Genomic DNA, 43,463 nt, shown 5'->3' on the forward strand with positions numbered 1-43,463 from the left:
AACGCGAGGTTTTGGAGCAAGCAGGAGTTGGTGGTGACGATTATTTCTCTAGGCTTTTTAAATTTTATTCAAAACTGTTTGTCGCATTTCTACCGGCTGCTTTTGTTGGGTTTATATTTAGCGATGATATCGATCGCCTGTTAGAGAATGTAACTGTAGTTGCAGTATCTCTTATTTTAGGAGGTATACTGCTACTGTTTATAGATCGTATGTTTGGGAAAGCATCCGAAGATCAGGAGGTAACCTACAAAAAAGCTTTTAAAATTGGGGTTTTCCAATGTATTGCAATGGTTCCTGGAGTCTCTCGTTCTGCAGCAACAATTATTGGAGGGATGGCCTCTAAGCTAACACGTCAGAATGCTGCCGAATTTTCTTTTTTCTTAGCGGTTCCTACCATGTTTGCTGCATCGGCATACAAGTTGTTGAAAGATTATCAGATACTTCTGGAATGGAATAACCTAGTTATTCTTCTGGTCGGAAACGTTGTTTCTTTTTTAGTCGCAATGGTTGCGATAAAGTACCTAATGAAGTACCTCACCCATCATGGATTTAAAATGTTTGGATGGTATAGAATTATTGTTGGTGCTGTTATTTTAATACTACTGGCATTAGGTGTCGATCTACAGGTAATGTAGGGCCTTTCATGTTAAATAGAAATTTGATGATTGTTAATCAGATAGATGTAAATACAAAATTTGAGGATGGCGTTGTTTTGGTAATCGACAAGCCCTATAAGTGGACTTCTTTCGATGTTATACGCAAAATCCAAGCCATGCTGAAGCATAACCTGGGTTATAAGAAAATTAAGATTGGTCATGCAGGAACGCTTGATCCTTTGGCAACAGGCTTACTGGTGGTTTGTATTGGAAAAGCAACCAAGCAGATAGAGAAATTGCAGGCTCAAGAAAAAGAGTATATCGCAAATGTTAGATTTGGTGCTACAACCCCTTGTTTTGATCTAGAAAAGCCTGTTGATGTAGAATATCCCTATGAGCATATAACAAGAGAGTCTGTCGAGGCTATTTTGCCCCAATTTTTAGGAGTGCAGGATCAGATCCCTCCACTGTTTTCCGCTAAGCTGGTTGATGGAGTAAGAGCTTACGAACTTGCTCGGGGGGGCGTAGACATGGAGTTGAAGCCTAATAAAGTAGAAATAAGAGAGATTTCTATTTTAAACTACGCAGGCAGGGATGTAGATTTTCTGGTTAAATGTAGCAAAGGAACCTACATTAGGGCACTTGCTCGAGATTTGGGCTTGGCGCTGGATAGTGGAGCGCATCTTACAGGGTTAAGGCGCACTGCGAATGGGGTGTTTCGGGTAGAAGATGCCCTTAGCATGGAAAAAGTTGAAAATATTTTCAACGAATTGAAACAACTACGAAAATAACCCGTATAAAGGACACCGACTGTATCATATAACGTATCACAAATGAAGCTTTCTCAGTACAAATTTGATTTACCGGCTGAATTGATAGCCAAATTTCCAACCCCAAATCGCGACGAATCGAGGTTGATGGTGCTAAATAGAAAAGAAAAAACTATTGAGCATAAGGTTTTTAAGGATATTATCAACTATTTTGATGATGGTGATGTGATGGTATTCAATAACACCAAGGTTTTTCCTGCTCGTTTATACGGCAATAAAGAAAAAACGGGTGCTCAAATTGAGGTGTTTTTGCTTCGCGAGTTAAATCGAGAGCAGCGTCTTTGGGATGTTTTAGTTGATCCAGCACGTAAAATTCGTATTGGAAACAAGCTTTATTTTGGAGATGATGACTTGTTGGTTGCCGAGGTGATTGATAATACAACGTCCAGAGGTCGAACTCTTCGTTTCCTTTTTGATGGAAACTATGAGGAGTTTAAGGACGCCCTTTATAAGATGGGTGAAACTCCGCTACCAAAGTGGGTTCGTAAAGAGGTGGTTCCAGAAGATGCAGAACGCTACCAAACGATCTTTGCAAAGCACGAAGGAGCTGTTGCTGCTCCAACTGCAGGGTTGCATTTCAGCCGCGAGCTGTTGAAGAGAATGGAGATTAAAGGTTTAGATTTTGCTGAAATTACCCTCCATGTGGGATTGGGGAATTTTAGAACTGTTGATGTAGAGGATCTGACTAAGCATAAGATGGATTCAGAGCAGATTATAATACCAGAGGATGCTGCTCAAATTGTAAATGCTGCAAAGGATAATAAAAAGAATGTTTGTGCTGTAGGAACTACAGTGTTACGAACATTGGAGAGTTCTGTGGCTACAACAGGGCATTTGAAGCCCTACAGCGGGTGGACTAATAAGTTTATTTTCCCTCCTTATGATTTCTCGGTGCCAACAAGCATGATTACGAACTTTCATCTTCCCTTGTCTACATTGTTGATGATGGTTTCTGCTTTTGCTGGATATGATTTTCTTTTTGATGCCTATGAGGAAGCATTGAAGGAAAAATATCGTTTTGGAACTTACGGCGATGCAATGCTTATATTGTAAACACAGTTAGAACTATACAAACGAAGGGCTGCAATTTGCAGCCCTTCGTTTGTATAAAAAATCTGGTGTTTGAAGAAAAAGTTGCTCTAGGGGCTTGCAGGATTAAAATAGAGGGGTTATATTTGCACCGCGTTTGAGGGAAACCTTAGGCGAAAAACCTTCCTCAATAGCTCAGTCGGTTAGAGCACCTGACTGTTAATCAGGGGGTCCTAGGTTCAAGTCCTAGTTGAGGAGCAAAAGCCCGAACGAAAGTTCGGGCTTTTTTGTTTTCCTTCTTTAGAAGAATGAATTCGTGCGATTTTTTCTTACTATTGCTTGAAATAATAAATTTTGAGTCGTGAGAAAAATATTGTTACTACTATTCGGCTTTTTGTCTATAGCCAAACTTGCAGATGCCTGTACCACATTTATAGTGTCTGGAAAGTATACTTCCGATGGACGCCCTCTCTTGTTTAAGCAGCGTGATACCGATAACTTGGAGAATGCGTTGGCTTACTTCAGGGACGGAAAGTACAGTTATTGCGGGATTGTTAACTCGAATAAGGATGCATCTCGGATGGTTTGGGGCGGTTATAATACAGTTGGGTTTGCTATAATAAATTCTGCTGCCTATAATAACAATGTTGGTGACTTCTCGAAAGAGAAGGATCAGGAGGGCGTTGTTATGAAAAAGGCATTGATGCAATGTCGGACTGTAGATGATTTTGAACTTTTGCTGAAAACGTTGCCAAAACCCTTGGGTGTCGACGCCAATTTTGGGGTGATCGATGCCGCTGGGAATGGGGCTTATTTTGAGACCGGCAACTATACCTATAGGAAGGTTGATGTGAATGACCCTATGGTAGCTCCTCATGGCTTTTTAATCCGAACAAATTATTCTTACGGAGGACCTCTAGAGGAAGGGTATGGCTTTATTCGGTATAATACGGCAAATGACGCCTTGATGGGAATGTCTGCTGAAGGCGATTTTAGCGTAGAGAGAGTATTAAAGGATGTTTCTAGGAGTTTATCCCATTCGCTTACAAAAACGAATCTGTGGAATGCCGTTCCAAAGAGCGCGAATGGCGCTGATTTTCGCTTTTTTATTGACTATATAGCACGTTATTCAACTTCCTCTGCTATGTTGGTGGTTGGGCTAAAGAACGGCGAAAATCCAGATCGTATGATGATGTGGACTGTTCTTGGTTTTCCTTTTACAACAGTCGCTATTCCGACGTGGAATGCAGGGGGAGACTCTTACCCGAATTTCATGAAGCCTCAACTGGATAGTGTTGCTCCTATTTGTAGCGTAGGCTTGCAGATGAAGTCTAAGTGCTATCCTTATAAAAGGAGAGAGGGTGGCAGCTATGTAAACCTTGCTGCGATTATAAATCAAGATAATTCGGGCTTTTTGCAACGAATTTTGCCGATTGAAAGCGAGGTTGTTCGGCGTGCTGGTTTGGTTAGTGCTTCTTCTGATGCGGAATTTAAGCGTCAAGTTGTAATTTTTAACCAGTGGGTGGAGGGTTTTGTTGCAGATAAATATACGGAGCAGTTTCACCTAGATTTAAAAAGTAGGCCATAAAAAAAGCCCGAACGAAAGTTCGGGCTTTTTGCTCCTCAACTAGGACTTGAACCTAGGACCCCCTGATTAACAGTCAGGTGCTCTAACCGACTGAGCTATTGAGGAAGGTTTTTTGCCTGAGGTTTCCCTCAAATGCGGTGCAAATATAACCCCTCTATTTTAATCCTGCAAGCCTTTTTTTAATAAAACGTCATTGTACAAATTATAAAAACTTATAATCTGAATAGATGGGGCTGTCGGTCAGGTTGTTATTTCTGTGGTAAAATAAGGTGATGTTCGTTATTATTTGGGTAAAGTAGATATCTTTGCGGCTGATATCAATAAAAGACAAAGACAATAAATAGATGGCATCAGTTTTAGGACTAGGAAATGCGCTAGTAGACATACTGGCAGGGGTACCCAATGATGATTTTCTACACCATTTTGATCTTCCGAAGGGTAGCATGCAGCTAATCGATGAGAATACCGCACATAAGATTACAGGTCATTTAAAATCGTTTGAATTGCGCAAGGCTCCTGGTGGTTCTGCCGCGAATACTATAAGTGGGCTATCTAAGCTTGCGGTGGATACTGGCTTTATCGGAAAGATCGGGGATGACGAAATCGGTAAATTCTTCAAAGAAGACATGATTCGTAGCGGTATCAAACCGATGCTTTCGGTAGGAAGAGCCCCATCTGGAAGAGCGCTAGTTTTTGTTACTCCTGATTCTGAGCGCACATTTGCAACCTACCTTGGTGCTGCTGTCGAGTTGGTTCCAGAGGAATTGGCAGAAACTGATTTTAAGGGCTATTCCTATTTCCATATCGAAGGGTATATGGTTCAAAATCACGATTTGGTTCGACAAGCTGTGAAAATTGCCAAACGACATGGTTTAAAAATATCGTTAGACCTAGCCAGCTACAATGTTGTTGAGCAAAATATGGAGTTTTTGGATGAGATCCTTCGCGACTATGTTGATATTGTTTTTGCGAATCAAGATGAAGCAAAGGCGTTTACGGGGCTTGATCCAGAAGGAGCTCTTTCGGAGTTGGCGGGACTGTGTGAAATTGCAGTCGTTAAAGTTGGCCGTAAAGGTTCTTACATCAAAAAGGGGATGGAAGTTCATAAAATTGGCATAATTGACGCAATACCGTTGGATAAAACTGGAGCTGGAGACTTGTACGCGTCTGGATTTATTTATGGGCTAATCAATAAGTATCCGCTCAATATTTGTGGAGAACTCGGATCCATTCTTTCTGGAAAAGTGATTGAGGTGGTAGGGCCTAAGATGGAGGATCAGGTATGGGATACAATTAAAGAAATGATAGCTGATGTTCTAAATCGATAGTCTAGCTTTTGTTTTCGTTTGTATATCTTTGAAGAGAGACATTCTTTAAAACAACTATTAACAGATTATATTATGTTTCCAAAAGAAATCTACTCAGAGCGTAGGAGTAAGTTGCGCGCAAAGTTGCATTCAGGGATTGCCCTTTTCTTAGGCAACTTTGAAGTGCCAATGAACTATAGGTCTAATACATATCGTTTTCGTCAGGATAGTACATTTCTTTACTTCTTTGGCTTAAATCAGCCTGATTTGGCGGCCATTGTTGATTTTGAGCAGGGGGTAGATGCTATTTACGGGAATGATGTTGATATTGAAGATGTTATCTGGATGGGGCCTCAGCCAAGTCTTAAGGATAGGGCTGCTGAAGTTGGCGTTGTTGCTACGCATCCTTTGAGTGAACTTCAAAATGCGGTGACATCAGCCCTTAAAAAGGGGCGTAAAGTCCACTTCTTGCCGCCTTACCGTCACGAAAACATGGTTGTAATAGGCGATTTGTTAGGTGTTACGACTAGTAAACTATCTAATTATGTATCTGTAGATTTAATTAAGGCTGTTGTATCTCTTCGATCTATAAAAGATATTTACGAAATTGCAGAAATAGATAGAGCATGCGAGGTTGGTTACCAAATGCATGTGGCTGCGATGAGAATGTGTAAACCAGGTGTATATGAGCGAGAAATTGCTGGTGCTATTGAAGGGATATCCCTTTCGGCTGGAGGCGGAGTTTCTTTCCCTGTAATTTTATCTCAGCATGGCGAAATTCTTCATAACCATCATCATGGTAATATGCTAGAAGCAGGTAGGCTAATGATCGTAGATTCTGGAGCAGAAACAGCTCTTGGCTATGCTTCTGATTTTACCCGTGTTACTCCTGTTGGAGGAAAATTCACTTCGAAGCAGAAAGATGTTTACAACATTGTGCTTGCTGCAAATAATTTGGCAACAAGTATGGCTCGCCCTGGAATTAAGTACCAAGAGGTGCATTTAGCCGCTGCGCGAACAATCGCAGAAGGCCTAACCGCTTTGGGCTTAATGAAAGGGAATGTGGATGAGGCTGTTCGCAATGGCGCTCATGCACTCTTCTTCCCTCATGGATTGGGGCATATGATGGGGCTAGATGTCCACGATATGGAGGATTATGGTGAAAACTATGTGGGCTACGACGAGGAAACTTCTCGGATAGATCAGTTTGGGACTGCTTATTTAAGATTAGGCCGTCGTTTAGAGCCTGGTTTTGTTCTTACCAATGAGCCTGGTATTTACTTTATTCCGGCTTTAGTTCAGAAGTGGAAGGATGAAAAGATTAACGAATCATTCATCAACTTTGCAAAAGTAGAGGAATACCTTGATTTTGGCGGCATTCGTTTGGAAGATGATTTGCTTATCACCGACAAAGGGAGCCGTCTGTTGGGAACAAAGCGCGTTCCAATTACAGTAGAGGAGGTTGAAGAAACCGTAAATAGTTAGTTTCAAGAAAAATATAGAGGGTGCTAGCTGTCTGGTGGGCACCCTTGTTCTTTATATGCCAATGAAAGTTTGTGTTTACTGTGCTTCGAGCGCAAAAGTCTCTGAAAAATATTTTGCTGCAGCCGAGACCTTGGGTGTTTTGATGGCAAATAACGAGCATACGCTAATTTATGGTGGAGGCTCGCTAGGATTAATGGGAAAGATAGCCGACACGATGCTTGCTCATGGCGGGCATGTAAAGGGAGTTCTTCCTCGCTTTATGGACGAAGTAGAGTGGGGGCATAAGGATATTTCTGAAATGGTATTGGTGGAGGATATGCATGAACGCAAGAAACTACTAATAGATGGTGTTGATGCTGTCGTTGCATTGCCTGGAGGTTGTGGTACGCTTGAAGAGTTATCGGAGGTGGTAACTTTAAAACGATTGGGAAAGTTTACTAAGCCGATAGTTATTCTTAATCTTGATGGCTTTTATGATCCGCTGAAGGCTCTTTTTGAAAAAATGATAGAGGAAAAATTTATGCGTCAGGAGCATCGGGCTATTTATACCTTTGTCGATACTGTAGAGGAAATTATTCCTGCAATAAAAAATGCACCAGCATGGGATGCTGATGCAATATCTTTTGCGGCGGTATAGATTATTTTCTTCTTAGATAGAATAGTTTGGTTCCGTCAATGGAGTCTTCTGCATAAGGAATTCCAACTATTGCAGGGGCTTTAACCCCTTTAAAAAAGAGTTTGGGGCCGTAAAAAATTCGAGCCTCGTCCCAGCAATCTCTGTCGATGAACCCTTGCAAGGTTCTTGCTCCGCCTTCTATAATTACCGATTGTATTCCTCTTTTGTGGATGTAGTCAAACATTTGAATTTCGGCATCTCGAGCAAAGTCTATAGAAACCAGCTCAAGGTTTTTTATCTTTTCAAAGAGTTCTTTGCGGGTACTCGATCCCGAATTTTTACCGATAAAAACAATGGTTGGCTGACTTCCATCGAAGATATGGCTTTCAACGGGGGAAACTAATGTTCTGTCTATAAGGATTCGAGTAGGGTTTTCTCCATTCCAAACTCTTACATTTAGTTTGGGGTTGTCGTTGGTGATAGTGTTATTTCCTACAAGGATTCCTTTTTCTTCGCTTCTCCACCTATGAACTAGCGTTTTGCAGGCTTCGTTCGAAATCCAGGTGGGTTGAGTTGGGGCTCCTGCTTCCCTTTCGATATCAATAAAACCATCAAGCGTTTGAGCCCATTTAAGGATGACGTAGGGGCGTTTTTCGGTGACAAAGGTGATGAATCGTCGGTTTAGCCATTGTGCCTCTTTTTCTAAGATCCCCACCGTAACATCAACCCCATGGTCTTTGAGCCTTTTTATTCCGCGTCCAGCAACTTCGCTGTATGGATCTTGCATGGCAATTACCACTCGTGGTATTTTGTGCTCGATGATGAGATCTGCGCATGGTGGCGTTTTTCCAAAGTGGCTGCAAGGTTCTAAGGATACGTATAGCGTGGATTTGTTTAGTAATGATTTGTCTTTAACTGATTTGATGGCGTTTACTTCAGCGTGGGCTTCACCATATTTGCGATGAAAACCTTCTCCTACTATTATTCCATCGTGGACAATGATAGAGCCAACCATGGGGTTGGGAGCTACAGAGCCTAATCCCATTTCGGCAAGTCGGAGGCAATGCCTCATGTATTCCTCATCAATATTGCGATCCATTCGATTTTATCTTACTTTTAGTTTCGAAAATAGCAGAAATTGCAACGGAAACAAAATAAATGAATACTTCTATTCGTAGCCTGTTGGGCATTCATATTCATCAACTTTCAGATATTTATGCTCCGGAGGAGGCTAAAGAGATTGCTTATAGGTTGGCAGAGCATGTGTTGGGGTGTAATCGCTCTAAGTTATTGTTGGAGTTAGATGGCTGTGCTTCTAGCGCGTTCAGAAAGGAGGTGGCGTCTTACATTCAGAGGCTGCTTTGCAGTGAACCTCTGCAATATGTGATTGGGGAGGTCGAATTCTATGGTTGCCTTATTAAGGTTACGCCAGATGTTCTTATTCCTCGTCCAGAGACTGAAGAATTGGTGGACATTATTGTGAGAGATTGGAGCGCAAAAGAGATTCGAGTAGCAGATTTTGGGACTGGAAGTGGTTGTATTCCTGTTGCGCTCGCAAAGAATCTGGCTTTATCAATGGTGACTTCTGTTGATGTCTCGGAAAAAGCGTTGCAGGTGGCTCGAGAAAACGCTCAGCAAAATGGCGTTGACGTCAATTTTTTGCTGGATGATATGAGGAGTTTTAAGTCAGAGGAGCTGTTTGATGTAATAGTGAGCAATCCGCCCTATGTAATGGAAGTTGAAAAAGCTTTAATGCGAGATAATGTGCTGAATTACGAGCCTCATCTAGCCTTGTTTGTAAAAGATTCTGATCCGTTGGAATTTTATAAGGCTATTGCAAGAATTGCATCAGCTCAACTTAAGGTTGGAGGTAAAGTTTATCTGGAAATAAACCAGCAGTTAGGCCTAGAGACTGCAAGCTTGTTTGCTGATTTGGGAATGAACACCGAGGTGCGAAAAGATCTGTTTGGTGTTGATCGGTTTGTTCTGGCCGAATGGGGAGGGCAAAAATGAAAAGGGAGATATCAGCAAAAGATGCCTATGAGCGGCTAACAAGGCTATGTTCATCAAGAGAAATTTGTGAATACCAGGCTCTGCAAAAAATGTTTTCATGGGGAGTTGCTGAGGAAGACAGGGCTTCTGTACTTAAACATTTAGTTGAGGAACGATATATAGACAACGAGCGCTACGCTGTCGCATTTGCTCGCGATAAGTTTCGATTTGACAGATGGGGGCCTCAGAAGATAAAATCGCATCTGGCATTAAAACATATTAGTCAAGAGCATGTGCAGTTGGCCTTGAAAGAAGTCGAGATAGATAAGCTTCCTGAGGCTGTTGTACGAGAGTTAAAGCGTAAATCTGAGACAACGAAGCATAAAAATGAGTATGACCTCAAAATGAAGCTGATTGCATTCGGCGTTCGGAAGGGATTTGATTTTGATATAGTTGTAAGGGCTGTTAATCAGATTGTAATGAAATAAAAAAGGCTTACCGAAGTAAGCCTTTTGTGGAGAATATCGGAGTCGAACCGATGACCTCTTGCATGCCATGCAAGCGCTCTAGCCAGCTGAGCTAATCCCCCTTAGAGACGCTGCAAATGTAAATGAATTTTGGAATAAATCAAAAGTGATAAGCGTGTTTTTAAAAAAAAAAGTAATCTTCTGATATTAAACATTGAATTGTTGTGAAATTTAAGAATTTATTGAGGTAAATGTTTGTTTTTAAAATTATCAGAAATATATTTGTATTCATCCGAGCAATCTTTAGCATGGATTGTTTGGTTTATATAGTATATAAATTATAAGCCCTTAATAAAACAGACATGGAAATCAAGAAATCGCCTAAGGCGGATCTTGAGAACAAACGTTCAATGTTCTTACAGATCGGTTTCGTCGTGGCTATTGGATTATCCCTCTTCGCTTTCGAATATGATTTTGGCGAAGCTCAGGAGACCCAAAGTTTTGCCGCAAAAACAGTTGTTGCTGAAGAAGAAATAGTGCAAACAAGTCAGCAAGAACAACAACAACAACAGGCCGAGGTCGCTCCCCAACAAATTATTTCAGATGTGCTTAAGATCGTTCGTAACGATGTAAAAGTAAGTAATGAGCTTGATTTGAATATGGAAGATACCAAGGAAGCTGCACCAATAACCATTCCAACAGTTTCTAAGAAAGAAGAGGTTGTCGAGGAAGAGGAGCCATTTTTGGTGGTGGAGGACATGCCTACGTTTAACGGGAAAGAAGCCGCTATCGGGTTTCGCGAATATGTAGGTAAAAACCTTAAATATCCAGATGTTGCACAGGAGAACGGTATACAAGGTACTGTTTTTATCTCATTTGTTGTTGAGCCAACAGGGGCGGTGACAAATGTAAAGGTGCTTCGTGGGGTTGATCCTGCGTTGGATAAAGAGGCGGTTCGTATCGTGCAAAGCTCGCCTAAGTGGTCGCCTGGTAAGCAAAGAGGAAAGTCGGTACGCGTATCGTTTACGTTCCCTATTAAGTTCCAGTTGAACTAATGTTATTTATACCGAATAGTTACTGAAAGCCCTGATAATCTCAGGGCTTTTTTGTTTACCTTTGTTGCAACTAATAGGCATTTATGGGATTTGATGTAATAAGTACAGCTCCAGTTCAGGAAACAGCCATTCTTGTTGGTGCAATTACCGATAAGCAGAGCGATTTTCAGACGAAGGAGTATCTTGACGAGCTAGAGTTTCTTGCAGAGACGGCCGGTGCTCGTACCGTAAAGAAGTTTATTCAGCGGGTACATGCAACCAACTCTAAGACCTATGTTGGAGCAGGAAAACTTGATGAGATAAGAGCGTATATCGAGGAGAATGAGATTGGTATGGCTATTTTTGATGACGAGCTAACTCCATCACAGCTTCGTAATGTTGAGCGCTATCTTAACTGCAAGGTGCTAGATAGGACTAATTTAATTCTCGATATTTTTGCGGCTCGAGCCAAGACGGCCTACGCCAAAACTCAAGTAGAGTTGGCTCAGTATCAGTATCTGCTTCCTCGTCTTACCCGAATGTGGACTCACCTTGAGCGTCAGCGCGGGGGAATTGGGATGAGAGGGCCAGGAGAAAGCCAGATCGAAACAGACCGCCGTATTATTTTGGATAAGATATCGCGTTTAAAAGAGCAACTTAAAAAAATAGATAAGCAGATGGCTATCCAGCGGGGTAACCGAGGAAGCCTAGTGCGGGTTGCGTTGGTGGGCTATACTAACGTAGGAAAGTCTACCATAATGAATCTTATCAGTAAGTCGGAGGTGTTTGCCGAGAATAAGCTTTTTGCGACGCTAGATACAACCGTTCGAAAAGTTGTTTTCGAAAATCTTCCATTTTTACTTTCGGACACGGTTGGATTTATTAGAAAGCTACCTCACCAGCTGGTTGAATCGTTTAAATCGACTTTAGATGAGGTTCGGGAGGCTGATTTGCTTATTCATGTGGTGGATATTTCTCACCCCAACTTTGAGGAGCAGCTGAATGTTGTAAAGGAGACGTTGGCGGATATTGGAGCCGCTGATAAACCTGTATTCTTGGTGTTTAATAAGGTAGACGCTTACACTTATATAAAGAAGGATGACGATGATCTAACTCCTGCTACTAAAGAAAATATGAGTTTGGAGGATTTGAAGAATAGCTGGATGTATAAAGAAAATAATCCCGCCATATTCATGTCGGCTAAGGAACGAATCAACTTGGATAAGTTTCGGTCAGACATGTATAAAATGGTTGCAGAAATAAGTCAGGGGCGATATCCTTTTGGAAATTTCCTTTGGTAAGAGAAAAAGAGGCGCTTTAAGCGCCTCTTCTTTTATGCTTTTATGAATCCCTTCTTTAGTAGGTATAATGCTATCTGAACGGCATTGGTGGCCGCTCCTTTTCTTAAGTTGTCGGCAACTATCCACATGTTGAGGGTATTTGGTTGCGAGATATCCCGGCGAAGGCGCCCTACGAATACTTCATTTTTGCCTTCAGCATAAAGAGGCATTGGGTATATTTTGTTGGCAGGATCGTCTTGTACAATAATTCCTTCTGTACTCGAAAGGATGTTTCTTACTTCTTCTAAGTTGAAATCATTGGCAAATTCAACGTTTACGGCTTCAGAGTGCCCACCTTTTACTGGAATTCGAACTGTGGTTGGCGATACGTTGATGCTGTTGTCTCCTAAAATCTTACGGGTCTCGTTTACCATTTTTAGCTCTTCCTTTGTGTAGCCGTTTTCGGTAAACACATCGATGTGAGGAAGGCAGTTCATATCAATTGGGTAAGGATATATCATGTCTGCAGCTTCTCCGTTACGTTCTGCAGCCATTTGATTAAGCGCTTTTATACCAGTTCCGGATACCGACTGATAGGTAGAAACAACAATACGTTTAATAGAGAATCTTGCATGTAGCGGAGCAAGTGCCAATACCATTTGAATGGTAGAGCAGTTTGGGTTGGCTATAATTTTGTCTTCAGCAGTTAGCTCATCCGCATTAATTTCGGGAACAACCAACTTTTTAGTTGGATCCATTCGCCAAGCAGAGCTATTGTCTACAACAAAGCATCCTGCTTCAGCAAATTTTGGAGCCCACTCCTTAGACGTGTCCCCGCCTGCAGAAAATAGGGCCAATGTAGGTTTTAGGCTTAGGCCTGTTTGTGGGTTGACTACTTTATACGCATTTCCTTTAAAAAAGACCTCTTTTCCTACCGACCGTTCCGAGGCAATAGGTATTAGCTCGGTTACTGGAAAGTTCATCTCTTCTAGGACTTTTAGCATAACGCCTCCAACTAGCCCTGTGGCTCCAAATACTGCTACTTTCATCTGTGTATTTCTGATATTAAGATAAATAACAACGCGATTATTTATGGAGTGAAAAACAAATTTTGTAAATTTATTAAACTAAAAATCGACAGAAATAGTGTTAACAATATTTATTAGAATAAATGAGTCGACTTTGGCTTCTGAGTTTTTTGTGCCTCCTTTTTGCGGTTAGCACTCGGGCGCATGTTGATAGGGATTCATTTCAAGGAAATGACAGGATTTTATTTTCAGAATTCGTAGGATTTGCATCCTTTCTTGATTCCTCTTCTTTGGTAGACTCTTTCCTTTCTTCAGTATCGCTGGATTCTCTTTCAGCATCTACGTATAATGATATCCCAGAGCGAACTGCAACTATTACAGCATTTACTATATCAGATTTAGGTGCTGATCGTAAGCCAACGGTGGTTAGCCGTATCTTGTTGGATATGAATGCCCAGAAGGTGTCTGTTAGTAAGGTTATTGCAGGAACTGTAGTTTGTTGTAATGGACGAAAGGTTGATTCTAGAATTGCATTTATTACTGATAAATGTCTTGTTGTAGAGTTACTTAACGGTAATCTCTTGATTGCAGATAGCACTTCTTCTAATGTCTCTGTTGGTATTTATGTAAATCCAGCAGAGGTGTTGGACTTGTCTTCTATTTCATTTAAAATTAAAGGGGTTGATGTTGATACTGCATTTTCTTGTCTTGAACCTTTTTCTCCAGTTCAAACAAACGTGCTTCTATTTAAAGTTAAGGCAGATCGATTTATTTTCTCTAAAATACCGTCACCTATAAAGGTTAATTCCCCTTTTGATTTGTCCGTGAAAGCCTGCGATAGCTATGAAAATACGGATGTTGACTTTAATGGCGAGTGCTCTCTGACTGTTTTAGGGCCAGTCTCAATGATGTTAAAGACATCTTTTATAACAGGAGTGGCTAAATATTCTTCGCTATCATTTTCTAAAAGTGGGCGCTATGAAATTGTTGCAGCAGGAGCCCGCTTGTCTTCTACAAAAGAGTTGATTGTTGCCGATAATGATTCTTATTTAAAGGCGGTTACTCCAGATTGTTCGATACCCTCAATAGCCGCACCGCTTCGTTTTTTCGACCTGTTGAAATTTAAAATTGTTGATTCAGGTGTTACAGATACGCTTAAAACAGAGATTAGTCAGCTTGTTCTTAATGCGCTTGATACGGCAGGAAATCTACTGGGAAGGCGCGTAGTCGATAGCCTTTGCGTATATTTTAACGGGGTTAGGATTGATGCCAAATATACTTTCTATTCAACAGGAAAGATTTTGATTGGCATTCCCGATGGTGAGATGTCTGTTTTAAACGGGACAGAAGCGGAGGTCGTAATTCGGGTAAAACTACTCAAGAACTATTTTACCTCGTTATTTTATTTTTCTATCCCACCAAATGGAGTAGAGGTTGGTTCGGCTTCTTCTTTTTTATCAACACTCTACAGCTACCATATTCGTACCCCGAATCTGGGTGTGGCATCTTCCGATTTTCGTATTTTGGAGGGGCGTTTATCTTCGAAAGGAAAGGTTCAACTTCGTTTGAATCAGCGATTGGAGCCTCTTTCTAACATTTCAATTAAAGTTTTAGATGATTTAGGTAACGATGTTAAGGTTAACGACGTTACCTTGCTAGATCCATTTATCTTGTCCTTTAAGGTTGCAGAAGGCAAAACTCTTCTTCGGGTTCTTCTTCATAGAGTGGTTAAGGAAAAGGTTGAGGTTGATTCCGTTTTGATCCGCTTGAAGGTAGGTCTGGAATTTGGTGATGCCACTATATCTGAAATTATGCCAGATCCACTTCCCTCTTTGGGTCTGCCCGAAGGAGAGTATTTGGAGGTTTATAACAGGCTGTCTGATACGCTTGATTTGGAAGGATGGACAGTATCTGTAAATGGAAGATTGTCGAGATGTGGTAAGGGAATTGTATTGCCCTACTCCTATGCTGTATTGTCATCAACGAGTGTTAGTCCGTTTTTTAAGGGTTATGGGAATGTCGTTTCCTTGTCAAATTTTGACGGGTTGCCAAACGAAGGTGCTGGAATTCACCTTATAAATCAAGAGGGGACGTTAATTGCTACTGCTTTTTATACTGATGATCTTTACCAGCAGGAAGATATAGATGGAGGCGTTTCTTTAGAGCGGATTGATGTAAATAGCTTTGCAGAGAGCATTGAAGCTTGGGGCCTTTCAAGGAGTAGTAACGGGGGAACACCCTGTAACGAAAATTCTATTGCGGGAACGGTTGTTGATAAAGTGCCCCCTAGAGTGGAAGTTTTGAAAGTTGAGGGAGTTAATAGGATTACCATCGTATTTAATGAGCCAATCGAACTTTCTCAACGTATGGTAATTACGTTGAATGGTTTATTGGATAAAGCAACCTACTCTTTTGATCTGTTTAATCCGAAGGTGCTGTTTGTTAAAACTTCGGCAGAGCTGCTGAGAGGAGAAATTAATCGTTTGAAACTTCTAGGTGTTTCAGATTATTCAGGCAATTCGTTTGCTGATGAAATTTTTGTTGTGCTAGGAGGTTCGCTACATCGAGGTAGCCTGCTTATTAATGAGGTGCTATTTAATCCCGACGTAAATTGTTCGGATTATGTAGAGGTTGTAAATACTTCTTCAACGCCCTTAGATTTGGGCAGTGTGAGTTTGGCAAGACGGAATCCAGAAGGGAAGCTGGACGGCGTAATCCGTTTCTCCAAATCGTATAAAATTTTGCAGCCAAATGAGTATGCTGTGGTTTGCGAAACCCCAGATGCTCTAGCCTCACGCTATTTAGTATCAAATCCATCTAAATTTTTAAAGGTTGGCGCTCTTCCTTCATTTCCAAATGGAGAGGGAACCGTGGTGCTTGCCGACTCTGTCGGAAATATAGTTGATGAGTTTTATTACTCAGAGGATATGCACTTTAAGATGCTGCCAACATTTAAAGGTGTTGCCCTTGAACGTTTATCGATAAAAGGTAGCCAGTGGATGTCTGCTTCAAAGGAGGTGGGGTATGGAACTCCAGGCATGCCGAATTCCCAGCAAACTCACGACGATGTGGCGGAAAAAGGATTCAGCTTGCTTTCTAACTCAATTTCTCCTGATGGTGATGGAACCAATGACTTTTTGTCTATAGCCTATCAACAGGTGGAATCCGGCTCTATGGTAGATGTTACCATTTTTTCTGTAGCTGGAATTCCCGTTAGGAGGTTGTGCCGGAACGAGCTGCTGGGTACAAGTGGAACAATTGTTTGGGATGGGGTTACAGATGCAGGATTACGAGTCTCAAGAGGTATTTATATTGCCCATGTACAAACAACATTTAGCGGTGGACGTTGCACCAGTGAACGGTTGGTTTTCTCTGTAGCGTACCGATAGCCTGCTTTTTATTAAGCATATTTAGGTATATTTGTTCTGGATGCAGCTGTTGCTCCTCATTTAATTGCATTTTATTTTCTATGGGCAAAATTTGGTATGTTAAACGAGATCGTAAAAAGATAAAAGAACAGATATCTACTATTCGTCAATTCATTTTTACAGATATATGGCGAATTTCGTTAGATCATCATCCTCGTAAAAAACAGAATTTTTGGATAAAATCTCTTCGTATAGTAATGCTTGCGATTAGAGGTTTTAAGGAAGACAATGTAGCTATCCGAGCTTCTGCGCTAACCTTCTTTACTACCATTGCGATAGTTCCTGTTTTTGCTATGATTTTTGGAATAGCAAAGGGCTTTAACCTTGATAAAAATCTGGATGCCTTTCTTAGATCCCAATTTCAGGGGCAGGAAGACGTACTTAACTGGGTTATGAACTTTGCCAACTCCCTTATCGAAAAAACGGTTGGAGGGCTTATGGCTGGAGTCGGTTTTGCGATCCTGCTTTGGTCTATTTTGCGAGTCTTTACCAACATCGAAATGTCATTTAATGCTATTTGGCATTTGGATAAGGGGCGTAATCTTACCCGAAAGTTTAGCGACTACTTTTCCCTAATTCTGGTGGCTCCAGTGCTACTTATTGCTTCTAGTAGCGCCAATGTGTATGTGGCAGCAACGCTGCACAGCTATTCCTCTCAGTCGTCTATATTGGGATATGTTGCGCCATTTTTCATGTTTCTTTTAAAGTTTGTACCCTATCTGCTCATCGGTGCGCTGTTCACCATACTTTACCTAGTAATGCCCAATACCAAGGTTCAGTTTAAATCGGCGCTTATTGCTGGGGTGTTGGCTGGTTCTGCTTTTGAGATTGTGCAGTGGGGATATATCTACTTTCAGGTGGGAGTTTCGAGATACAACGCCATTTATGGTAGCTTTGCTGCACTTCCATTATTTATGGTTTGGCAGCAGATAAGCTGGCTGATCGTACTTATCGGCGCGGAAATATCTTTTGCTATTCAGAATTCGCACTTGTATGAGTACGAGTACGAAATTGATAATGTAAGCAATAACGATAAGCGTACCATCTCCGTTTTGCTTATGAGTAGCATCGTTAAAAGGCATGTTAAGGGAGAAACGCCCTATACCAGCGAAGATCTTTCGGATGAGCTGCGGCTGCCAATAAGGTTAGTTCGTACACTTCTCAGCAGTTTGGTTAAAGGAAACCTGCTGGTTGAGACCTATACCGATGATCCTAAAAGTCGTGGCTATGTGCCCGCCATATCTGACGATTCGATAACTATTTGTAAGATTTATGATGTTTTAGATCATCTAGGAGTGGACGATGTAATCCAACCTAATATTGCCGCTTACACCTCTATTTGTAGGTTGACGGATGAAATGCAGCAAACCTTAGACGCTAGTCCGCTAAATGTAAAGGTAAAGAATTTGGAGTAGGGATGCCGTAATCTAGGCATCCTCTTAAAACAAAAAAATATCTTAAGTCGGAGTGACTATCTATTTTCGATGTTAGGGCAAACTTAGTTTGCCCTAATTTTATGGTATATAATTTTTGTCAGTCGGCTTTTGTTAGTCTATTAGCCATTTATTTTCTATTTTCTCCCGTAAACTCGACATCCAGAACTAAAATTTCGGGCCTATTACCAGTTCTAACAGGAGGGCCCCATGTTCCGTAGCCGTTGGATACAAAAATGTGGGAGTTTCCTTTCTTTTTATATCCGCTGCTTACCTCAAAAATGGCTTGAGTAATATAGTTTAGCGGCCATAGCTGTCCGTGATGGGTGTGGCCTGATAGCTGAATGTCGATTCCTGCCTCCTGCACCTTGTCGAGATGAAAGGGTTGGTGGTCTAGCAGTATGGATGGCTTTGAGCGATCGATGCCATTTAGCAGCTCGCTAAGCTCCTTTCGTTGCTGATGGGCGTATCGTCGGCTATCTTTATCATCCCTCCCGATAATGTAAAAAGAGTTGGCTATTAGAGCTGCCGAGTCGCGCAGAATATTTACGCCATGCTCCTGTAAGTACTTAATGGCAGGTTCTGCACCTCCAATATATTCATGATTGCCAGTTATGGCGTAAATCCCATATTTTGAATTTATCTGAACTAACTTTTGTCCAAGGTTGCGGCTGATTACTGGCGAGAGGTCCTCGTCAACAATATCGCCTGCAAATAGGACGATATCTGGTTGCTGCTCGTTGATAAGCTTTACAAGTTTAGATACGCGATGCTTGGCGATAATAGTTCCCATATGGATGTCTGACGCAGCAACAATGCGTACCTTTTTTAAGGATCCTCCATCCTTTGCTATTTGAATGCTATGGTGGTTTACTCGTGTCCATACGGCATTGATGTGTCCTATCGTTACGGTAAGTAGTGCTATGCCCGATACGGCTGCCATAGTCCACAACTTGGCGTTACCCATGTTGTTCCCAAAGAGGTTACTCATCCAAGGGTAGATAAGATTGGATAGGCGAAGTATATCTACAAAAAGCACCGAAAGGAAGAGGTATAGCATTGTCGCAAGCCAAAAAGCTCCAACCCAAACGATAAAATCGGTTACGGCACAGCTCCATATTCGCTCTACCATACGCCCAAGGGGGAAGCAAATGACGGCAGCCCAAAACAGCCAAACAAAAGCATGGCGAAGGTTACTCCCTTTGGGTAATGCCATTAGCCCATGGCGATAGATGTAGTAGTTTACTAAAAAGTAGACAATAAAAACGATGGAGAAGAAAATGATAATTGCGTACCCTTTCATGCTTGTTGCTTTGTTAATTTTAATTGGCTCTAACAGTATTTTTCCTGTTTTGTTGAAGCCTTTGGTTCTCTCTAGATTCTAAAGGAGGGCAATTTAGTATTTAAACTCTTAGAGAATAGCGCTATCCAAATCTGTTTTTTACACTTTTACACCCTATTGAGCGATAGTTTAATTATTGTCGCAAATAGGGTAGGGTAATAGCCGGATATTTCCTTATCGGTTGAGCTTTCGGCAATATGTGTTGTCGGTTTAAGCCTGTTTTTTTGAGAACATTCCCTAAAGGATAGCCATTTGCTTCCCTTTACTTAAATGTGGAGACATTGTCCAAATTTGTACATGGGACTTATCGGCAATCATGATGCTTAAACATCTACACGGGGTACAGCCTATGCATCAGCAGGGGCTTATGCTTTTTGCTCAATCATCCTGCTGGAGCTTTTTATAAACCTATTTACAAAAAGAATTGCAGCGGTTGTAAGTCCACAAAGAAACCCAACCCAAATTCCTTGGGTACCCATTTTTAGGATGAAGCCAAAGAGGTAGGCTGCCGGTATGTTGATGGCTAGGTACGAAATAAAGGCATAAACCATTGGACGTTTCACGTCGGTTATACCTCGCAGAGCACCAAGTGCAGTTACCTGAACGCCATCGCTAATTTCGAAGAGGGCAACAACCAAAAACATTTGGGCAGCTAGGGCAATAACGGTAGGATCGGTTGTGAAAATGGAGGCGATGCTGCTACCGAAGAAAACAAACGCAAGGGCTGCAAATATCATAAAGGCTGCAGCCATATGTATTCCCGCAAACGCATATCGCCGCATCTCCTTAAAGTTCTGTTGGCCATACTGATGGCTAACTAGTATGGTGGATGCACCCGAAATACCCGTAGCGACCATAAAGGTAAAGTGAACCATCGACAGGACGACCTGGTTTGCCGCTAAGGCTTCTGTACTAAGCCATCCCATCATTATGGTGGTGACGCTGAGGGCAAAAATTTCGATAACCATTTGTCCTGAGATCGGAAGTCCAACCTCGAGTAGCTGCCTATGCTTTTTAATTGTAAAATGCTGTGTTTTGAAGAATGCCAAAAAGCGCTTATAGGGATTCTTGGCTACTATATATCCAAAAAACATGATGGGCATCAGGATTCTAGAGGTAAGCGTGGCAACGCCAGCACCTACAATTCCAAGGGCAGGAGCCCCAAACTTTCCGTATATGAAGATGTAGTTCAGAACAATGTTGATGATGTTGGCCGCTATGGTGATTATCATTGCGACTTTGGTGTTTCCGATTCCCTCCATAAACTGCTTAAAGGCTAAGAATAGGAAGAATGGCAGCGTGGATAGCGCCAGCAACTTGTAGAATGGGATCGCCATATCTACAACTTCGGTTGGCTGCCCAAGCTTATAAAGCAATGGTATAATGGCAAATAATATTAGCGTTAGAAGTATCCCTATGATGGTATTTAGAGAGATGGAATTTTGAAATAGGGCTGCAACCCTTCTGTGTTTTCCGGATGCGTAGGCATGACCAGCAAGAGGGGTGAGGCTTAGGGCAATTCCCATCCCAAAAACAAAGAGGTTCATGATGATAATTCCAGCAAACGAAGCCGCCGCAAGAGGGGTAGCTCCAAGACGACCCACCATTACATTGTCAACAATCTGTACCACCGCCTGACCAATATTTGCGGTAATAACTGGGATTGCTAATGTAAAGTTGTCTTTATAGTGCTTTAGGGTTATGCTCATTTAGGGCTTAAGTTATTATCAAAAAGCAAAGGTATGATTTTGATGTAAAACGGCTTTATAGTAATGCCGTTACGTTAATAAATGGATGGTTGAACTTTACCTTTTTAGGCAGGAGTAAGAGCCCCTTTCTCTATTTTTTGTTGGATTTGACGATCTGAATTGAGTGTTATCGTCTGATGCCGTTTGCTTTGTGGAATAAAATATTTGAATAAAGGAGGGGGTGTATTCGAACTCTTTCTAGGGAAAGGATGTTATAGAATTATCATACGATAACAAAATTTATGGTTATGGGTGAGGACGTTAAAAAATATACGAATGGAGAGGTTACCGTTGTTTGGAAATCTCATCTGTGTATTCATTCGCGCAAATGTTTTACGGGTCTTCCCGAGGTGTTTGATCCGCGAAAGCGCCCTTGGATAGAGATGATGGGGGCAGACTCTGCGAGAATTGTGGAACAGGTTAAACGTTGTCCTAGTGGGGCTTTAAGCTGCTACTATAATGGGGCTAATGAACCCGAAAAGGTTATTGAGGATGGCGTTAAGGTGGAGGTTATTGCAGGTGGCCCACTTTTGGTAACGGGCGATGTGTATATTGTACATAAGAGCGGATTGAAGGAGAGTAGAGCCGATATTACAGCATTTTGTAGATGTGGGGCCTCCTCCAATAAGCCATTTTGTGATGGATCACACGAGCGTATTGGTTTCGAAAAACCTGATAATATAGAGTAGTTTTGGTTTGGGCTTAGCTATGTTTATTTGGTTGTTTAGGAGAGGATGGTTTGGGGACCTCCTCTCCATTTTTTTTGGGAGAAAGGTGGTAAAAGCAGGCGGTATCAATAGCGTTATAACAAAAGTATCACGTATCACCCAATGGTATTACAGCTTGCTGCAACAACCAATCGTGATACGTGATACATCTTTTTATATACCTTGTATAATATATCGTAGCTGTCGGTTACATGGTCATCCCGCTAAAAAGAAGGTAGGCAACCGCTAGGGTTATGATTACATTAATAAGCTGGGCAAGTAAAAATGCATACATAGGCTTCCTATTTTCTTGGTTAAAAACATCGGCAAAGCGAGTTTCTAGTCCAATGCATACAAATGCGAGGCTAAACCAGATGGTTTGGTATCCTTTTAGGGTGCTACCCACCTTTGTTACCGTGTCGGGAGATAGCACAAAGGAGAAGAGCAGCGATGCTGCAATAAATCCGATAACAAACTTGGGGAATCGCTGCCAAATAACGCCAGCAGTAGGCTTTTCTACCCCTACCGATTTGTTAGCATACGACCAGTATATCGAAATGGCAAATGCGGCAACACCTAGCAGCACGTTTTGGGCCGACTTGATGATTACGGCAATATCTTTGGCCGTGTTTCCGATAATAGTTCCAGAGGCTACTACGGCTCCTGTTGTATCAATGGTTCCTCCAATCCATGCTCCGGCAACCTCCTGCGAGAGTCCGAGCCATACCGCCAGATAGGGCATAAAGAGCATCATCGGAATGGCAACTACCAGCACCAACGAAACTACGTACGAGAGCTTTTTGCTATCGCCATTTATAGCACCGTTAGTTGCTATTGCTGCCGATACCCCACAAATGGAAACGCTGCTCGCTAAGAGCATAGATGTTTCATTGTCTATCTTCATTCGGCGTGATATCCAAAAGGCAATGTACCAAACGCTCATAACCACCACCAAGGCTTGGATCATGCCTAGCGCTCCTGCCTTCATTATGTTGTTGAATAGGACGGTAGTTCCTAAAAGCACCAGCCCTATTTTGATAAAATACTCGCTAAGCACCGCGCTCTTCATCCATTCGGGTAGCTTAAACAGGTTCCCAACAAGTAGTCCGATAATTACGGAAAAGAATACCGTTTCGAGGTTAAGAGATTTCATGGCGGTATGTGCCGCTACCATCTGTGCAATAAAGGCGAGCAGAAATACGATTGCAAACGAAAGGACAAACTTCCCTTTAGGCCTTCGGGTTATCCACGGAACCAGAAATGCAAACAGCATGAAGAACAGCAGGAAGTAAAGTATGCTGTAAAAGTTGTTGGTTGTAAAAAATTTGTCAAAGAAGTCGGAGGCAAACCATTGCTCCTTCGAGCTGTAGAATACAGGTAGCTTGGGGATAATGGCGTTTATCTTTCCAACAACCGATTCGCCCAGAAGCGAGGGCATAATTCTTTCGAACAGAAGCGTGATGCCGATAATAAGGAATCCGGCTATTACGGCTATCCAATCTTCCGTTAATGATTTTCGAATTTTACTCATAGCTTGTGTTTTAATGCTGTAGTACAAAAATAGTTTTTATGCTAAGGTGGGCAATAGCGTAAAGATGGTTGTTGTGCCTTATTGCTTATTGGGCTACTACATAAAAAAAATACCCCCGAGGAAATATTTCCTCGGGGGAGCCTTTAATAACAGTACAATAATATATCTGTAGCGCGATTATTTCTTTGCAATACCTTTCATAAGAACTTCAATCTCGTTCTTTTGAGAGAATAGAGAGGTAGCAAACTTCTTGATATCGTCAGGAGTTATGGCTTTAATTTTAGCGTCATAGCCATTTTGTCTGTCGATACCCCAAGTGTTGTAACCTTCAATTGCGTTAAGCCAGTGCGAGTTCATGCGTTGAGCCTCGGTGTAGTTCTTTAGCATATACTCCTTCACCTTGTTAAGGTTTTCTTGGCTTGGTCCGTCTTTCATCATCTCATCTAAACCTTGCTTAACCTTGGCAAGTAGCTTGTCTACGAGCTTAGGATCAGTATCGAATCCGATGTATACGGCAAAGTTACCATAAGGGTAGTTGTCTATTCTGCCCATGCAGTCAACACCGTAGGTTCCACCCTCTTCTTCGCGGATGGTTTTAGTATAAACGATGTCTAGTACTTGGTCTAGCATGCTCATCTTTATACGGTTCTCGATGGTGTAGTCAACCTTACCGGTGAAGATGGTGTATACGGTTGCCTTAGGGGTAGCCATCTCCTTTTCGAAGCTGTTTTTGTAGGCTCCCTTACGGGTATCCATCTTAACATCCCTAAAGTTTTCCTTTTTAGGATTGCCAGGAAGAGATGCGATATACTGCTCAACAAGAGGCTTAAGGGTAGCCATATCTACGTTACCAACAAAGGTAAAGTTGAAGTCTCCCATGTTAGCAAAGCGCTCCTTGTAGATCTCGATGATACGAGGGTAGCTGATCTTGTCAACATCCTTTGAGGTTAGACGTGCAGCACGAGGATTTTTGCCATATAGCGATGTGGTAATTGTGTCGCTGAATGCCATCATTGGATTAGCCTCCATGTTGGCAAGCATAGTTTTCTTACGTGCTACAAATGCTTGGAAGGCATCGTTATCAACACGTGGAGAAGTGGCCGTTAGGTAAACAAGCTGCATCATAGTTTCAAGATCTTTAGGAGTACTCTTTCCGATTAGTCCTTCCGATTTTACATCTACCGATGGGTTTACTTCAGCCTTCTTACCAGCAAGCATCTTAGGAAGATCGGTAGCGCTAAAGTTTCCAATACCACCAATTCCAATAACCTCGTTTAGAGCCTTGATGTTGATAATGTCCTTATCACCAGCTAGCGATGTTCCTCCCTTAGAGGTTGCGCTGAAAAGAATTTCATCATCCTTGAAGTCGGTTTTCTTAACGAATACTTTTGCTCCGTTAGATAGGGTCCAGATGGTTTCGCCAAACTTAGCTCCCTTCTCCTCCTTAACAACCTTTCCTGCTTTTGGAAGCTTAGAGATAAGAGGTTCGTTAGATACCTTCTCTTCGTATGGAGTTACGTTTTCGGTACGTGCCTTGTTAAAGATGGCTACTGTTTCCTCCTTAGTTGGGTAGGTTAATCCATCCTTCTTTGGTCCATTGATGGTAATAACCACATTCTTTTCGGTAATTAATTCGGCAGCATACTTGTTGATTTGGTCAACAGGAAGCATTTTAGTAACCTGCTGGAATAGCTGGTACTCAGTTTCGATACCGGCTATAGGAGTCTCGTCAGTAAAGTTGTTAACATACTGATCTACGTAGTAGCTGTTCTTCTGCTTTTCACGATCCTTGTATTCGGTTTCGAGGTTGCTCAGGAAGTCGGCCTTTGCTCTTTCGTACTCGCTAGCGGTAAAGCCAAACTTACGAACGCGCTCTGCCTCGTTTACGATCTTCGAAAGCCCTTCGTTAACACCTCCATCCTTACAGATGGCAACGGTGGTAAATGCCTTCTTGGTGTTGGCAACAATGAAGTTACCGTCGTAGCATCCTGCCATGGCAAAGGGAGAGTTTGCCTTTTGTGCGATCTCTTCCATGCGGGCGTTGAACATATTTTGGATAACCTGCTCCATGTAGTAGCTAACCAAGCTAGCTGCTGTTGGACGTAGCTCCTTAGGCATCAGGTCGCGCTTGTAGTAAACGGTAGCTCTGATTTGTTGCGCTTCAGGATCGGTAGCAATGCTAACAAAAGGAGCGTCATTATCCTTAACCTCGAAAAGGGTACGGGTTGCAGGGTTAACAGGCTTAGGGATATCGGCAAACATTGCCTTAATCTTAGCCTCTACCTTGTTTACATCAATGTCTCCAACAATAACGATACCTTGAAGGTCTGGACGATACCACTTATGGTAGTAGTCTTTTAGCTCCTGGTACTTAAAGTTGTCAACAACCGACATGATTCCGATAGGAAGACGGTTGGCGTACTGCGAACCTTCAAAAATCTCAGGAAACATCTGGTTGTACATGCGCATGTTAGCGTTGGTGCTGGTTCTCCACTCTTCGTGAATAACACCTCTTTCGCTATCAATCTCCTTATCCTCTAGCGAGATGAATCCCGACCAGTCGTGAAGGATAAGCAGGCAGCTGTCTACAACCCCTTCGCGGGTTACTGGTGCATTGGAGATGTTGTAGATGGTTTGGTCGTAACCAGTAGCGGCATTAAGGTTGGCTCCAAACTTTACCCCGATGGTCTCCAGGTAGTTAATCATCTTCTTTCCGGGGAAGTTTTTGGTCCCGTTGAAGGCCATATGCTCAAGGAAGTGGGCAAGTCCCCTTTGGTTCTCCTCTTCGAGGATAGAACCTACCTTCTGAACAATATAGAATTCCGCCTGTCCCTTAGGCTCTGCATTACTACGGATGTAGTAGGTGAGGCCGTTGTCTAGCTTACCTACCTTTACCTTAGGATCGGTAGGAAGAGGAGGCATCTGCTGTGCAAGTACTGGAAAGCTAACGATTAGCGCTAGGATCAGTACAAAGAAATTTTTCCTCATTTGAATTACAGTTTAGTACTAATAATTTATTAATAGTTGATTAAGTCATTCTGCTTGATACTCCAGGATATCGCCTGGCTGGCACCCCAACTCCTTGCAAAGAGCTTCCAGGGTGCTAAATCGGATGGCCTTTGCCTTCCCTGTTTTTAGGATAGAAAGGTTAGCCTGTGTTATGCCCACCCTTTCGGCCAGCTCGCCAAGCGAAATTTTGCGCTTGGCCATCATTACATCGAGGTTTACTACTATAGACATGCTAGATGGTTAACTCTTGTTCTTCACGAAGACGATTGGCAACTGTAAGTATTTCGGCAAATAGGAACATAACAAGTCCAATTACCAGAGAGGTCGACCATACCTCTACGGTTATCCGGTAACCTTCTATCGTAATGGCGGAGTTGAGGTATTGGGCTTCGACGTACTGTAGTACGACGGCTATTGCCTCCTTTAGTATGAGTAGTATTCCAATTATTCGGGCTCTCCTAATGTTTATGGCGGTCATCATCTGCCCTCTACCAATGGAGCTGGTTGTTTTCCATATTAAGATGGAGAGGATTATGAAAATGGCGAGGGTAGAAATAGAGAAAACAGCCCTTACAACGCTAGCTACCGTGCTTTTGGGTGGATTCGTTAGGGTTACCATTGCTTGGCTTATGCTGAGTCCGCCTTTTATGGTTCCGTTATTTGTTATCGGAGATCCAATTCCATGATTGGTAGCCTCTAGGTTTACAACATGAAACGAGGTTGAGACTTTGGCTTTTTCTTCATATTCGGCCATTTGCCATCCGGCAGTAAACCCTTTGGCAAAGTTTCCAAAGAAGGATACTGCGAGTAGAAAAATGATGCCAATGTTAAGAATCCTAACCCGACGAAGAAGTCGTTTATCTATTTTCATAAAATATTTATCGAAAAACGATATAAAAGTAGATATTGTTTTATTATGTGCAATACCCTATCCGAAGATTTAACACAGGCATGCCGCACTTTTTTTCTCTTCTCTGCTGTAGAATAGGCTAGAGGACGAATAGCGGGCTTGCTCCTTTTGGTGCTAAGCGTAGAAATTTAGTTGCGGAATTCTTTTAGCTTAGAAGGCTAGGGGTATCAGCAGCTGGTTGCTTGCAAACCGGAGTCGACGTTCATTATTCGGCTCTGCTAGGGGATGTTTTATAAAATTGCAGGTAAAATATGCTTCCCGAAAAATACTCCAGCGGTGTATACTAAGCACATTGCTGCTACTGAAAGGCATATAGCCAAGAATAGAACTCGGTCTTGCTCTGAAAGAATGGTAGTTTTCATATTTTAGGTGATCTGATAATTTTATAAAAATGGTTCTGCCAATTTATAAATTATTCCTGCATGTATGTATGGGGGCTACTCAAATCTTAAATTTTTAGCGGATACAGGTTGTCTGGTTCTTTCTATTTTACATTCGATTCGTTTGCCCTCGCACATTCTGTTGGATGTGCCCTCTATAAATAACAGCAGCACCCGATATACAGGTGCTGCCTACAATTCAAAAGTTGTTGCAAACCTCTCTCCACACTACCGTGCAAGCACGGTAATAATATCGCTATATACAGGCTTGCTGTCTGGACCAATGTAGGCGCAGCGGCAGCTGTACTCGTTACCATGTTTAAATCCGCTAATAGATATTTTACTCGAAGTCGAACTTACGGATGTCCAAGTATTCATATCCGAGGAATCGGAAGGAATGGAGGTGTAGTAGAACACATAAAAACGGGCATTTTTGTTCGCTTTAACAGAGAAGTTTAGATCGCCGTTATTAACGCCATCTTCCACCTTAAAGTTGGTTGGCTTCTCAGGAGTCTTACCCCTTTCTGGTTCCTTAACGAGTAAAAAACCGGTAGAAGCAATCTTTTCCTTGTCTCCACCTACCTTCATGTTTACATTTATGGCAGTGGTTGATAGCCAATCGAGAACGCTACTTTTTGATTCATTCTTTTGCATTATATCAAAAGAGGTTCCGTCAATAGATTTGACCAGCTTTGCATCAAAGTCGTCCTTTCTTCTTTTACCTTCGGCCAACTCCTCAGCAGTTAGTGTTACAAATGGATTGTTGGTTAAACGTTGAAGCACGTTTTCTGTAAATGGGCCAACTTCTCCATCCTTCAAATGTAAATAGGACCGAATCACTGAAATTTTAGTCATCCTTCAAACTTTTTTGTGATTTATACTTTATTCATATTTAAAAACAGCGGCAGTTTTTATTTGGTTCATTTTTAGGTCTATTTTTTTTGATGGTAAAAATTGTATTTAAATAGGCGAAGGTGCTGGTTGTCCTGTTTCTCCTTTTTGCAGCAGCTGCTGGTGCTTTTTCTTTTGTGCTTGGTTTTATTTTTACGGCGGAATGGAGTAAATGAGGGATGTTACGAACTTTATTTATTTAGATGTACCGTATTCTGTATCGATAGGTTCCGTGATATTTGCTGTCTAGTATTTCTTAGTATCCTATTTGCTTACTGCTTAGGTTGCGTCATCTTTGATCTTAGTTGTCGCATATATGGTCTTATTTGCGCCATCTTTGATCTTAGTTGCCGCATATATGGTCTTATTTGCGTCATCTTTGATCTTAGTTGTCGCATATATGGTCTTATTTGCGTCATCTTTGATCTTAGTTGTCGCATATATGGTCTTATCTGCGCCATCTTTGATCTTAGTTGTCTCATATATGGTCTTATTTGTGTCATCTTTGATCTTAGTTGTCGCATATATGGTCTTGTTTGCGCCATCTTTGATCTTAGTTGTCGCATATATGGTCTTATTTGCGTCATCCTAGATCAAAGATGACGTATTTGTTGGAGGGTATTTGCGCGACAGATGGACTGCTTATGGAGATAAGCGTCTGGGACAGACGTAGGGGGAAGGTGCTAGGCTACCTCTCTACATGTAGATGCTGCAGGGTTTCTCCTCTTTTTTCGTTTTCCCATTCGCTGTTGCATAGGCTGGTAGGGATGTAGCTTTGCGCCTTTTGGGGCGTATAGGCCTCCTTTCTTGCAATTCGTGTCTCCTTTTTGTCGAAGCTAAAGTTGCTGAGGCTGACGGTATGGTAGGTGTAGCATACGTATTTGAGGCTTTTGGTCATTATCTCCATTCTTGTTGGATACGTTTTGCCGTCCATCTCCTCGTAAAAAATGGTGATGTTTTCGTAGCTGGGACTTTTACTAAAGGGGAATAGGGTTTGCTTGTGCTCCATTTTTAGGATGGCGTTGGTGCCTTTGTCTATAATAAAGGTGGCCTGTATGGGGGTGGGATTCCCATTTTTGAAGCTCCTTCGTAGTCTGCTAAAGAATATGCTGTCGTACTGGCTCTCGGTGCAAACAAAAAGCTTGTTCGATGGGGTGTAGCCCGTTCTCTCCTTGTTCTCTGCTAGGAGCTTGGCGTACTTGTTTCGTAGCTCGGTTTCGGGTAGGAGGTAGTCGTAGTTTACGCCATTTACATTTTGGACCTTGATGACGTAGGCCGGTTTGCTGTTGTATAGGGTGTCCTTATCTACTCTAAAGTGGCCGTTATTGAAGAAGTCGCGCCCAAAGTAGGAGACTCTAAGTGGGGCCGAGTCTACGGGGCATTCGGATGCTCTTATATAGTCGTACCTAAGGTAGTCGTAGTAGCTTTTTATGAGTAAGGTGGTGTAGCATAGGCTATCGGCTACGTTGCTTATCTGTGCGCTGGCTATTCTTATCCTGTCGTCCTCGAATCGGGAGCCTAACCCCTGCGAGTTTAGCGTTCCGCTAACCTTTCGGCAGCCTAGCAGGGCCCTGGTGCTGTCGTTAAAGAGGTAGCTGCATATCTCGATATCGGCCGCAAAGTATTTTTTGTTGTAGTTCTTTCTGAATCGCTTGGTGGCTGTTCGTACAATTTCTTTTGCCATCCTATCTACGGTAACCACCACCTCCTTTATGTTTTCGGCTTTGGGATGTAGGGCGATGGTTGGCTGCGCGGCTACCTCGTGTGGCCTTACTACCAGCGTTTCGTACCCAACGCACGAAATAACCAGCGTCTCGTTGGATGAAATACTCTGCATGCTGATGGAGAATTGCCCATGTCGGCCTGTTTTAGTAATGGTGTTGGTGCGGCTATTTAGCGAAATGCTCGCATTCACAACCGGTTCCTTTGTTTCGGAATCTACAACCTTAGCGGTAAGGTTGGCTTGGCCGTGCGATGTGGTATAGATTAGGCAAAATAGGGCTGCTGTAAACAGTTTGTACATGGTGCGATATGGTTTACTAAATGAGATATAAGAAATGTAACCGATATTTTATGGGGCTAATATATAAAAAAAGGAGCGCAGGTGTGCTGTTTGGAGGTTGTTGCTTGTTGAGGTTTCCTTTTTGGTGGGAGTAAACGGGCTGTGGGGAATAAGCTGAAAACTTTTTTCTCTTGCGTTGTAACATTTCAAATTTGGCTGCATCCAAAGGGAAACTTTTAAAAAACGAACTGCTATGAAAAATATTCTGATGACATCTGTTCTGGTTTTGATATCTTTTTTGGGGTTGGCGCAGCATAAGGCTATCGAGGTGGTAAAGGTTGGCAAGGGGAGTCCCGTTGTGCTGCTTCCGGGATTTGGTTGTCCGGGTGCGGTGTGGAACGAAACGGTTGCCCAGCTCTCTAAAACGCACGAATGCCATGTGGTTAGCTACGCCGGATTTAATGGAATTGCTCCGCTGGATACGCTTTGGCTTTCGTCGGTTGAAAAGGGGGTAGCGGAGTACATCGAGTCGAAGCGGCTAAAGAATGTTACGGTGATAGGCCATAGCATGGGAGGCACGCTGGGGCTGATGCTGTGCCAGAATCAGAAGGAGCGGGTAAAGAAGCTGGTAGTTGTGGATATGCTTCCCTGTATTGGCGTGATGATGATCCCCAACTTTAAGCCCGAATATGCTACCTACGATAATCCCTACAACAAGCAGCTGCTGGCAATGGATTCGACGGCGTTCCGTGGCATGCAAACGCAGATGGTAGCCAACATGTGCACCGATAAAGCTCGTCAGGAGCAAATCATTAGCTGGATGATGAAGGCTGATAGGAAGACTTACGTGTATGGCTATACCGATTTGATGCGGGTAGACCTTCGCGAGGCGGTGGGCAGCATAGAGCAGCCGGTGCTTATACTTGCGGCCGGTAAGTATCCATCAAAGGAGCAAATTCTGAAGGCGTACGACGAGCAGTATGCCAAGCTAAAGGGGAAAACTATTAAGTTTGTGGATGGATCGACCCACTTTGTGATGTACGATAAGCCGGAGGTGATGATGGGTGAGGTAAACCAATTTCTAGCTAAATAGTAACTCTTTAGATTAATGGATAGGGACTTTTTTCAGGAGCTTTATGCGCAGTACTATCCGAACATTTACCGCCTGTGCTTAGGATACGTAAAAGGGAATGGCAGCTTAGCTGCCGACCTTGCACAGGAGGTGTTTATCAATGTTTGGGAAAAGTACGACAGCTTTAAAGGGGAGTGCCAGGTGAGCACTTGGCTATACCGGATTGCGGTAAACTGCAGCTTAACGGAGATTAGGCGCAACAAGAGCTACCAGAATCGGATACAGACCTATGAGGCTCCAGAGGGCGATTCGGCCGAAAAGCAGCATAGCGATAACGACCTGCTAAACCGATGCATTGCTAAGCTCGACGAACCCGATCGTATCTTGGCAACGCTGGTGCTGGAGGGGCTGCCCCAGCAGGAAATCGCCTCGATTCTTGGTCTTAGCGATAGCAATACCAGGGTTAAGGTGCATAGGTTAAAGGAAAAGCTAAGGGCTACGTATCTTACGCTTTCGGAGAGTGGTTACTAGTAAAAAAGTATTGAAATGGAGCATAATAACGAATTTGATGATATGATGGCTGGCTGGAAAAGGCAGCCTATTCCTAAGCCAACGGTTGATGCAGGTAGTGTTGCAGCCCTTGCCAAGCGTAGGGTGGGCAGCTCGAGGAGAAAGCACGTTGCCACCATAGCCGTGCTGGGGGCCACCCTTCTTGTGGTGCTTGGTTTTTCGCTTTATGTCGGATACGCAAACCTTCAGTTTGTGCTGGGGGTAGGGCTAATGATGCTGATGCTGGCCATCCGGATTGGGGTTGAGGTACGTAGCCGCCAGCTGCTGCAACGTTTGGATAGCTCGGAAGTAACGAGCAGCTATCTTAGGGAGCTTACCCTGTTTTACCAGCAACGTAGGCGCATACATGGGGCGTTTACCTACCTCGTTTTTGGATTGTACGTTGCCGGATTCTGTGTGCTGCTGCCGCTGTTTAAGCAAACGCTTCCCTACGGATTCTTTATCTATATCGCCATATCGGGTGTGGTTATCTTTGCGGTGCTGCTGGTTTACATCCGCAAAAAAACGGTAGCCGAGTTAAAGGAGCTGCAGGCTACCATCTACGACCTGAAAGGGGTAAGCCAGGAGCTTAATGGCTAACGCCAAGGTGGCGCTTGTCCGAGGTGTGCTCAATACGCCTTTATCTCTAAAATCTTCATCTAACGGTCGTAGAGGCCAGGGATTTCGCTTTTAAGACTACGCGCTTACCGTTAAGAGACGCATGCAATGCGTCTCTACCCTGCTACGCCCATAAAACGATGGTAGAGACGCGATGCTCGCGTCTCCATGCTGCTTCATGAAATGCCTTTTCACCCAATAGCAGCCGTCAAATCTTCCATCAAAAAGCGATAGGATGGTAAACGCGAAATCCCATCAGCATAGAGGCACTATACAGGTGCCTCTATGCTGCATGTTAGAGCTCTCTTTCCTTCCATGTTGGCATATAGTTCTTTGCGATGGTAATGCCGGCCTTCTAAAAGCAGGTCATCTTAAAGAATAACCCCCAACCTGCGCTAACTGAGTTGCTTTATATGGAGCTTACTTAAATCGATCACCGTGTCGAAGTAGGGGGTAAGGCTTTGGCGGTGGGTTACGAAAAGGATTGTAAGCTCATCCTTCAGGAGTAGGAGGTTTTCCATAATCTGCTGCTCCGTTTTGGCGTCTAATGCCGATGTGGCCTCGTCCAGAAGCAGCACCTTGGGCGATTTTAGCAGCACTCTGGCTAAGGCTAGGCGTTGTCTTTCGCCTCCCGAGAAGTGGAAGTGGTAGTTGGCAATGGAGGTGTCTAACCCTTTGGGTTCTCTCTCCACAACACTCCGTGCATTAACCCTACCGAGCACCGAGTAGATTTGCTCATCGCTAATGCTGGCGGCCGAATCCCAAATTAGATTTTCGCGAATGGTACCATCCACAAAGAAGGAGTCTTGGGGCAGATAGCCAATGGTCGATTGCCATTCGCCAACGTTTTGTGCCGTTAAGCGGGTGTCACCTACGGCAATAAAGCCATCAGTGGGTGTTAGTAGTCCGGATATTAGGTCGATAAGCGTGGTCTTACCCTGTCCCGATGCGCCAACAATGCCCGTTATGCTGTTAGGTGCAATGGTAAGGTTTAGGTGGCTAAGGATGTTACGCTCTCCGTTGTACGAAAAGGATACGTCGCTTAGGCTGATGCTCCCGTTGATGGAGGAGGCTCCTGTATGCTGCTGCTGGCGTAGGCTATTTTCGGTAAGGCTCTCATCCACTTCGATAACCAGCGCCACCGATTTTTGGGTGGATAGCATCATGTTGAGCTCGCTGTTGGCGCTTACAAAGAGCGGGAACAGGCGGGCAAAGAGTATGGTTAGCACAAAGATGGAGGAGAGAGGTAGGTTGTCGATTTTATAGCCCATGTACACGATAACCACCAGCGCTACAACGCCCGCTAGGGTAAAAAGGAGCTGCGACTTGGCTCGGTTTACCGATTGGCGGTTTTGGATGGCGCGCATGCTCTGGTTGGTGGCGTTAAACCTGTCGGAGTAGAACTTTTCGGAGTTGTGAATCTTGGCCTGCTTTACCATTGTCCAGAAGTCGTCTATCTCCTTAAGCATCTTGCGGGCTACTCCAATGTTTCGTTCGCCTAGCGAGAGCGCTTCGCCAAGAAATCTGCGTAGAAGAAAGAAGGTGACGATGCCAACCCCCATTACCAAGAGCGTAAAGCTTACCGAAATGGCGAGCGATACCATAACGTGGGCTCCAATAATGATAAGGGCCGAGGTAAAGCGCATCAGCGAGTAGTAGTAGGAGGTAACTTTGGGTATTTCGTTGGATATTACCTGTATGTGGTTGTGCTTGCTGCGGCTGTTAATGGTTAGCCAGTCGCAGCTAATAATCTTTCTGAACAGGCGCGTACGCGTTTCGTATATAAACCCCTGCTCGTACTCCGACTGCATAAGCGCTTTAAGGTAGGTAAGGTAGGTGGTAAGCAGTATGATGAAGATGAAAATGGCTAGTACATACTCGATGCTTAGCTCTATCCCCATTTTGTGGGCTATGTTGCCTAGCCACTGGCTCACTCCTGATTCGTTGGTATGCCCGTTGTCGGTGTTAAGTAGGCTAAGTAGCGGAATAAGCATTACAATACCCGCCCCTTGGTTAACACCCAGTAAAAGCGTGATGATGAATAGCAAAACGAGCCTTCGAGGATGATACCTGTAGAAGAATTTGAGATTTTGGGCTATAGATGTATGGCTAGGCATGGTAAATACGACGTTTAATAAAGCTGTATGGGCGGTAGAGTATGTAGGCTAGCCTGGTTTTGAAGCTAACGTTGTTGATATCTGTAATTCCAATAAGTTGTTTTGAGATTATCCTGATTTTATAGCTTAGCCCTCCAAATATCCATATCTTATATTTAAGATCCTCTATGGCTTCTCCTACAGGTAGCTTCTCCTTTATGGGGTTCTCAACCATTTTTATGCTATGGTTAACCAAAAAGGATGATGCCTTTCTAGTAGGGAAGAGGTGGCTTTCAAAGTTGAAGTATGTTTTTAGGAGCGCACCTGTTTGTGCCACCGCTTTTTGGATATTTAGCATCCTGCAAAGCTCCTTGAAGTTCTCTTCTGATATTTTATCCAACGGAAAATCCTTTATGTCTACCAGCCATTTCAACCTTTGCCAGCCATGCTTTGTCCCATGGATTATTAGGTAGGCTAGCAGCATCTCTTCATTAAGCGAACGGATGGTTCTTCCGTACATCTCGTAGGTTTTGGTGTTCGACCAAACCATTCTGTTAAGCTTTTTGGGGCTGATGGGGGACTCGTTGACAAGGGTCCAGTGAATTTCCACCATATAACCCAATTCCTTGTGTCTAAAACCTAAATGATGGATGGCTTCGAACAGCATTTTTTGTCGAAGTGCCTCCTGTGGCCATTTAATTTCGTAAATAACTTCGAAATTATTGTTGTTTAGGAGAGAGTGTGCCCTATTTATATCGGAAGGGTCAATAAGGATGTCAAAATCATGGGATATCCTAACGGAGGCATCGCCGTAGATAAGCTGCGAAAGGAGTGGCCCTTTAAAGCTGAGGAATTCGAGGTGGTGCGCATCCAACAAATCTACAAGCTGGAGGAAATTGCTTACCAGCTTCAACCCTTTTAACTTTTCGGGTAGGTTTTCTTTGCTCTCCTTTTGGCCAAGCAGCATGTCAATCTGCTGGTGGCTTAAGCGATGGCGGCTACTTAGATGGTTTCGGTCTAAAGGAAGCTTTGTCATTTATTGGTAATGTGTTAAAATAGGTATGCTTAAAGGTACTCTATTTTTTTTGTGTTTAGCTTAGTGATGTGAGATGTCTTTTGTAAATAATGTCTGTAGCAGAAACAGTAAAAGATCTCTAGTACTCTAAATTTACCGTTGGCAGTGCAATCTGCCTTTTTGCAAAAAAGGTTAGGAGCGCTGCTGCTGCTGTTAGCAATGCTCTTTATACAGGAGAACGTATTTCTTCTATTTTTTTGCATGGGCATTAGCGTTCTTCTTTTACAAGATATGCTTCTTCTGCTTTCCTCTTTTTGATGTTTTCTTTTGAAAAGGTTATAGCATTTGGCCTACTTTGTGTAAAGTATGCATAAAGGGAGCGGTAAACCATCTGCTATAAGCTTCTTGTTATTACTGCAGCATAGGTTGATCTCATAGGAAATGCTTTGCTCGTTAATCAGAAGTTGTATATCTCTTTGAAAGAGACACTCCCCCGAGGGGTGATGTAAACACCTCCACTAATTAACCATGCATGTGCCGCTAGCTTCGTCTCATTAGTAATGTTTACCCCCAGGTAGATTGAGGAGGGAATTCCTCTGCGTTGTAGCATAAGGCGAGCAGCAAACGACTTTACAAGGCAAACATTTTTCCAAATGGCAATTTTGTTGGCTCGTTCAACGGCGGTGCGAATATCCTTTAAGGTTTGAGGACTTGGTTGCCTATCCAGCCGCTCATTTTTCCTGAAAATCTGCTTGCATATCCTAAATGGGAAGATCAGTAGCAGGAGCTTTGATGCTAACAAGAAGCATATGGCTTCTGCTACCAATGTTTTTTGATTTAAAGGTACTTCCCAGAATTTTTTAATCAGACTCACTGTTTTACAACGATATTACATTCAACGCACTTATCTAGGAATGTCTGAACTTCTGTTTTACACTGATCGGGAGAAATGTTGTACTCCAAAAGAAGAGTTGAGGTTATTTCCTCAAGCGTCTTTGGCTTTTCTATTAGCATCCAAATTCGTTTGCCAACCGGGTTTAAACCAAAATATTTGCCATCATTAATGTGCATAATCACTTGATGGTTGTCTATTTCTCCATCAATAATGTTTTCTAACCTGCTGTATCTTTCCATCTGTTTAAATACTTTGTTGCTTGTCCTTTGTTTTGTAGGCTATTGCTATGTTTCTACCTTTTTTAGTTCTTGGCTTTTTGTTTGTAAAATAGTAAAAGAGAATAGTCGCCATGATTACCTTTTTGGAGGGAGTTTACACCGTAAGTACTCCATCTTTATCTATATATCCAAATTCCTTCATCGTGTCATAGCTATATTCGACTATTCTGCTTATTTGTTCTGCAGTTAAATGGTCTTTATAGTTGCCAATCTTCCCTTTCCAAAAGAAGTTTTGGCAATGCTGCTTTTTCTCAATAAAACCATTCTCTTTTTCCAATTGCTGTAGCACCTTAAAGTCACTATTAACAATCGCTTTTTTTAGGCGATGTTCCTCATGCTCCAACCCTATGAATCGAATGATTTGCTCGAAGGCCTCTACCGGATTTTGTAGCATATCTTCGTACCTGACAAAGTGAACGGGAATGGCTGATTGTGATTGCCAACTTTTTATATGGCCTTTCCATGATTTTAAAATCTGCCGAAGTTGCCCTTTTTTTCCCCCGCCTAGGGTGGCATTTTCGTCTACTATTTGGTTAACCTTTTCTTCAATTTTACTATCGCTATGGTTGGCAAAAGATACGCAGACATCTAATGGATTGCGTACAAAGTATACGGTACATTTGCTGTATTCCTCAGGGAAAAGAGGTCTGCCGTATAAATTGATTGTATAGGCATCATGGACTTTCTTGTAGCATATCTCGTTTTTTTTTGCATACTCTTCCGAAATAGACTGGTATAAATCAGGGCGCCACAAATCAACCTCATCACCTGTTAGTTCGAACGGATTTAAACCAACAATCTCTTCAAAATCAATAGCACTACTTGCTATTCTTGTGCTTTGAATCTCTTCTAAGGAGAGAGGCGCGTCGGTATTTTTTAGATAGTTAGATAAAAACATCCGGAACCAGGTGTTTCCTGATTTTGGGTATGAAGCAAGCCAAACAATATTTTTCATGTGCTATAGTGCTACTTCATTAATTCCCTGTAGTTCCGCTATCTTCTGCTTAATAAAATCCATGGCTGTATGTATGCTGCACACTTTGGGGCGAGTGATGTTTAGAACTCTAACATTTTGCCCTAACTGTAATAGCTGTAGGCAAAGGTTTTGTTCTGTTTGCGGCATCCCCTTAAGGTAAAGTTTTCGGTATATTTGATCCTTTAGCGCTAAAAACTTACTGACTCCTGTTAGTTCCGATGAGGTGAATTCATCCTTATTATGTGTGTTTAAGATTATAATTAAATGGAGTTTGGAATTAACCCCTGCGCTAGGCTCGTATGGAAAGTAGAATTTATCTAGTGTTGGTCTTATTTTTCTAAGGTTCTCATTTGGCAGGTTTAGCTGCTCTAGCGCATCATCCCAGAGTTTAATTTCTGTTTTTAGAGGTTTCACGTATACCTCTCCTTCTTTTATTGAAATAGGAGTAATGTCATCGGTAATAAATTGTGCCCTATTTTGGCAGAAGGCCGCGGTTACAGAGGATTTTCCTGCTCCAGAATTTCCGCAGATAACAACACCAACCCCATTATAGCAAAATGAGCTGCCATGTAATGCTAGAATTTTATTTTGTAGGAGTAGTGCCCCTAGTACAGAGCCATTTAAAAAGAGTTGTACAGAGTCTGTATCTGCCCCCTCCTCTAAGTATATGTTTACAAACTCCCCTTTTTCAACGTAAAACTGAGCTTGGTTGTATACCTGTAAAAATAACTGATCCTCAGTTATTTTTAAATGAGGTTTTTCAAATAGAGGGCGATCAATATTTTTATATGGTGTTGTTATGTAGTTTATTTTCACGGTTTCAGCAATTGTCTGAAGCATAGATCTGTTATTTTAAGTTGTTTTAATGCTAATGGTAAGGATTTGTTTAGCGAGAGTTTGCACTTTTTTGTTTTTGTTGTTCATAGTCTCATTTTTTTTGTTTAAATATGTATTTTATTTTTAACAAAACATCGATTCTCAAGCTAAAAAAAATGACTTTTTATTTGATTTGATTTGATTTAGATTGTTGGCTTTGTTATTGTTTAGTTATAATTGACTTAGCTTTTGATTGCTAGTCTGTGATTTTTAATAATGCTGTCGTTTGAGGTAAATATAGTTGTTGTGACATGTGCAGAAATGTGTTTGGCTGTCGAATGTGTGTATTTTAAGGTGAATGAATTATTGTAGAATAAGCAATGCTTATCCTTTTTTAATAGCGATTTAGTTTAAAGATTGATTTATATGAGCGCTGTATTTGGGGTTGTAAATAAAAATGGAAGGTTTGTAGATCCAGATAGCTTACACGTTATGCAATCAGCCATTGCACATCGCGCCACCGATGGGAAGGATGTCTGGGTGGATGGCGTTGTTGGTTTCGGCCATTGCCTACTAAAGGTTTATCCACAGCAGGATTATGAGCATTGTCCGTTAATAGCATATAATTGTACCATAACCGCCGATGCCCGTTTGGATAACCGTAACGAACTTGCTGCGTTGTTGGGAATAGACAAAACTCGGTTAATTATGGTTAGTGACTCCGAGATTATTTTGCTGTCCTATAAACGATGGGGAGAAGACTGCGTTAACCATCTGGAGGGGGAATTTGCCTTTGCCATTTGGGATGCCGACAACCAAAAGCTCTTTGTTGCTACCGACCATATTGGGTTTCGACCACTCTTTTACTATGATTCTCCTGAACAATTCATCTTTTGCAGCGAAATAAAAGGAATCGTGGCCGTAAAACCGTTCCCCAACTATTTTAACGAGGAGAGCCTTGTCCAGTACTTCTACAGTAAGGGTAAGTCAAACATTACCTACAATAAGGATATTTTTGCTTTATGCGGAGGGAATGTGCTTACCTTGCAGGACGGTAAAATGGCCTATCGCAAGTATTGGAACTTAGAATCTACCGGTAAGTACAACTTTACAAAAGACCAAGATTGGTACGACTGCACGCGTGAAATGCTTTACCGCGCTGTAGAGAATCGGTTGAATACAGATGTACCTATAGGGGTAACTTTGAGTGGAGGGCTCGATTCTACAAGCGTTGCCTGTATCCTTTCAGAACTCCTGATGAAGAAAAACAAGCCGCTATATACCTTCTCTTCTGTACTCCCATTAGGCCATAGAGGGATTGAAAAGGACGAACGTTACTATATTGATTTGGTAGGCAAGCACTGTTCCAACATTATTCAAACATATGTGGAGGCACCTGGTGTTGGCCCTTTGTCGAATTTGGATGACGCTTTTGAGATTGATGAATCTTTCCCAGTTTCTGTTGCATACATGAATTATGCTTTACATAGTGCAGCAATGCAAAATCAAGTTCGAACACTATTTAATGGGTTTGGTGGAGATTTTTGGATTTCGTGGAAAGGGCATAGCATTGTTTATGACCTTGTCAAGAAAGGGAAGTATAGGCAGGGATTAAAAATTATGCAGCAGTTTTGTGCGAAGGAAAACGAATCCTTTCATAAAATATTTCGAAGAATGTACCTTTCCCAATCCCCATACTACTCTTTTCTACGATCGCTTTTTAAGAAGCAAAATGAGATGGAGCAAAAAATGCTTAATGATGATATTCTGAAGAGATATCATAGCCAGATAGCTGAAAAGGCAAAAACTAGCCATGCAGACTCGTTGGTAACAGAGGTAAATCAGGGTGTAATTGGCCGAAAGGTGAGCAAGTTTTACAACAGAAGCGGCTTCTATAAAATGGATATAGGAACACCTCTGTTCGATAAAAATTTATACGAATTATTGATAGATGTCCCAATTCACTGTCATGCAAACAATGGAGAGAAAAGAGGATTGATTAGAACCATCATGGATGGAGTAATTCCAGAGGAGATAAGGCTAAGGACTGATAAAAAGGCATTTTCGCCGGATTCTGCCGTGCGATTAATTGCGCAAAAGCAAGAAGTTTTAAATGTAGTCAATAACAGTAATGACGATTTGCTACTTGATAGCTTTCTGAATAGAAGTTTGTTAAAGGAGAGTCTTTGTAATGTAAGAAGCTATGAAGGATTTCCTCCTAGCTTTGATATGAATTTTTTATTCTCGGCTAAAACAGGTATTTCGGCGACTGTTTTACTTCGACTTAAGGAAAAGGGGTACATTTTTGATCTCAATAAATAATGAGGGCTTGATTGAGTCCTAAGTTTAACTATTAAAAACAAACAAAATGATGAACGAAAAAGAAAAATGGAGTTCACCTGAAGTTGAGGTTATCTCTATTAGTTCAGAGACTTTAGGAACGGGAACTAATAATCAAGAAGCTGATAGCTCCAATTCCTAAATTTCACCGTTTAGGTGGCGTTGAGGCCTTGGGTTAGACATTCTTTTTATTGTCCAAAGGTCTAAATTGGTAAGGGTATCCGTATCGGATACCCTTATGTTTAAATTAGCAACTTGTAGGCGTGGGGCTGACTGTTGACGTTGTTGTTTGTACTTCGCCCTGTATGAGGAAGGGTTCGGTGGCTGTATATCAGGATTTGTTGAATGATGCAGCAGAACTGCAACAGATGTTTTAGGCATGCCTACCCCATTCTGGCTCCCTTTACCAAACCCCAAAATTTTGCGTGGTAGGCGGGTGTAAAGCACTCATTAAAGTAAAGCATGTTGGTGGTAATTGCCTTTCCATCGCAGGTGTAGACTTGTAGCTCGTTTTCTTCCTCGGCTATTTCGCCCGGTTTGCCATTTTTCGAAGGTGACGCGATGATTCGGGCATCCATCAGCTTTAGCTCGTTGCCTTTAAATTGGGTAATGGCTCCTTTGTTCCACGAGTTACAGGCCTTTATAAGGTTAACAATCTCTGCGGCTCCCATTTTTTGCCAGTCAATAAGTACATCTTTAGTCTCTGGGCGTTTGAAGTATGATGATACAATCGGCAAAGGTTTAAGGTCCAATATGGGATGCCTTGCTGCAATAATGTTTAGCAGAAAGAATACCCCTTCAGCGCTCATTCCGCTTAGGTACTTGGTGAACGAGTCGTGGCAGAAGTATGCCTGGTTAGGATAGCTCTTTCTCCAAACAACGGCTCCTTCGTCGAATTTATCGGTAAGCCTGTGGATGGATATTCCTAACGTTTCGGTGCCATGTTTTAGCTGCCAGAAAACGGGGGATGGCCCCTTGTAGGCAGGCAATGGCCCGAAATGAATGTTGAAAAGGTGCTGCTGTGCGCTTCTGTCAACCTTCGAAAGGTCGATTAAGCGGTTAAATCCCATAATGAATATGGCATCAAACTTTTCTTGGCTTATCCATTCGTATAGGTTATTGCCCGATTCTTTTTCGAAGTACATCGGGATATTTAGCTGCTTTGCAAATGCTTGTAATATTTGCGCCTTTTCTGGATTTACCCCTTTATCTAAAAACGCATACACTTGCAGCTTTTGGGCTGCAAGTGTATATGTTAAAGGGATTATTACATCAGAATTTGAAACAATACCAATTTTCATTTATGCTTCAAATTATTACTGTTGAGGAAATATTCCTGTTTTGGATATGATGTAGTTTATCGTAAGATATGGCATCAGGTTATCGTGAGGAGTGCTACCTCCGGAACTTGAAACAGCAACAGTGTCAAGAGGCGAGTCTGGCTCTGTAGTTCCAGCAGGAAGTGTGGCGTATAGCTTGGCGCTGGTGTATGTTGCACCCTGTGGTACTGATACTGCAAGTATGTTAGTGCCTGTTGGGCTAGCTGTTGTTGCCGTATCTGCGTATGCATTTAAGGTGTGGTTATGGGGAGGCATATTCGCGATGGTTAGCGTAACGGTATTGGCACCTCCTGTTGACCCGGTAACATAATTCGTAGTGCCCAGCTGTCCATTGCCAACCACCACCTTTTCTCTTAAATCTGGCAGCGCAAAGGTTGTTCTTCCGTCTCCCCCGTAGGTTATTCCGAGTAGCGTGTAAAGTGCTTCATTACCTTGTATTGGAAGCGTTGATCCATCGCAAATAAGCCATCCAGAAGGAGCGTAGTTGCCTGCGAACATCTTTATTTCACCTATATAGCAATCCATTTTCTGTAATTTTTAAGTTAAACGAATTAGGGTCTTGGTGGATAGTAGCCTACTGTTGCAATACAGTACACCATGGTAACAAACGGCATTCTATTTTCGTGAGCTTGCCCACCACCTTCTGTGCTAATACTCTTGGGATTGAGAATTGTTTTTTTAGAAGCATCAGGGGTGCTGCTGACATAGGAGAGCACATTGCCGGTATTCTTTTTGGTTTGATTAGGATCAGTAGGGATGGTTTCATTCCCTAAAATGTTGGTTCCAGGGATCGCAGCATCGTAGGAGTCACGAACCATCATGTTGTGGTTATGCG

37 protein-coding genes and 3 tRNA genes (1 of these 40 cut by a window edge) are annotated in these 43,463 nt (G+C 42.4%); 19 read left to right on the forward strand and 21 right to left on the reverse strand.

The window, feature by feature from the left end:
• The 5 genes from L990_RS17995 to L990_RS18015 all read left to right on the forward strand — a co-directional run.
• A protein-coding gene (locus tag L990_RS17995; protein WP_047452264.1) for an undecaprenyl-diphosphate phosphatase crosses the window boundary here: on the forward strand, positions 1-635 show its 3' portion. The gene continues 211 nt to the left of window position 1, outside the view; 635 of the gene's 846 nt are visible here — the last part of the coding sequence; its start codon lies beyond the left edge, outside the window; the stop codon is at positions 633-635.
• Between the two features lie 26 nt (positions 636-661).
• Positions 662-1,387 (forward strand): tRNA pseudouridine(55) synthase TruB, encoded by a 726-nt coding sequence (truB, locus tag L990_RS18000; protein ID WP_047452371.1) that lies wholly within the window; start codon positions 662-664, stop codon positions 1,385-1,387.
• Positions 1,388-1,429: 42 nt separating this feature from the next.
• Positions 1,430-2,479, forward strand: coding sequence for a tRNA preQ1(34) S-adenosylmethionine ribosyltransferase-isomerase QueA (gene queA / locus L990_RS18005; protein ID WP_047452266.1), 1,050 nt, complete (start codon positions 1,430-1,432; stop codon positions 2,477-2,479).
• A gap of 160 nt (positions 2,480-2,639) precedes the next feature.
• Positions 2,640-2,713, forward strand: a tRNA-Asn gene (locus L990_RS18010).
• A 103-nt stretch (positions 2,714-2,816) separates the two neighbouring features.
• Positions 2,817-4,043 (forward strand): hypothetical protein, encoded by a 1,227-nt coding sequence (locus tag L990_RS18015; RefSeq protein WP_047452268.1) that lies wholly within the window; start codon positions 2,817-2,819, stop codon positions 4,041-4,043.
• 31 nt (positions 4,044-4,074) lie between these two features.
• Here the strand turns inward: L990_RS18015 and L990_RS18020 are convergent.
• Positions 4,075-4,148, reverse strand: a tRNA-Asn gene (locus L990_RS18020).
• A 239-nt stretch (positions 4,149-4,387) separates the two neighbouring features.
• Here L990_RS18020 and L990_RS18025 point away from each other — a divergent pair.
• From L990_RS18025 to L990_RS18035, 3 genes are all read left to right on the forward strand, one after another.
• Positions 4,388-5,371 (forward strand): adenosine kinase, encoded by a 984-nt coding sequence (locus L990_RS18025; RefSeq protein ID WP_047452269.1) that lies wholly within the window; start codon positions 4,388-4,390, stop codon positions 5,369-5,371.
• Positions 5,372-5,443: 72 nt separating this feature from the next.
• Positions 5,444-6,835 (forward strand): aminopeptidase P family protein, encoded by a 1,392-nt coding sequence (locus tag L990_RS18030; protein WP_047452270.1) that lies wholly within the window; start codon positions 5,444-5,446, stop codon positions 6,833-6,835.
• A 61-nt stretch (positions 6,836-6,896) separates the two neighbouring features.
• Complete coding sequence (locus L990_RS18035) at positions 6,897-7,472, forward strand: TIGR00730 family Rossman fold protein (protein ID WP_081981814.1); 576 nt, start codon at positions 6,897-6,899, stop codon at positions 7,470-7,472.
• A 1-nt stretch (position 7,473) separates the two neighbouring features.
• On the opposite strand, the gene ribD is transcribed toward L990_RS18035, so the two are convergent.
• Entirely contained in the window at positions 7,474-8,550 is a 1,077-nt protein-coding gene (ribD, locus tag L990_RS18040; RefSeq protein WP_047452273.1) for a bifunctional diaminohydroxyphosphoribosylaminopyrimidine deaminase/5-amino-6-(5-phosphoribosylamino)uracil reductase RibD, read from the reverse strand.
• 59 nt (positions 8,551-8,609) lie between these two features.
• Here ribD and prmC point away from each other — a divergent pair, with 59 nt between their 5' ends.
• Complete coding sequence (prmC, locus tag L990_RS18045; protein WP_047452275.1) at positions 8,610-9,464, forward strand: peptide chain release factor N(5)-glutamine methyltransferase; 855 nt, start codon at positions 8,610-8,612, stop codon at positions 9,462-9,464.
• Positions 9,461-9,931 carry a regulatory protein RecX gene (locus tag L990_RS18050; RefSeq protein ID WP_047452277.1) on the forward strand — a complete coding sequence of 157 codons (471 nt, stop codon included), beginning with the start codon at positions 9,461-9,463 and terminating at the stop codon, positions 9,929-9,931. The genes prmC and L990_RS18050 overlap by 4 nt, the downstream gene beginning before the upstream one ends.
• A 27-nt stretch (positions 9,932-9,958) precedes the next feature.
• Here L990_RS18050 and L990_RS18055 read toward each other — a convergent pair.
• A tRNA-Ala gene (locus tag L990_RS18055) sits at positions 9,959-10,032 on the reverse strand.
• A 240-nt stretch (positions 10,033-10,272) separates the two neighbouring features.
• On the opposite strand from L990_RS18055, the gene L990_RS18060 reads away from it, so the two are divergent.
• On the forward strand, positions 10,273-10,965 hold the full coding sequence (locus L990_RS18060; protein WP_047452279.1) for an energy transducer TonB: 693 nt from the start codon (positions 10,273-10,275) through the stop codon (positions 10,963-10,965).
• Positions 10,966-11,048: 83 nt separating this feature from the next.
• A complete protein-coding gene (gene hflX / locus L990_RS18065; protein ID WP_047452281.1) occupies positions 11,049-12,245 on the forward strand; it encodes a GTPase HflX in 1,197 nt (398 codons plus the stop codon).
• 32 nt (positions 12,246-12,277) lie between these two features.
• Here hflX and L990_RS18070 read toward each other — a convergent pair whose 3' ends face one another.
• The gene (locus L990_RS18070) at positions 12,278-13,273 is read right to left on the reverse strand and encodes an aspartate-semialdehyde dehydrogenase (RefSeq protein WP_047452283.1); all 996 of its coding nucleotides are present in this window, start codon (positions 13,271-13,273) and stop codon (positions 12,278-12,280) included.
• Between the two features lie 122 nt (positions 13,274-13,395).
• Between L990_RS18070 and L990_RS18075 the strand changes: the two genes are divergently transcribed.
• Both L990_RS18075 and L990_RS18080 read left to right on the forward strand, forming a co-directional pair.
• Positions 13,396-16,641: a lamin tail domain-containing protein gene (locus tag L990_RS18075; RefSeq protein ID WP_081981818.1), complete on the forward strand. Its 3,246-nt coding sequence runs from the start codon at positions 13,396-13,398 to the stop codon at positions 16,639-16,641.
• A gap of 236 nt (positions 16,642-16,877) precedes the next feature.
• Entirely contained in the window at positions 16,878-18,095 is a 1,218-nt protein-coding gene (locus L990_RS18080) for a YihY/virulence factor BrkB family protein (RefSeq protein ID WP_197057337.1), read from the forward strand.
• Between the two features lie 148 nt (positions 18,096-18,243).
• On the opposite strand, the gene L990_RS18085 is transcribed toward L990_RS18080, so the two are convergent.
• On the reverse strand, positions 18,244-19,416 hold the full coding sequence (locus tag L990_RS18085; RefSeq protein ID WP_047452287.1) for a metallophosphoesterase: 1,173 nt from the start codon (positions 19,414-19,416) through the stop codon (positions 18,244-18,246).
• Positions 19,417-19,820: 404 nt separating this feature from the next.
• Positions 19,821-21,164: an MATE family efflux transporter gene (locus L990_RS18090; protein WP_047452289.1), complete on the reverse strand. Its 1,344-nt coding sequence runs from the start codon at positions 21,162-21,164 to the stop codon at positions 19,821-19,823.
• 287 nt (positions 21,165-21,451) lie between these two features.
• Here L990_RS18090 and L990_RS18095 point away from each other — a divergent pair, with 287 nt between their 5' ends.
• Positions 21,452-21,892, forward strand: coding sequence for a (4Fe-4S)-binding protein (locus L990_RS18095; protein ID WP_047452374.1), 441 nt, complete (start codon positions 21,452-21,454; stop codon positions 21,890-21,892).
• Positions 21,893-22,118: 226 nt separating this feature from the next.
• Here L990_RS18095 and L990_RS18100 read toward each other — a convergent pair whose 3' ends face one another.
• From L990_RS18100 to L990_RS18125, 6 genes are all read right to left on the reverse strand, one after another.
• Positions 22,119-23,441 carry a YeiH family protein gene (locus tag L990_RS18100; RefSeq protein WP_047452292.1) on the reverse strand — a complete coding sequence of 441 codons (1,323 nt, stop codon included), beginning with the start codon at positions 23,439-23,441 and terminating at the stop codon, positions 22,119-22,121.
• Between the two features lie 177 nt (positions 23,442-23,618).
• Positions 23,619-26,429: a M16 family metallopeptidase gene (locus L990_RS18105; protein ID WP_052181143.1), complete on the reverse strand. Its 2,811-nt coding sequence runs from the start codon at positions 26,427-26,429 to the stop codon at positions 23,619-23,621.
• A gap of 45 nt (positions 26,430-26,474) precedes the next feature.
• Positions 26,475-26,681 carry a helix-turn-helix domain-containing protein gene (locus tag L990_RS18110; RefSeq protein WP_047452294.1) on the reverse strand — a complete coding sequence of 69 codons (207 nt, stop codon included), beginning with the start codon at positions 26,679-26,681 and terminating at the stop codon, positions 26,475-26,477.
• Position 26,682: 1 nt separating this feature from the next.
• Entirely contained in the window at positions 26,683-27,321 is a 639-nt protein-coding gene (locus L990_RS18115; protein WP_047452295.1) for a DUF2975 domain-containing protein, read from the reverse strand.
• 647 nt (positions 27,322-27,968) lie between these two features.
• Entirely contained in the window at positions 27,969-28,595 is a 627-nt protein-coding gene (locus L990_RS18120) for a hypothetical protein (protein ID WP_156121680.1), read from the reverse strand.
• A gap of 724 nt (positions 28,596-29,319) precedes the next feature.
• Positions 29,320-30,654 (reverse strand): carboxypeptidase-like regulatory domain-containing protein, encoded by a 1,335-nt coding sequence (locus L990_RS18125; protein ID WP_047452299.1) that lies wholly within the window; start codon positions 30,652-30,654, stop codon positions 29,320-29,322.
• Between the two features lie 232 nt (positions 30,655-30,886).
• Here L990_RS18125 and L990_RS18130 point away from each other — a divergent pair, with 232 nt between their 5' ends.
• The 3 genes from L990_RS18130 to L990_RS18140 are packed head-to-tail and all read left to right on the forward strand — an operon-like array spanning position 30,887 to position 32,854.
• Entirely contained in the window at positions 30,887-31,726 is an 840-nt protein-coding gene (locus L990_RS18130; protein ID WP_047452302.1) for an alpha/beta fold hydrolase, read from the forward strand.
• A gap of 15 nt (positions 31,727-31,741) precedes the next feature.
• Positions 31,742-32,236: an RNA polymerase sigma factor gene (locus tag L990_RS18135; protein WP_052181145.1), complete on the forward strand. Its 495-nt coding sequence runs from the start codon at positions 31,742-31,744 to the stop codon at positions 32,234-32,236.
• Between the two features lie 15 nt (positions 32,237-32,251).
• Entirely contained in the window at positions 32,252-32,854 is a 603-nt protein-coding gene (locus L990_RS18140; protein ID WP_047452304.1) for a hypothetical protein, read from the forward strand.
• A 413-nt stretch (positions 32,855-33,267) separates the two neighbouring features.
• On the opposite strand, the gene L990_RS18145 is transcribed toward L990_RS18140, so the two are convergent.
• From L990_RS18145 to L990_RS18170, 6 genes are all read right to left on the reverse strand, one after another.
• The gene (locus tag L990_RS18145; RefSeq protein ID WP_047452306.1) at positions 33,268-34,989 is read right to left on the reverse strand and encodes an ABC transporter ATP-binding protein; all 1,722 of its coding nucleotides are present in this window, start codon (positions 34,987-34,989) and stop codon (positions 33,268-33,270) included.
• Entirely contained in the window at positions 34,982-36,004 is a 1,023-nt protein-coding gene (locus L990_RS18150) for a nucleotidyltransferase family protein (RefSeq protein ID WP_047452308.1), read from the reverse strand. Before L990_RS18150 ends, L990_RS18145 begins: the two co-directional genes overlap by 8 nt.
• 436 nt (positions 36,005-36,440) lie before the next feature.
• The gene (locus L990_RS19530) at positions 36,441-36,857 is read right to left on the reverse strand and encodes a lasso peptide biosynthesis B2 protein (RefSeq protein ID WP_052181146.1); all 417 of its coding nucleotides are present in this window, start codon (positions 36,855-36,857) and stop codon (positions 36,441-36,443) included.
• Positions 36,854-37,117 carry a PqqD family protein gene (locus tag L990_RS18160; protein WP_047452310.1) on the reverse strand — a complete coding sequence of 88 codons (264 nt, stop codon included), beginning with the start codon at positions 37,115-37,117 and terminating at the stop codon, positions 36,854-36,856. Before L990_RS18160 ends, L990_RS19530 begins: the two co-directional genes overlap by 4 nt.
• 133 nt (positions 37,118-37,250) lie before the next feature.
• Entirely contained in the window at positions 37,251-38,111 is an 861-nt protein-coding gene (locus L990_RS18165; protein WP_047452312.1) for a sulfotransferase domain-containing protein, read from the reverse strand.
• Between the two features lie 3 nt (positions 38,112-38,114).
• Positions 38,115-38,972, reverse strand: a complete 858-nt coding sequence (locus L990_RS18170; protein ID WP_047452313.1) for a hypothetical protein — start codon at positions 38,970-38,972, stop codon at positions 38,115-38,117.
• A gap of 402 nt (positions 38,973-39,374) precedes the next feature.
• Here L990_RS18170 and L990_RS18175 point away from each other — a divergent pair, with 402 nt between their 5' ends.
• Positions 39,375-41,270, forward strand: coding sequence for an asparagine synthase-related protein (locus L990_RS18175; RefSeq protein ID WP_047452315.1), 1,896 nt, complete (start codon positions 39,375-39,377; stop codon positions 41,268-41,270).
• 401 nt (positions 41,271-41,671) lie between these two features.
• On the opposite strand, the gene L990_RS18180 is transcribed toward L990_RS18175, so the two are convergent.
• The 3 genes from L990_RS18180 to L990_RS20280 form a co-directional block, all read right to left on the reverse strand.
• Complete coding sequence (locus L990_RS18180; protein ID WP_047452317.1) at positions 41,672-42,589, reverse strand: formyltransferase family protein; 918 nt, start codon at positions 42,587-42,589, stop codon at positions 41,672-41,674.
• 15 nt (positions 42,590-42,604) lie between these two features.
• On the reverse strand, positions 42,605-43,153 hold the full coding sequence (locus L990_RS18185) for a phage tail protein (protein WP_047452320.1): 549 nt from the start codon (positions 43,151-43,153) through the stop codon (positions 42,605-42,607).
• Positions 43,154-43,179: 26 nt separating this feature from the next.
• The coding region (locus tag L990_RS20280) for a phage tail protein (RefSeq protein WP_197057338.1) at positions 43,180-43,463 on the reverse strand (284 nt) is incomplete at its 5' end.

It is taken from the genome of Alistipes sp. ZOR0009 (assembly GCF_000798815.1).
Classification (GTDB): domain Bacteria; phylum Bacteroidota; class Bacteroidia; order Bacteroidales; family ZOR0009; genus Acetobacteroides.

Coding starts and splice junctions, on each gene's coding strand:
- L990_RS18075 (WP_081981818.1), top strand. CDS start 13,396: ATGAGTCGACTTTGGCTTCTGAGTTTTTTGTGCCTCCTTTTTGCGGTT.
- L990_RS18090 (WP_047452289.1), bottom strand. CDS start 21,164: ATGAGCATAACCCTAAAGCACTATAAAGACAACTTTACATTAGCAATC.
- L990_RS18185 (WP_047452320.1), bottom strand. CDS start 43,153: ATGGATTGCTATATAGGTGAAATAAAGATGTTCGCAGGCAACTACGCT.
- L990_RS18110 (WP_047452294.1), bottom strand. CDS start 26,681: ATGTCTATAGTAGTAAACCTCGATGTAATGATGGCCAAGCGCAAAATT.
- L990_RS18145 (WP_047452306.1), bottom strand. CDS start 34,989: ATGCCTAGCCATACATCTATAGCCCAAAATCTCAAATTCTTCTACAGG.
- truB (WP_047452371.1), top strand. CDS start 662: ATGATTGTTAATCAGATAGATGTAAATACAAAATTTGAGGATGGCGTT.
- L990_RS18080 (WP_197057337.1), top strand. CDS start 16,878: ATGCTTGCGATTAGAGGTTTTAAGGAAGACAATGTAGCTATCCGAGCT.
- queA (WP_047452266.1), top strand. CDS start 1,430: ATGAAGCTTTCTCAGTACAAATTTGATTTACCGGCTGAATTGATAGCC.
- L990_RS18140 (WP_047452304.1), top strand. CDS start 32,252: ATGGAGCATAATAACGAATTTGATGATATGATGGCTGGCTGGAAAAGG.
- L990_RS18120 (WP_156121680.1), bottom strand. CDS start 28,595: ATGACTAAAATTTCAGTGATTCGGTCCTATTTACATTTGAAGGATGGA.
- L990_RS18135 (WP_052181145.1), top strand. CDS start 31,742: ATGGATAGGGACTTTTTTCAGGAGCTTTATGCGCAGTACTATCCGAAC.
- L990_RS18035 (WP_081981814.1), top strand. CDS start 6,897: ATGAAAGTTTGTGTTTACTGTGCTTCGAGCGCAAAAGTCTCTGAAAAA.
- L990_RS18180 (WP_047452317.1), bottom strand. CDS start 42,589: ATGAAAATTGGTATTGTTTCAAATTCTGATGTAATAATCCCTTTAACA.
- L990_RS18030 (WP_047452270.1), top strand. CDS start 5,444: ATGTTTCCAAAAGAAATCTACTCAGAGCGTAGGAGTAAGTTGCGCGCA.
- L990_RS18085 (WP_047452287.1), bottom strand. CDS start 19,416: ATGAAAGGGTACGCAATTATCATTTTCTTCTCCATCGTTTTTATTGTC.
- L990_RS18095 (WP_047452374.1), top strand. CDS start 21,452: ATGGGTGAGGACGTTAAAAAATATACGAATGGAGAGGTTACCGTTGTT.
- L990_RS18115 (WP_047452295.1), bottom strand. CDS start 27,321: ATGAAAATAGATAAACGACTTCTTCGTCGGGTTAGGATTCTTAACATT.
- L990_RS18125 (WP_047452299.1), bottom strand. CDS start 30,654: ATGTACAAACTGTTTACAGCAGCCCTATTTTGCCTAATCTATACCACA.
- L990_RS18150 (WP_047452308.1), bottom strand. CDS start 36,004: ATGACAAAGCTTCCTTTAGACCGAAACCATCTAAGTAGCCGCCATCGC.
- L990_RS18070 (WP_047452283.1), bottom strand. CDS start 13,273: ATGAAAGTAGCAGTATTTGGAGCCACAGGGCTAGTTGGAGGCGTTATG.
- L990_RS18025 (WP_047452269.1), top strand. CDS start 4,388: ATGGCATCAGTTTTAGGACTAGGAAATGCGCTAGTAGACATACTGGCA.
- ribD (WP_047452273.1), bottom strand. CDS start 8,550: ATGGATCGCAATATTGATGAGGAATACATGAGGCATTGCCTCCGACTT.
- hflX (WP_047452281.1), top strand. CDS start 11,049: ATGGGATTTGATGTAATAAGTACAGCTCCAGTTCAGGAAACAGCCATT.
- L990_RS18175 (WP_047452315.1), top strand. CDS start 39,375: ATGAGCGCTGTATTTGGGGTTGTAAATAAAAATGGAAGGTTTGTAGAT.
- prmC (WP_047452275.1), top strand. CDS start 8,610: ATGAATACTTCTATTCGTAGCCTGTTGGGCATTCATATTCATCAACTT.
- L990_RS18165 (WP_047452312.1), bottom strand. CDS start 38,111: ATGAAAAATATTGTTTGGCTTGCTTCATACCCAAAATCAGGAAACACC.
- L990_RS18170 (WP_047452313.1), bottom strand. CDS start 38,972: ATGCTTCAGACAATTGCTGAAACCGTGAAAATAAACTACATAACAACA.
- L990_RS18060 (WP_047452279.1), top strand. CDS start 10,273: ATGGAAATCAAGAAATCGCCTAAGGCGGATCTTGAGAACAAACGTTCA.
- L990_RS18130 (WP_047452302.1), top strand. CDS start 30,887: ATGAAAAATATTCTGATGACATCTGTTCTGGTTTTGATATCTTTTTTG.
- L990_RS18105 (WP_052181143.1), bottom strand. CDS start 26,429: ATGAGGAAAAATTTCTTTGTACTGATCCTAGCGCTAATCGTTAGCTTT.
- L990_RS18160 (WP_047452310.1), bottom strand. CDS start 37,117: ATGGAAAGATACAGCAGGTTAGAAAACATTATTGATGGAGAAATAGAC.
- L990_RS18050 (WP_047452277.1), top strand. CDS start 9,461: ATGAAAAGGGAGATATCAGCAAAAGATGCCTATGAGCGGCTAACAAGG.
- L990_RS18100 (WP_047452292.1), bottom strand. CDS start 23,441: ATGAGTAAAATTCGAAAATCATTAACGGAAGATTGGATAGCCGTAATA.